Raw genomic sequence first — 56,689 nt, 5'->3', positions numbered from 1 at the left:
AAAAAGGCGGAGGGCCCGTCCCGCGCGATGCGTGACGAGCCCTCGGGGTCCTTCGGGCGACCGGCGACGGCCCCGACGGGCCCTGCACCGCTCAGCTCAGGTGCTTGTTCACCAGCGCGGTCATCTCGAACATGGTGACGTTCTTCTTGCCGCCGAAGATGGGCTTCAGCTTGTCGTCGGCGTTGATCTGGCGCTTGTTCTTCGCGTCCTGGAGGTTGTTCTTCTTGATGTAGTCCCAGATCTTGCTGACCACCGCGGTGCGGGGCAGCGGCTTGTTACCGACGATCGCCGCCAGCTCGGTGGAAGGCGTCATCTCCTTCATGAACGCGGCGTTCGGCTTACGGCCCGCGGCCTTCTTGGCAGCAGGGGCCTTCTTGGCGGCGGGAGCAGCGGTCTTCTTCGCAGCGGCTTTCTTGGCGGCCATTCGTCTTGTGTCTCCTCCCCTCCGAAGGGGACGTTGCACGGCGTGCTTGCATCTTCAAGCTAGAGCCGATGGCGCGTAGTAGCACGGCCCCGCTCGAAAAACAGCGCCCATCGCGTGCTTTTTCCCTCGGAGAAGCCTCGGAGCGATGGATTCGAAGGCTAGAACTCGGCCCCGCAGCGCATTCTTCCCTCGGGAGCGGAAGCCTCACGGCGCCTCCGGAGCCCCAGAAACAGGCTCCGGAGGCCGTTTTCCCTCGGGGAATGCGCCCCGGAACGCGTCCGGAGGCGGAAAGTCGGCGCCACGGACCCGCGCCCCCTCTAGGACGGGGGGCCCCATTTCGGCGGTGGACGGGATGTGGCTTTTCGGATGAAACAGCATCCATGAATGCCCTCATCACCGGCGCCGGTGGCTTCCTGGGGACCTGGCTCGCGCGGGCCCTGGCCGCTCGCGGCGACCGCGTCTGTTGCCTGCTGCGCCCCACCACGGACACCCGCGAGTTGGAGAAGGCGCTCGAAGGGCACCCCTGGACGCGCCTCGTCGGCGACGTGACGGACCGGGCCTCGCTGGACGCCGCGGTGAAGGGCGTGGACGTCGTCTTCCACCTGGCCGGCATCCGACGCGCCGCGCTGCGGGACGAGTTCATGCGCGTCAACGCGGGCGGCACCCAGCACCTCTGCGAGGCCCTGGCCGCCCTGGAGGCCCCGCCCGGCGGCACCCGGCCCCGGCTGGTGATGTGCGGGTCGCTGGCCTCGCACGGGCCCTCCACCCCGGACAGGCCCCATGTGGAGGAGGACGCGTTCCACCCCCACGAGTGGTACGGCGAGAGCAAGGCGGAGGCGGAGCGCATCGCGTTCTCCTTCCAGGACCGGCTGCCCGTCACGGTGATCCGCCCGCCCCGCATCCTCGGGCCCGGAGACCGGGAAAACCTGACGTTCTTCAAGCTGGGCAAGCAGGGCATCCGGCTGGAGCTGGCCGGCGGTCCCCGGCCGCTGTCCCTGGTGGACGTGGAGGACGTGGTGGACCTGCTGCTCGTCCTGGCGGAGCGGCCGGAGGCCCTGGGCGAGGCGTTCTTCTGCGCGGGCCCGGAGCGGCTGACCCTGGAAGAGATGCAGGACCTGGGGGCGAAGGCGCTGGGCTACCATCCGCGCACGTGGCGCCTGAACCCCCCGGTGCTGACGGCCCTGGCGACGGTGGCGGATGGCGTCACGCGGCTGACGGGCCGCAAGCTCCCCCTCAACCGGAAGCTGGCGCGGCAGCTGCTGGCCCCGGCCTGGACGTGCTCGGGGGCCAAGGCCGAACGGCTGCTGGGCTTCCGTCCACGAAGAAACCTGGCGGAGTCGATCACACGCAGCGGTGAATGGTATCGCGCTCAGGGCTGGTTATAGCCCCATGCGCTCCCAGGGCGGTTCCCCCCACCCCGCCCCCTTCCGGCATCGTTGACCGGACCCCCTCCAGGATGGGAGGAAGCCCGACCGACCATGCCCCCCAAAGTGCCCGCCAAAGCCGCCTTCTTCGACGTCGACGGGACGTTGGTGCGGACGAACATCGTCCACGTCTACGCCTACTACGCGACCAACCGGGGTTCCCTCCGGGGGATCGCGGGCCGCACCCTGGGCACCGCCCTGGGCCTGCCGGTGTTCGGCATCCTGGACGCCGTCAACCGCAAGGCCTTCAACGAGTTCTTCTACCGCTACTACGCGGGCCTCAGCGAGGACCGGCTGGTCACCATCGCGGAGGACATGTTCGAGGACGTCCTCAAGCCCGCCCTGTACGAGCAGACGCAGGACCTCATCGACGAGGCGCGCCGCGCCGGCTGCCGCATCGTGCTCGTGACCGGTGCGCTGGACTTCACCATGCGCCCGCTGGCCCGGCACCTGGGCTGCGACGACGTCATCGCCAACAAGATGCAGTTCGTGGGCGGCAAGGCCACCGGCAAGGTGATTCCGCCCATCATCGAAGGCGCCAACAAGGCCAACGCCATCCGCGCCTACTGTGAGCGCGAGGGCCTGGCCCTCAACCAGTGCCATGGCTACTCGGACAGCGCCTCCGACTACGCCATGCTCGCCGTGGTGGGACGGCCCACCGCGGTGAACCCGGACCTGCGGCTGCGCTCGCTCGCGCGCGCGTACAACTGGCCCATCCTGGACCTGAAGTAACCCCCACTCCTTCCCCCGCCCCTGCCATGCGCCCGCTCAAGACGCTCCAGAAGCTGTACGACGAGGAAAGCCAGGTGGTCATCACGGAGAAGGGCAGCCCCCCTCGGGCGCTCTTCTACGGTGAAGGCTTCCTCCAGGAAGACCTGCCCGTGGGTACCCGGGTCATCTTCCCCCGCCCCCCGCTGGAGGGCGTGCCCAACGTGAAGGCCGCCATCCGCTGGGCCATCAACCACCCGGAGGGCATGGACCCGCTGCACGCGCTCCTGCGCCCCGGCATGCGGCTGACGTGCGTCATCGACGACATCAGCGTGCCCCTGCCGCCCATGGTCACGCCGGACGTGCGCCAGTCCATCCTGGAGGTCGTGCTGGAGCTGTGCGCCGACTCCGGCGTGGATGACGTGCACCTGGTCATCGCCAACGCGCTGCACCGCCGGATGACCGAAGGCGAGATGAAGCGCATGGTGGGCGAGAAGATCTTCGACGCCTACTACCCGGACCGCTACTACAACCACGACGCGGAAGATCCGGACGGGATGACGGAGCTGGAGCGCACCAGCCACAACGAGGTCGTGGCGGTGAACCGCCGCGTCGCGGAGAGCGACCTCATCGTCTACGTGAACATCAACTTCGTGCCCATGAACGGCGGGCACAAGTCCATGGGCACGGGCGTGACGAACTACGCGTCGCTGCGGCACCACCACAACCCGAAGACCATCCGCGAGTCGGACAGCTACATGGAGCCGAAGGCGAGCGCGCTCTACACGAAGAACTCGCGCATCGGGACGGTCATCGACAACACGCTCAAGGTCTTCCACATCGAGACCACGCTGAACAACCGCATGTTCGGCGCGCCCACGGACTTCCTGGCGAAGAAGGAAGAGGACTACACGGAGGCGGACCGGCTGAAGTTCCAGGCCCTGCGCTTCACGCTGTCCAAGCTGCCCCGCGCCGCGGCGCGCAAGGTGCTCAACGCCATCCCCGCGCCCTATGACGTGACGGGCGTGTTCGCGGGGGCCACGGAGCCCACGCACGCGAAGACGCTGGAGCAGAGCTGGAAGCAGTACGTGGTGCCGGTGGAGGGGCAGAGCGACATCGTCATCTTCCCCATCCCGTTCGTCAGCCCCTACAGCGTCAACTCCGTCCTCAACCCGCTGCTCGTGCAGGTGATGGGGCTGGGCTACTTCTACAACCTCAACCGGGGCGTGCCGCTGGTGAAGAAGGGGGGCGTGCTCATCCTCCTGCACCCGGCCTACGACGAGTTCGACCCCGTGCAGCACCCCAGCTACATCGAGTTCTTCCACCGGCTGCTGCCGGAGACGCGGGACTCCATGAAGCTGGAGCACAAGTACGAGAAGGAGTTCGCGGAGAACCCCAGCTACGTGCACCTGTACCGCAAGGGCAACGCCTACCACGGCGTCCACCCCTTCTACATGTGGTACTGGGGCGAGAACGGCCGCCAGCACGTGGGCAAGGTCATCGTCGCGGGCGCGGAGAACAACCACGTCCCGGCCCTGCTCGGCTGGGACCGCACCGACACCCTCTCCGAGGCGATTGAAGAGGCGCGCGGCTTCATGGGGCGCTCGGCGTCCATCAGCCTGCTGCGCATCGCGCCCACGGTGATGGTGGACGTGAAGTGAAAGGGTCGCACACGGACATGGCCACGCCCTCCGAGCTGAACGTCACCGAGGTCTTCACCGGCAAGCGCATCGTCTTCGTCGGCACCACCGGCTTCGTGGGCAAGGTGACGCTGTCGATGCTGCTCTCCCGCTACGGCGACGTGCTGGACCGGGTCTACGTCGTCGTGCGCAAGGGCAGCGCCGCGTCCGCGGAGCGCCGCTTCTTCGACAAGGTCGCCCCCAGCGAGCCCTTCCAGCCCCTGCGCGACCGCCTGGGCGACGACGGGGCCATGGAGTACCTGAAGGCGAAGTGCACCGTCCTGGACGGCGACATCACCGACCCCTGGGTGGGCCTGGAGGAGGCGCAGGTCGCGGCGCTCACCGGGCAGGTGCACGCCATCGTCAACTGCGCGGGCCTGGTGTCCTTCAACCCGTCGCTGGAGGTGGGCCTCAACGTCAACACCCATGGCGTGAAGAACGCGGTGGAGCTGGCGCTCAAGTGGGCCGTGCCGCTCATCCACATGTCCACCGCGTTCGTCGCGGGCAACCGCAGCGGGCTCGTCTTCGAGGACGAGCCGGTGCTGGGCTACTTCCCCAAGCGGGAGGAGATGGACGGGCGCGACTTCAGCCTGGAGCAGGAGCTGGCGGACGCGGAGAAGACCGTGGCCCGCCTGCGCGAGCAGGCGGACGACAAGGCCCTCACGTCCATCTTCCGCCAGAAGGCGCTGGACCGGCTGGAGGAGGAGGGCCGCGACGCCACCGACGAGAAGACGCTGCGGCTGGCCGTGGGCCGCGAGCGCAAGCTGTGGCTGTCCGGCGAGCTGGTGCGCGCGGGCATGGAGCGCGCGCAGCACTGGGGCTGGCCCAACACGTACACGTACACCAAGCACCTGGGTGAGCAGGTGATGGCCGGGACGCCGGGCCTGCGCTACTCCATCGTGCGCCCCTCCATCGTGGAGAGCGCGGCGCACTTCCCCTTCCCCGGCTGGAACGAGGGCTTCACCACGTCCGCGCCGCTGGCGTACGCGGGCATCAAGGGTCAGCGCGGCATCCCCGCGGGCGACCACGCCATCCTGGACATCATCCCGGTGGACCAGGTGGCGGGCGCCACGCTGGGCATCACCGCGCACGCCATCCAGGTGGAGGAGCGCCGCGTCTACCACCTGGCCTCCGGCGACGTGAACCCGTTCCTCGCGAGCCGGTCCGTGGAGCTGGTGGGCCTGTACCGCCGCCGCTTCTACCGCAACCGCGAGACGGGCAACGCGTTGCTCAACTCGCTGCGCTCGCGCATCGAGCCGCAGCCCGTGAGCAAGCAGGAGTTCCAGCTGCTCAGCGCGCCCATGCTGCTCAAGGGCGCGAAGCTGCTGCGCAAGACGCTGGACGAGGTGCGGCCCGCCTGGGGCGCCCCGCGCATCCAGGCGATGGTGGACAAGGCCAAGACGGCGCTGGACGAGGTGGAGTCGCAGGCGGGCAGCCTCACCGGGCTCATCGACCTGTTCCTCCCCTTCCTCTGGGAGAACCGGTACGTCTTCCGCTGTGACAACACGCGCTCCGTCTACGAGCGCATGGTGCCGCAGGACCGCGCGAGGATTGACTGGGCGCCGGACCGCATCGACTGGCGCGAGTACTTCCTGGGCACGCACCTGCCCGGCCTGGAGAAGTGGGTGTTCCCCGGCCTGGACGAGGAGCGCGAGAAGCGCACCGCCATCCCCGCGGCGCGCGACCTGCTGGAGCTGTTCGAGGCCACGGTGCACGCGTACCGCCACCGGGTGGCCTTCCGCATGGCGGCGGGAGAGAAGGAGGAGCGCTTCACCTTCGGAGAGGTGCACCGCTACGCCGCGCGCGTGGGCAGCTTCCTCCTGGCCGCGGGCCTCCAGCGCGGCGAGCGCGTGCTGCTGGTGTCGGAGAACCGGCCGGAGTGGGCCATCAGCTACTTCGGCATCCTGCGCGCGGGCGGCACCGTGGTCCCGGTGGATCCCGCGCTCACGGAGGCGGAGGTCATCAACATCGCGAAGCGCGCGGCGGCGAAGCAGTGCCTGGTGTCCGAGCAGGCCGCGCAGGACTTCCCCGGCCTCTTCACCGCGCTGGGTGACGGCGTGGGCGTGACGAGCCTCGCGGAGGCGATGACGGGCGACCCCCGGTTCCCGGACCGCATCGGGCCGGTGCGCAAGTCCGCCGCCGCCGACGACGTGGCGAGCGTCATCTTCACCTCCGGCACCACGGGCACGCCCAAGGGCGTGATGCTCACGCACCGCAACTTCGCGGCGCTGGTGGCGAAGCTGGCGGGCGCGTTCGACGTGGGCGTGGGCGACGGCGTGCTGTCCGTGCTGCCCCTGCACCACACCTTCGAGTTCTCCGCCGGCTTCCTCACGCCGTTCTCGCGCGGCGCGGAGATCACCTACATCGACGAGCTCACGTCGGACCGGCTGGGCGACGTGTTCGAGACGGGCCGCGTCACCGCGATGATTGGCGTGCCCGCGCTCTGGCAGCTCTTGCACCGGAAGATCACCCAGGAGATGGCCGCGCGCCCGCCGCTGGTGGAGCAGGCGCTCAAGGCGCTGATGGCGGCCAACGGCGAGCTGCGCAACCGCAGCTCGCTCAACCTGGGCAAGCTGCTGTTCTGGCCGGTGCACCGCAAGTTCGGCGGGCGGGTGAAGGTGCTGGTGTCGGGCGGCTCCGCGCTGTCCGAAGAGGTGCACCAGGCCTTCCACGAGCTGGGCTTCACCATGCGCGAGGGCTACGGCCTGACGGAGGCCGCGCCGGTGCTGGCGGTGTCCGAGGCCACCAACAAGCGCGTGAAGGGCACCGTGGGCAAGGCGCTGCCCGGCATCGAGTTCAAGATTCAAACGCCGGACACCGAAGGCATTGGCGAGGTGCTGGCCAAGGGCCCCAACGTGATGGCGGGCTACTTCGGGGACCGCGAGGCCACCGAGGCCGTGGTGAAGGACGGCTGGCTGCACACCGGCGACCTGGGCCGCATGGATGACGAGGGCCGACTGTACCTGATGGGCCGCGCCAAGGACGTCATCGTCGACGCCAACGGCAAGAACGTCTACCCGGACGAGCTGGAGGAGCTGTACCAGGAGCACCCGCACGTGAAGGAGCTGTCCATCGTCGGCCTGCCGGACGAGGCGGGCGGCGAGAAGGTGGCGTGCCTGTGCGTGCCGGACTTCAAGGACCGGCCCCGCGAAGAGGTGCGCCACGAGTTGGAGGAGCACTTCCGCAAGGTGAGCGGGGGCATGCCCTTCTACCGGCGCGTGAAGGTGCTGCGCTTCTGGGACGGCGAGCTGCCCCGCACGTCCACGCGCAAGGTGAAGCGCAAGCGCGTGGTGGAGGAGCTGCAGCGCTTGGACCGCGTGTCCGCCACCGCGGGCCGCGTGAAGGAGAAGGCGCAGGCGGCGTCCACCACGGGCGGCGTGTCGGACTGGCTCTTCCCGCTGGTGGCGGAGGTGTGCCACCGCCCGGTGTCGGACGTGCGCGCGGACGCGCAGCTGATTGGCGATTTGGGCTTCGACTCGCTGATGCTCACGGAGATGTCCGTGGCGCTGGAGGGCGCGGGCGTGCCGCTGCCCGCGATTGAAGACCTGACGCAGGTGCAGACGGTGGAGGACCTGCGCAAGCTGGTGCTGGCCTCCGGGCGCCGGCCATCGCAGGAGACGCGGGCGCGCGACATCGCCAAGGAGAACGCGCGCGCGGAGGAGGCGGAGATTCCCGTCCCGGAGTCCGTGTCCGCGCTGGGCCGGCAGCTGCTGTCGTTCGGGCAGAAGGTGCTCTACGGCGGCGTCTTCGACGTGAAGGTGACGGGCAAGGCGTTCATCCCGCAGAACCGCAACTTCCTGGTCATCGCCAACCACGCCAGCCACCTGGACGCGGGGCTGGTGCGGGTGGTGCTGGGCGACCAGGGCGAGCGGATGGTGTCGCTGGCCGCGCGCGACTACTTCTTCGACACGCCGCTCAAGCGCGCGTGGTTCGAGAACTTCACGCACCTCATCCCCATTGACCGGCAGGGGTCGCTGCGCGAGTCGCTGCGCGTGGCGGGTGAAGCGCTCCGCCAGGGCTTCAACGTGCTCATCTTCCCGGAGGGCACGCGCTCCAAGACGGGCGAGCTGATGGAGTTCAAGCCGACGCTGGGCTACCTGTCGCTCACGTACGGGGTGGACGTGCTGCCGCTCTACATCCACGGCGCGTATGAAGCGCTGCCCAAGGGCTCCATGTTCCCCAAGACGAAGGAGCTGGAGGTGCACGTGGGCCCGGCGCTGGAGTACGCGTCGCTCAAGGCCCGGGCGCAGGGCATGGCGCGCTCGGAGGGCTACCGCTACGTAACGCACATCGCGGAGGAGGCGGTGCGCTCGCTGAGGGCAGGCAAGGTGTTGGACCTGGAGCAGGTGGGCGCGGACCGGGACTTCACCCCGCCCGCCCGGGCCCTGCCGGAAGGGAAGGACGCGTGAAGCTGCTCGTCACCGGAGGCACGGGGTTCCTGGGCACGCACCTGGTGCCCCAGCTGGTGGCCGCGGGCCACGACGTGCGCCTCATCGCGCGCTCGAAGCCCGTGGGCCCCGCGTTCGCGAAGACGGAGGTCCAGCAGGGCGACCTGAAGGACCGCGAGGCGGTGCGCCGCGCGCTGGACGGCGTGGACGCCGTCTACCACCTGGCGGGGCTCGTCTCCTTCCAGAACAAGGACGCGCGGCGGATGTACGAGCTGCACGTGGACTGCACGCGCGAGTTCCTGCGCGACGTGCGCGAAGCGGGCGTCAAGCGCGTCATCCTGGGCTCCACCTCCGGCACCATCGCCGTGTCGAAGGTGGACCGCGTGGGCACGGAGGACGACGACTACCCCATCACCACCGTCGCGAACTGGCCCTACTACCTGTCGAAGATCTACGAGGAGAAGCTGGCGCTGGAGTACTGCCGCAAGCACGCCATCCCGCTCGTGGTGCTCAACCCCAGCCTGCTGATGGGGCCCGGGGATGACCGGCTGTCGTCCACCTGGACGGTGGTGAAGTTCCTCAACCGGGAGATTCCCGCCATGCCCGGCGGCGGCATCTCCTTCGTGGACGCGCGCGACGCGGCGGACGCCTTCGTGCAGGCGCTCACCCGGGGCGAGGTGTACGGCCGCCACCTGATGGGCGTGAACATGTCCATGGCGGACTTCTTCGACCGGCTCCAGCGCCTCACCGGCGTGCCCGCCCCGCGCATGAAGCTGCCGCGCGAGCTCACCCTCTGGGGCGGCAAGCTGCTGGAGCAGTGGGCGAAGGCGCGCGGCACCACGCCGAAGCTCGACCCGCAGGAGGTCGAGATTGGCGAGCACTTCTTCTACCTGGAGCCCGCCAAGGCCGAGCGCGAGCTGGGCTTCAAGGCCCGCGACGTCCACGAGACGCTGCTCGACACCGTGCAGTACCTCTACGGGAAGATGCCGCCCGGGAACCTGCCCGGCACGCGCGGCCGGCTGGCCGAGACCCGCGAAGGCACCTGAGCCCCGCGGGGAGCCGCGGCGCGGTGGGACGCCCTACGGGTCCGCCGCGCCGTGCACCCGGCCGCCGCTCACGCGCTCCACCAGCCGGGCGACGGCGGGGTCCGTGTCCTTCTGGTGCCACGCCCAGGCGGCGCCCAGGAAGCCCAGGCCCAGGAGGACGAGGATGAGCCGGGCCAGGAACGAAGGACCGCCGCCTTCCGCCGCCATGGACTTCAGCCCACCACGCGGTTGCGGCCGGACTTCTTGGCCTTGTAGAGGTTCGCGTCCGCCACCTTGATGAACTGGGACGGCTCCGACATCTCCGACGCCACTTCCGCGACGCCCAGGGAGATGGTGACCGGGATGTCCTTGTCCTCGAAGAGGAAGCGCTTGTCCTCCACCAGCTTGCGGATCTTCTCCGCGAACAGGCGCGCCTTGTCCGGCCCATCCTCCGGCATGACGATGGCGAACTCCTCGCCGCCGTAGCGCGCGAAGCACTGCTCGCGCCGCACCAGCCGCTTGATGGACTGGGCCAGCTCCCGCAGCACGTAGTCGCCGGCCAGGTGGCCGTGCACGTCGTTGATCTGCTTGAAGTGGTCGATGTCGAACATCATCAACGACAGCGTGCGCTGGTACCGGTGCGAGCGGCCCATCTCCCGCTCCAGGTACTCCAGGAAGTAGCGCTTGTTGTTGATGCCGGTGAGACCGTCCGCGATGGTCAGCGTGTAGATGGTCTCGTGGTACTGCGTCTCGATGTTGTCGCCATCGAGGAACTTGAAGATGGAGCCGCCCACCTTCACCAGGTCCCCGCTGCGCAAGGGCTGCGCCTGGAGCACTTCCCGGTCGTTGAGGTAGGTGCCGTTGGTGGACTGGAGGTCCTCCACGAACATCTTCCCCTGGCGGCCCCAGATGCGAGCGTGGCGGCGGGACACGTTGTCCAGGTCCACCACGATGTGGTTGTGCTGGTCGCGACCGATGGTGAACTCGGTCTCTTCCAGCACGTACTTCTTGCCCAGCTCCGGTCCGTGGATCTGCACGAGACAGCACTCGGTGCCGCGCTCGGGTCCCGGGGTGAGACTGGAGATCTTGGTGACTCGCGTTTGGTCGCCAGACATCGCCCCTCCACGCTAGCACGCCAGGTCCGGGGAAGCCACGCAAGCCGGGAGGACGTAGCGGGTTGCGCCCCTCCTCCTACATGCTGGGAAACGAAGAGGTCGTTTCACTCCCATCCCCCATGCGGTTCGGCACTCAACGGAAAGCGTCGCAGGGCCCGTACGGGCATTGTGGGAAGGCGGCCTGGGGCTAACGTGGGAGGGACCTATGTCAAAGCTGCTGGCCATGATCCTGGCGGGAGGCGCGGGGACGCGCCTGGAACCCCTCACCCGCGAGCGCGCGAAGCCCGCGGTGCCGTTCGGGGGCCGCTATCGCATCATCGACTTCGTCCTCTCCAACTTCGCCAACTCCGGCGTGTACCGGATGAAGGTGCTGACGCAGTACAAGAGCGACTCGCTCAACAACCACCTGTCGCGCGCGTGGCGGATGACGGCGTTCCTGGGCCACTACGTGGAGGCCGTGCCCGCGCAGATGCGCACCGGCCTGGACTGGTACAAGGGCAGCGCGGACGCCATCTACCAGAACCTCAACATCATCACGGACGAGGAGCCGGACCACATCTTCGTCTTCGGCGCGGACCACGTGTACCGGATGGACGTCCGCAAGATGCTGGACTTCCACATCGCGCAGAAGGCGGCGTGCACGGTGGCGGCCATCCCCGTGCCCATCGAACAGGGGCACGAGTTCGGCATCATCGACGTGGGCCCGGACGGGCGGATGCTCCAGTTCCTGGAGAAGCCTCGCAACCCGCCGCCCATGCCGGGCAACCCGAGGATGTGCCTGGCGTCCATGGGCAACTACCTCTTCAGCACGGACACGCTGGTGAAGGAGGTGGTGCGCGACGCCGCGGACGAGACGAGCGCGCACGACTTCGGCAAGTCCATCATCAGCGAGCTGTACAAGCACGAGCCCGTGTACGTGTACGACTTCGCCCAGAACACGGTGGCCGGCCAGGAGGACAAGGAGCGCGGCTACTGGCGGGACGTGGGCAACATCGACGTGTACTACCAGTCCAACATGGACCTGGTGGAGGTGGACCCGACGTTCAACCTCTACAACGACCGCTGGCCCATCCACACGCAGCCCAACAACTACCCGCCGGCGAAGTTCGTCTTCGCGGACCGGGACAACAAGCGCGTGGGCATGGCCACGGACTCGCTGGTGGCGGAGGGCTGCATCATCTCCGGCGGCCGCGTGCACCGCTCCGTGCTGTCGCCGAAGGTGCGGGTGAACTCGTATTCGGAGGTGGAGGACTCCATCCTCTTCGAGAACGTCACCATCGGCCGGCGGTGCCGCATCAAGCGGGCCATCATCGACAAGAACGTGGAGATCCCCCCCGGGATGACCATTGGCTACGACACGGCGGAGGACAAGCGCCGCTTTCACGTCACCTCCGGCGGCGTCGTGGTCATCCCCAAGGGGATGAAGGTCACCTGAGCGGAGGGCCGCACGCGGCGGGCGCTCCCGGCGGACATCGGGCCGGGGCGCCCCACGCGCGACGGGGTCCTCAGGTGAAGGCGGCCTTCACGTCCGGGCGGTTGAGGAGGATGAGCGACCAGATGCCCGGGATGAGCCCCAGGCAGCAGCAGGGGCCGCAGCACGGGATGCAGCACAGGATGGCGGCGGTCATGGCCAGCCCGTAGCTCTGGAGGTTCTTCATCTTCCAGGCACCGAAGACCACCAGCCCGTTGAGCACGAGGATGGGGACCTGGGTCAGGACCCGGAAGCCCGGCGCGCTGGAGTAGGCGACGAAGCCGCGCAGCTTCTCCTGGAGGTCGGGCGGGTACTGAGACAGCACCTTGTCGAGGGCCGCCATCTGCGAGGCGGTGTCCGCCTGCGCCAGCATGCCGAAGAGCGAATACAGCACCCAGATGCCGCCCATCACCATCATCAGGATGGCGGGGACGGAGAGGTCCCGAGCCGCCTTGGCGCGAAAGAGTTCGGACTCCGGCGTCGGGGGAAGGCCTGGGGTTTCGTCCATGGCGCGCATTCCACCCAGCCCCAGGCCGCGCGCGCCAGCCAAAAGCCAGACACCGCGCCCCTTTTGTCGCCCGGCGGATTCCCAGGCGACAGAAAGGGGCGTGGCGGAGCGTCAGGCCGGCTGACGCATGGCCGCGACGGGGCGCTTCTCGAACGCGGCGAGCGTGGTGGCGATCTCCTGGTTCACCTGCCGCAGCATGTCCTGCTTCTCCCGGAACGGCATGAAGGCGCTCTTGAAGCCGGAGACGATGACGGTGGTGAGGTCCTCCAGCGACAGGCCCAGCTGGCGGTGCGCCAGCCACAGCTCCTTCGTCACCGTGGTGTCGGTGATGAGGCGGTTGTCGGTGTTGATGGTCACGCGCAGGCCGTAGTCGAAGTAGAACTTGAGCGGGTGCGAATCCAGGGAGGACACCGCGCCCGTCTGGACGTTGGAGGACGGGCAGACCTCCATGGGGATGCGGTGGTCGTTGACGTAGTTGAGCAGGTCCCCGTCCTCGCGCAGCCGGGTCCCGTGGCCGATGCGGTGCGCGCCCAGGGAGTGGATGGCCTGGGAGATGGACTCCGGACCGAACGCCTCACCGGCGTGCGCGGTGCAGTTGACGTTGTTCTTGAGGATGAGGCGGAAGGCGTCCAGGTGGTCCTTGGCCGGGAAGCTGGCCTCCGCGCCCGCCAGGTCGAAGCCGACGACGCCGCGGTTCTTGTACGCGACGGAGAGCTCCGCCAGCCGCATGGACGTCTGCGGGTTGATGTGGCGGATGCCGCAGACGATGACGGCGCACTTGATGCCCGTCTCGCGCTTGGCGGCGCGCAGGCCCTCCAGCACGGAGTCGATGACGGTGGTCATCTTCAGGCCCTTCTGCAGGTGCAGCGCGGGCGAGTAGCGCACCTCCAGCCAGCGCACGTTCTCCGCGGCGGCGTCCACGGCCAGCTCATAGGCGGCGCGGTAGAGGGACTCCGCGGTCTGGAGGACGGAGAGCGTCACGTCGAACGCGACCAGGTACTCCTCCAGGCTCTTGCACACCTGGCCCATGTGGATGGCCCGGGCGAGGCCGTCCTCGGTGTCGGCCATGAGCTTGATCTTCTGCTCCTCGGCCAGCTCCAGGATGGTCTTCAGCCGCATGGACCCGTCCAGGTGGCAGTGCAGGTCCGTCTTGGGGAGCGCGTGGAGCAGCTCCTCGGTCACCGCCAGCGTGGGGGGCGGGATGATGTCCGAGCGCCGGGCGGATGAAGGGATGCCGGTGGCGTTGGGGGTTTCGTCTTCACGAATCGTGGGCATGGTCGAAGTTCCTCGCTTGCGTCATCCTCTCCCAAACCATGCCGTCTCGCGCCTGTCCACGCCCGCTCCTGGTACCCTGCCTGACGTTGACGCTCGCCGTCATGGCGTGCCAGCGGTCCCCGGCGGACCCGGCGTTCCAGTTCTCCAGCGACGCCTCGTCGCGGACCGGGCTCACGGCGCTGGCGGACGGGGTGCTGCTGGGCAACGAGGCCGGCGCGGTGTTGCGCCTGGACCGGGAGGGCCAACCGGTCTGGACCGCCCGGCTGGGCCGGGAGGTGGCGGTGGCCCCCGCCGTCGCGGGCGACGGGGTCATCGCGGGCAACGTGGTGGGCGACGTCGTCTGCCTCGCGCTGGAGGATGGCAAGGAGCGCTGGCGCCTGGGAGGCGAGCCCCCCGTGCTGACGCCGCCGGTGGTGGATGGCGCCGGAACCACCGTCTTCCTGGTGGCTCCAGACAGCTCGGTGCGCGCCCTGGCGGTGGACTCCGGCCAGGTGCGCTGGAAGCGGCCGGCGGTGAAGCCCCAGCAGGCCGCGGCCCCCAGGGCAACGGAAGGGGATGCCGGGGCCCCGGCGGTCGCCCTGCCCGTGCCCGGGGTGGCGCCCTCGCCTCCGCCCGCGCCCGTGCTGGTGGAGGGGGTGCTGGTGGTGGCGCTCGGCGACGCCGGGGTGTGGGCGCTGGACGCGGAGAGCGGCGCGGCGCGGTGGTCCCTGCCGGTGAAGGACGTGGTGGGGATGGACTCGGAGCGCGACACCGTCTTCGTGGCCACGCGCCCGGGGCGGGTGCTGGCGCTGGCGGTGAAGGACGGCGGCACGCGCTGGGAACACTCCTTCGCGGACGGCGTGACGGGACCTCCGGCCCGAGCGCTGGGCGCGCTGTGGCTGGGGGCCGCGCCCTCGTCGGTGGTGGGCCTGTCCACCTCCGAGGGCCGGGAGGTCGCGCGGGTGGAGCTGCCCTCCCCGCTGGTGGGGCGGGTGCAGGTGGGGCTGGAGGACCTGCTGCTGGTGCCCACGTCCGGGCACGAGGGCCGCCTGGTCGCGCTCAAGGCCCCGGGCTGGACGCAGGCGTTCACGGTGCGCGCGGATACGCCGCTGCGCACGCGGCCGGTGGTGCGCGGGCCGCGGGTGTTCGTGCTGGGCCTGGACGGCCGGGTGCTCGCGTGGCGCCTGCGGGCGCCGCCTCCTCGCTGACGGCTAGCCCGCGGAGCCGGGCCGCGAGTCCGCGCCCGCCGCGGCGGCGTCCGACGACTCCACGAAGTCCAGGTCGCGGTGGAAGGTCTCCGCCAGCCGAGACAGCGCCACGAGCGCCAGGACGAAGCACACCGAGCCCACGGCGAGCGCCGCGTGCGCCACGGTGAGGTGGCCCTTGAGGTAGCCGAAGGCGCTGGCCGCGAGCACCGCGGAGCCGCGCACGAAGTTGGGCACCGTCGTCGCCACCGTGGCGCGGATGTTGGTGCCGAACTGCTCGGCCGCCATCGTCACCAGCATGGCCCAGTAGCCCACGGTCAGGCCGATGAAGAAGCTCAAGACGTAGATAAGCGTGGGCGTGAGGCCCGGCATCAGCCCGTACACGAGCACCAGCGCGAACCACGCGCACAGGCTGAAGCCCACCGCGCGCTTGCGACTCTGGAGCCACTGGCTCAGCACGCCCGACAGCAGGTCGCCCAGCGTCAGGCCGATGCTGCCGAAGAGGATGGCGTTGCCCGCCGTCACCGTGCCCTGCACGTGGAGCCCCGCCGTCAGCTCCGGCGCGAAGACGAAGAGGATGCCCGTGGTGAAGTAGATGGGCACGCCCACGAGGATGCAGCCCAGGTAGCGCAGGAAGCGGCCCTCCTGGAAGAGCAGCAGCGCGTTGCCCTTCGCGGGGCCCGCCTTCTGGGCGAAGAGGGCGGACTCGGACACCTTGAAGCGGGCGAAGAGGAGCAGGAGCCCCAGCACGCCGCCCGTGACGTAGGCCGCCTTCCAGTGCAGGTGCTGGGCGACCAGCGCCGCGACGACGATGCCCAGCATGCCCAGCGTGGCGACGACGGTGGTGCCCAGGCCGCGCTTCTCCTTCGGCAGGGACTCCGCCACCAGGGTGATGGCCGCGCCCAGCTCGCCCGCGAGCCCCAGGCCGCCCAGGAAGCGGCACACGGCATAGCTGGGCACGTCCCAGACGAAGGGGTTCAGCAGGTTCGCCACCGAGTACAGGAGGATGGAGCCGAACATCACCGACAGCCGCCCCCGCCGGTCCCCGAGCACGCCCCAGAAGAGGCCACCCACCATCATCCCCGCCATCTGCGCGTTGTAGATGACGAGCCCGCTCTGGAGGATGTCCGCGGGGTCGGTGAGGCCCAGGTCCTTCAGCGACGCGACCCGCACCACGCCGAACAACGTGATGTCGAAGAGATCGACGAAGTACCCCAGACCCGCCACGAGGACGGTGAGGTTCAGGACCGCGCGCAAATCCCGGAGGCGTGCCATGGCGTGCGATTAGGAGCGTTCGCCGCGCCCGTGGCAAGCCTGGATTCCTCCGGGAGGCCTTTCCCGAGGGCGCCTGCCCGCCAGGGATGTCTCGCGGGGGCTCGGACTTCGCTGGAAGTGAAACACAGACACCCGGACGCTGGAGGCCGCGCGGTGATGCCGGGCGCGGCGTGAAACACAGACATCCGCTGCCTGGGGGCAGACTTCCCCACCCCGGGAGCAGCGAGGAGCCGCGCCAGGCCCGGGAGGACAGCGCAGGGTGGGCTCCGCCCTCCTGGCGTCCCCGCCAGGGGGTGCCAGCCGATCCACACGGAGGGGTGCTTCCAGAAGAATTCCCTGGAAGGTAGGTTTTACCGCATGTCCGTGTTGGAGGTCGTGGCGTGGCAGCGCGTGGTGGGGCTGGGCGTGTTGCTGGCCATGGGCAGCCCCGCGTGGGCGGCCGGGCCGTGGCGGGCCGTCGTGCGCGTGGGGGCGGCCGAGGACCGCGCACTGCTGGAGCGGGTGCGAGGACAGAGCAGCGACCTGCCGGTGGTGTTCGAGGTGGAGGTGGGGCCCGCCCTGGAGATGAGCCCCGGTGGGGCGTGGCGCGAGGCGGAGCGGATGGCGGCGCGCCAGGACGCTCGCGCGGTGCTGTGGTTCAGGCGGGACGGGCTGGAGCTCAGCGTGTCGGTGGCGGCCCCGCGGACGGGGCACCTGTTCGTGCGGACCGCGCGGGTGGAGGGAGCGCCGAAGACGCTGACGTGGTCCGTGGGCGCGGAGGCGCTGGCGCTGACGGTGCGCTCGGCGCTGCGCGCGGTGGACGCGGGTGAGCCCCTGGGCGAGCTCGTCGCGCCCCCACCCCCACCTCCCGTGGAGCCGCCCCCGCCAACGCCTCCGCCTGCTCCAGCCCCCGTGGCGGCGGCTCCGGTGGTGGCGGCTCCGATGCCCTCCTCCGAGGGAGCGTTCCTCCAGGTGGGGCTGCACGCCGCGCTGGACGGGTATCACTCCGGGGGGCAGCAGGGCCTGTCCCTGGGCGCGGGGTGGGCGGGCCGGGTGCTGCGGCTTCGCGCGCAGGTGCTGGCGGCGCGGCCCGTGCACCTTCGCGACGCGTACACGGACCTCCAGCTGGGGCAGGGCGCGGCGCTGGTGTGGGCGGACGTGCCCTTCGCGACCGCAGGGAGCTGGGAGGGGACGGTGGGACTGGGGGCGGGTGTGGCGGGCTTCTGGCGGCGCACGGAGGCCCGGTCCCAGGACGTGGAGCCGGCGCCCTCGCGCTTGCTGGCGGCGTTCGTCGTGGGGCCGGCGGTGCGGGTGGCGTGGCGGTTGGGACCGGCGCTCGCGCTGGAGGCGGCGCTGTCCGGGGAGGTGCTCCTGGGGCGGCCGCGGCTGGGCTACTCCGTGGAGGGCGGCTTCGTGCTTCGAGAGGACGGCTGGTCCGTGCGGCCCCGGCTGGGAGTGGGGATGGTGATGTTTCCATGAGCACCGATGACCCGTTTTCGCGCCGGCCCCCCTCCCTGGGGGACATGAGGAGTTCGGGCTCACAGGCGACCGTCGCCTCCCGGGAGGCGGAGGACGCCCGGTTGGCGGCGGCCGTGCGGGGTCAGCGCGCCGCGACGGAAGCCCTGCTCCTGGAGCTGCTGCCCCGGGTCCGCAACCTGGTGCGCTACCTGGTGCGGGGAGACTCGGACGTGGAGGACATCGCCCAGGAGTCACTGATCGCGCTGGTGCGAGGCCTGCCCACCTATCGCGGGGAGGGGCGCTTCCACGGCTGGGTGGACCGGGTGGTGGTGCGCACCACGTTCGCGTGGCTCAAGCGTTCTCGCGGGCGCGAGGCCCGCTACAGTGAGTACCCGGTGGAGTTGCTGACGGTGCCGTCCGACGAAGCGCCGGCGGACGAGTACCTGCATCGCCGGCACCTGGTGACGTTGTTGGACAGGCTTTCGACGGAGCAGCGGCACGCGCTGGTGCTGCACCACGTCCTGGAATTGAGCGTGCAGGAGATTTCGACGGAGCTGGGCGTCCCCTTCGAGACCGTGCGCAGCCGGCTGCGCCTGGGACGCACCGCGCTGCGCGCGCTGGCCTCGGACGCGGAAGGACCAGAGGGGGAAACGGCATGAGTCCCCTGCCCCCCGACGACGGTGACGCGGAGCCCGTGGACGACCTCCTGCGCCCGCTGGACGACGGCAGTGGACCGGCGCGGCGGCTCTCCCGGCAGCGCTCGAGCGCGCTCGTGCAGGCGGCGCTGGACGCGGCGCTCGTGCAGGACGTGCCCGAGCGGCCTCGCGGGCGCAGGCGGCCTCCGGTCTGGTTGATGACGGGCGCGGCGCTCGTCTTCGCCGGGGCCTCGGCCGCCGCCGTGTGGCACTTCTCTCAGCCCGCGCGGCCCGTGCCGGAGGTGCTGACGCCGCACGTCCCCGAGCCGACGCGCATCGCCACGCTGGAGCCGGTGCCGCTGCCCAGACAGGCGCCGCCCGAGCCCTTCGTCATCGAACATCCCCACCCCGCCCATCCGACCCTCACCGTGCGCGAGTCGTCGAAGCCGGAGGACCTGCTGCGGCAGGCGAACGCGCTTCGCTCGGAGGGGAAGTGGAGGGACGCGGAAGGGTTGTACCTGCGCGTCATCCGCGCGGAGCCGTCGTCCCTGGCCGCGTACGTCGCGCGAGTGGCCTCGGGGGCGCTGCGGCTGGAGCACCTGGGAGATGCGCGCGGGGCCTTGCGGCAGTTCCAGGACGCGGTGCGGTTGCAGCCCGGGGGCATCTTGGATCCGGAGGCCCGCCACGGCGTGGCGGAAGCGCACCGGGCCCTGGGCGATACGGAGGCGGAGGCCCGGGCCCTGGGCGAGTTCCTGGCGCTGCATCCCGACTCGCCGCTGAGCGCCGCGTCGCGCGGTCGGCTGCGGGAGTTGTCGCCGCCATGATGCGCGGGATGCGCGCAACCGGCATGCGGCCCGAAGGCTCACGGCGGGCCCCAAGCGCCCTCCCCTGCACGGAGTTCGGCCCGCACGTCTTCGACATGGGACTCGCGGGCTCGAGGCATCGCGCGAGCGCCGCCTCCACGAAGCTCGGCCTGCACATCTTCGGCACGAGGCTCGAGGCCGCGAAGCACGGCACGAACGCCGCGTCCACGAAGCGTGGCCTCGCACGCGCCCTTCCCTGGGCCGCGCTGCTGAGCGCCGCATGCACCGTGAGCGATCCGGTCGCCACGCTGCATTCTCCAGATGCCGGAGGCGACATCCCGGACGCCTGGGCCGAGCACTGCGCGAACAGTGGACCGCCCCTCCTCTTGGGGGATCCCGCCGCGGGCCCCCTGCTGTGCAGCGGCCGTCTCGCGCAGACGCTGTTCCGCCGCGCGGCCTGCTCCTGCGAGGGCCTGTCGCTCAGCGCCCCCTTCGCCACGGATGCGTTCCGGAGCACCGTGGGCCCCTACACTCCCGGGGGCACGGGCGGCGACGTGGGCGTCAATGGTGGCCTCGCCGCGAACGACCGCGTCACGGTGGGCGGCTCACTCCAGGTGGGCAGCCTTCAACTCGGCAATCCCCTGTCCGTGGGAGGCAGCCTGCACAGCAATGGCCCCCTCGCCGGTCCCGGCACCTCGGCCACTGTCGCCGGCGATGCATGGGTGAACGGCGACGTGTCCCTCGCGGCGTTCACCGTGGGCGGCGTGCTCACCCTTCCCCCGGAGTTCACGCCCGGCCCGGCCCAGGCCGCCGAGCTGCGCCGCGAGCCCGTCGCGTCCGTCGTCCCCTGCGCGTGCGACGCCGCGTCCCGCTTCGATCCGGGCGCGCTCATCGCCCACCACACCGTGGACAACGACAACGCCGCCATCGGACTGGACCCGGCGGCCCTCGTGGACGTCACCGGGGAGCGCGTGCTGGAGCTCCCGTGTGGCCGCTTCGTGCTCACGCGCGTCGCCGGCCCCGGCCACGCCACGCTGCGCATCCGAGGCCGCACCGCGCTGTTCATCCCCGGCGGCGTGAACCTGCTCGAAGCGCTCACCGTGGACGTGCAGCCCCCGGGAGAGCTGGACCTGTTCCTCGCGGGGGGATTCCTCGTATCCGGCCAGCTCACGCTGGGCTCCTCCGCCCTGCCCTCGCGCGTGCGCGTCTACGTGGCCGGCACGCAGGCGCTGGACATCTCCGCCGGCAGCACGCTCGCCGGCAACCTCTACGCGCCCCAGGCCGCGCTCAACCTGAGCGGCAACGCGGAGGTCTTCGGGTCCTTCTTCGTTCGCCACCTGGAAGCATCCGGCGCGGTGCGGGTGCACCACGACGCGGACGTGCTCACCGCTGGCGCCGCGTGCCCCAACGGCTAGCGCCTCAGCGGAACACGACGGTCTTGTGCCCGTTGAGCAGGATGCGGTGCTGCACGAACCACGTCACCGCGCGGCCCAGCACCATGCTCTCCACGTCGCGCCCCATGGCCGTCAGCGCTTCGGGCGACAGCGTGTGGTCCACGCGCTCCACGTCCTGTTCGATGATGGGTCCCTCGTCCAGGTCGCCCGTGACGAAGTGGGCCGTCGCGCCAATCAGCTTCACGCCCCGGTCGTACGCCTGCTGGTAGGGCCGAGCCCCCTTGAAGCTGGGCAGGAACGAATGGTGGATGTTGATGAGCCGCCCCCGCAGCGCATCGCACGTCTCCGCCGAGAGGATCTGCATGTACCGGGCGAGCACCACCAGGTCCACCCGCTGCTCGTGCACCAACTCCAACAGCCGCGCCTCCTGCTGGGCCTTGTTCTCCGCCGTCACCGGCAGGTGATGGAACGGGATGTCGTGGGACGCGGCCAGTTGGTAGAAGTCGCGGTGGTTGGACACGATGGCCGGAATCTCCACCGGCAGGATGCCGCTGCGGTAGCGATACAGCAGGTCGTTCAGGCAGTGGCCAATCTTCGAGACCATCAACAGCATGCGGGGCTTCACCGCCGCGTCATGCAGGTGCCAGTCCATGGAGAAGCGCGGCGCGAGCACCGCGAACGCCTCGCGCAGCGCCGCGGGTTCGGTCTTCGCCAGCTCATCCGCGAAGTGCACGCGCATGAAGAACAGCCGCGTCTGCGGGTCGCCGTACTGCGCGCTGTCGAGGATGTTGCAACCGTGCTCGGCGAGCCATCCGGAGACGGCGTGGACGATGCCACGCTGATCCGGACAGGACAGCGTGAGGATGTACTGGGTGGGGCGCTCGGTCATGGGCGGCCGCGACTATAGCCCCGGCCCGCGACCGCCGTGCCCGGCGCACCGGGGAGTGTCCAATGCCCAGGACGCTTCACCGCCCGTCCAGGCCCGCGGCGTTCACTGGATGTCGGAAGGCCTGTCCACCTCGCGATGACATCGCCGCCGCACGGGCCTTGCGCGAAGCCACCCACCCCCGTGGCATTCCGCGTGGGGGAGACTTCCCTCCCGGCGAAGCGAACCTAGATTCTGGGCTGTCATGGCCGAAGCCCGTCCCTCCGACGCGCCCCGCCGCCGCCGTCCGGTGCAGGAGTCGCTGCGCGAGTACGGCCGCGGCATCGCGGGCGGCCTGCTCTTCAGCCTCCCGCTGCTCTACACGATGGAGGTCTGGTGGGCGGGCTTCACGTCCCATCCGGCCAACGTGCTGGGCTATCTGCTGGGCACATACGTGCTGCTGCTCGGGTACAACCGCTACGGCGGTTTCCGCCGGGACGTGTGTTGGTTCGACGTCTTCACCGACTCGCTGGAGGAGCTGGGCGTGGGGCTGCTCGTGTCGGTGGTCGTGCTGGTGCTCATTGGCCGCATCACCCGGGGCACCTCGCTGCCAGAGGCGGTGGGCATGGCGGTGGTGGAGGCGGGAACGGTGGCCATCGGCGTGTCCGTGGGCACCGCGCAGCTGGGCGGACAGCACCGGGAGGAGGCGACGGAGGAGGACCGGAAGCGGCTGGAGTCCGCGGATCACGTCCCCGGCCAGCTCGTCATCGCGTTCTGTGGCGCGGTGTTGTTCGCCGCCAACGTGGCGCCCACGGAGGAGGTCGTGATGATCGCCGTGGAGACATCCCCCTGGCGCCTGCTGGGGCTCGCCGTGCTGTCGTTGTTGCTGGGCGGGCTCATCCTGTTCCAGAGCGACTTCACCCGGGCGAAGCGCTTCACGCGCCGCCGCCTGCGCCGGGACGTGCTGGCGGGGACGGTCATCACCTACGCCATCGCGCTCGTGTCCAGCGCGCTCGTGCTGTGGTTCTTCGGCCGGTTCGACGGCAACGGGCCCAGCGTGTGCGTGGCGCAGGTGGTGGTGCTGGGACTGGCGTCGACGCTGGGCGCGTCGGCGGGAAGGCTGCTCATCCAATCATGAGGATGTCCTGGAACTGGCTGGAGGGCGTCGTGTTCACGGCGAGCTGTGTGCTCGTGGCGCTGGTGCTGGGCTACCTCGCGGTGGAGGCGTGGACGACAGGACACGGTCCGCCGGACCTGACCGTGCAGGTGGGCACGCCCGTACACGGCGGCGGCGAATGGAGGGTGCCCATCACGGTGACGAACCACGGCGACACCGCGGCCGAGGAAGTCCACGTGCGCGTGTCCCCGCGGGGAGGACGCACGCCGAGGGAGGAGACGGAGTTCGTGCTGGCGTACGTGCCGCGCCATTCGAAGCGCGAGGGCTGGGTGTCCTTCCGCGAGGCGCCTTCTCCCGAGGGCGTGGAAGCCCGGGCGATGGGATTCGCGACGCCGTGACGCGCTGCTATCCTGACTCCGTGACGGGGGACAGGGCATGCGTGCGAAGAGGGTGTTGTCTTGGGCAGGGGTGCTCATCATCGGCCTGGGCGTGGCGCTGCTGTCCTTTCCGGCTTCACGCACCGCCGACACCTCCGCGCCCCAGCCCCACCGCGACGCCGACACCCGCGCCTGGGGAGTGTTCCTCCCGCGCCTTCTGACGTCGCATGACGAAGACTCGCGGCGCATCCGCGGAGTCGTGCGCGACGTCCACGGTCCCGTCGCGGGGGCGCGCGTGTCCGCCTCCCGCGTGGAGCCCGAGGTGACGCTGTCGGAGCGCTCCTGCCCTCCTTCGGACAGCGCGCCCGCCGCCCCCGGTGGCGCTCCGCCCCGGCTGATGGAGTGCTGGGAAGAAGCCTTCGACGAGCTCGTGGAACAGGTGGACCTGCGCGAAGGCGAAGCACCCATCGTCGCGGAGACCCTCAGCGCGGAGGACGGCACCTTCGTCCTCGATGGGCTCTTGGGAGGGGAGGTCACGCTCCAGGCCACCAGCGGACAGGGCGTGGCGATGCGAACCCACGTGGCGCCGGGCCGAGAGGGCGTGGTGCTCGCGCTCGAGGAAGGCCTCTTCTTCGAGGGCATCGTCACGAATCCCCCTCCCGAGCGGGAGCCCATCCCGGAGGCTCGGATCACCGTCTTCTCCCGCGAGAGCACGCGCTTCTTCCCTGGGACCAGCGGCACGGACGGACGCTTCCGGATCGGGCCCGTGCCACCCGCGGGCTACGCCATCCTCGTCACCGCGGGAAACCGGAGCCCCCTGCTGCGCATCCGCGCCAATGCGCTCGGCAGCGATACCTTCATCCTGGATCCTTCCGCGCGCTACGCGGGTCAGGTGGTGACGGCGACGGGAGCCCCCGCGCACGGGCTCCCCGTCAAGCTGTACGTGCCCAGCGTCGCGCCCGCGTGGCGCACCACCGTCACGGATGCGCAGGGGCGCTTCGCCTTCCGTTCGGTGGACACGCCGCCCGGGCACCTCTTCGTGGAGACCACGGAGCACGGCGCCTTCGCGCACATCCACACCGAGCCCCGCGAGGACCTGCGCCTCACGCTCGGCCCCGGCCTGTTCGTGGAAGGAACCGTGCGGGACGAGAGCGGGAGTCCGGTCCCCGGTGCGCGGGTCCAGGCACAGCGACTCGATGAGGACTCGCCGTCGCCACGCGGACAGACCGTGACGGACGCGAAGGGCCATTACCGGCTGGGGCCCCTCTATCGCCTGCCCCACTTCGTGGGCGCCAGTGCCCCGCGCCATGTCCCCACCGAGCCGAAGTACCAGGAGTTCGAAGAGGACGCCGCGTCGCTCGACTTCACCCTCCAGCGCGCCGTCACCGTGGAGGGGGTCCTCGTGGATGAAGAGGGACAGCCGCTCGCGGACCGGGAGCTCCTGCTTCACCTGGACGAGGCCTCGAGCCCCGCCGAGGCCATCGTCGTGGACAGCACCCGCTCGGACGCGGCCGGACGCTTCGTCCTGGGCGCGGCGGAGGAGGGGCCCGCGTGGATCGAAGTCCAGGACGCGGCCTTCATCCCCCAGCGATTCCCGGTGGAGCGCCCCTCACGGGAGGCGCGACTGGTGGCACGAAAGGGCGCGAGCGTGTCCGTCACCGTCCTGGGCACGGCGGGAGCCCCGGTGGGCGACGCGCGCGTCACGCTCTGGAAGCGCGACGCGAGAGGGGAAGCCGCCCAGGTCGGCGAAACGGACGTGGAGGGGCAGGTGTTGCTCCAGGGCATCCCCGTGGGGGCGTACGTGGCGGAGGCGACGGTCCCGGGACGGGCCCTGGACCCGAGCGTCACGCAACCGCTGGACGTCACGGACAAGGGGCTGTCGGCCATCACCCTGCGGCTGAGGGAGGGCCGCACGCTGCGGGGCGTGGTCGTGAATGCCCAGGGCCTGCCCCTTCGCGGCGTGGGCATCCGCGCGGACATCCCGGACGGGGACCAGCCCCACTACATCGCCGCGACGCCCAGGATGGGCCTGCCTCCCGAGGGCGTCCTCACGGACGCAGAAGGCCGCTTCACCCTGCGCCAGCTCAGCGCGCCCCGCTACATGCTCACCGTGAAGCTGCAAGGCCACGTCCTGGATGCCTCCGGCTCGCAGGGCATCCACCCCGGGGACGAGGACACCGTGGAGGTGAACAGCGACGCGGGTGAGGTCCGGCTGTTGCTCCGGCGCATCCCCCATGTGCGGGGCTCCGTCGTCGCGGAGGGAGGAGAGGCGCTGGACGGCTTCGCGGTGAACGGCCGCTCGTCACACGAGTCGGGCGGCCGTTTCGATCACCCCCTCTTCCAGCCGATGGGGCCCCAGCGGTTGGTGGTGGAGGCAAGGGGCTTCGCGACCGTGAATCGCATCATCACGCCCGTGGGAGGCGAAGACGTGGACGTGGGCACGATCACGCTGACACCAGGAAGGACCCTGCGAGTCTTCCTGCGCGATGCCGCGACGGGCGAGCCGTTCAACGGGCGCGTCCGCGACAACTCGGGGGAGTGGGCCACGGTGTCCATCGGCTATTGGATCCACGGGGAAAGCACCGTGGATGGGCCTCCCTACCTGCGCCCCTCCGGGATGAAGCCATGGCAGGACGGCGGGCTGCTGCTGGAGCACGTGCCGACCACGCCGTTCACGCTCGAAGTGCGCACCCAGATGCACCTGCCGCTGCGCGTGGCGGTCGGCGCGGCGGAGAAGAGCATCACCGTCTCGCTCGACCCTGGCGCCCGGGTGACAGGCCATGTCCGGGACGCAAAGGGCCAGCCGCTCGCGGCCTGGCTCACCTTCACCCGCTCCGATGGCACGACACTCCAACGCAACCTCGAGCCTGGGGACTTCGCCTTCCATGGCATTCCCCCCGCCCTCTACACCGTGAATGCCCACCCCTCTGACACGGAAAACAAAGCCGTCTTCCCAGCACGCACGGTCCGGATTCCTCCGAGCGGCGATGTCCTGCTCGCCTTCGACGCCCTGGGCACCGGCGCCACCGTCGAGCTGCGGCTCCCGGAAGACGCGGACACCGCGCTCCTGATGCCTGGGCAGGTCCCCGCGCCGGGCGACGTCAGGGCCCTCGAACACCTGCGCCTCCAGCAGCACCCAATGGAGGAGTGGCGCGGCACAGCGGCCGTCTTCAGCCGAGTCCCCGCGGGCCACTACACCCTCATCGTCGGCACCCGAGGCAAGGACCGCTTCCACCGCGAGGAGCTGGACGTGCCCGCCGAAGGCACGCGGATCCTCGAAGTGAAGCCGGTCTGGACGCCCCTCGCGCGCTGAGACGCGCTGGAGACCGGGCCGCGAGCCGCCTCTCCCAAGACAAGGCGGCTCGCGTGGTTCCTGGCAGGGTGCGTCCGCCTACGGGACGCGCTCCCAGGCATCCGCCCAGGCGATGCCCGTGCCCGGCGCGTAGTACAGCGCCACGCCCTGGCACCAGCCGGAGTACGGGAAGGGCTTGCACTGGTAGATGAGCCCGTCCGTGCCCTCCACCCGCGTGCCCGCCGTGTAGTTGGAGATGCCGGCCGGGTACTTGTACTGCGCGGATCCACCACCGGTGCCGCCATCACCGCCGCCGCCCGTGGACGGCTTCTCGATGTCGACCTGGAACGTGTAGCCCGTCTCCTTCCCATACACGCGGTTGCCCAGCGCATCCTCCGAGGGCTTCACCGTGCCGGTGGTCTGGAGCACGCCCACCTGCACGCGGCTGGAGACCGCGTTCACCTGCTGCGCCAGCCGGTAGATCCACGTGGCCGCCGGGGTGGCCGCGTCGAGCGTCAGCGGATGGGACTCCGCGTCGCGGCCCGCGCTGTCGAAGAGACGGAACGTCACCTTGCTGCCCTTGGGCAGGTCCTCGCGGGCCTGCACCTGACCCAATTCCTTCCACGACGTCGGCGGGGGCGGCGTGTTGGTGAACTTCACGTCCGTGCAGGCGTAGAAGGCCTCCGGGCTGTCGGCGCGCTGCCAGATGGCGTAGATGACGTGGGCGCCCGTCTTGTTCGCCGGGAAGGGACAGTTGAGACGGTAGCGGTTGTTCACCGCGGACACGTTGGTGACGTTGCAGAAGGGCGACGCCTCCAGGTCGGACCACTTCAGGGGCAGCGCCGGGTTGTAGCCCTCCTTCGTCACGAAGAGCTGGAAGTAGCCCGTGGCGTGCACCGCGGTGGCGTGGAAGACGAACTCGAACCGGCCACTGCTGTCCGGGGTGATGAGCGTGGACGGCCAGTCCGTGCGCGCCAGGTCCAGGCCCTTGTGGCTCTCATTGGCGGCGCTGCACAGCTTGCCATCCGGGATGATTTCGCGGTGTCGCCCGTCGGCGGCGCCCTGCCGGACGCCGTTCCAGTCATACAGCGCCTGGGTTCCTCCCGCCTGCACCGCGGCCTTGCAGGCGGCGGACTGGGGATTCTCCGGCCCCTCCTTGAAACAGCCGTAGACGCGGCTGATGGGCACTTCCATGGAGCCGTGCGCCGCCGCCTGGCTGGCGGACAGCAGGGACACGACGGCGAGCGATGCTGAGAGGGCCCTGCGAATCGATGGGAACATCCCTTCCTCCTGTTCGCGAGGAAGGGAGGAAGGGCGTCATCCATTCGGGTCAAAGGCAGGCGCGAAAAAGTCCTCCGCGCCCTGCCCGACCGCCGTCGCTCAGGCCAGCATCTCCGTCAGCAGGCCCTTGGGAAGCGTGGGGTCGCCGAAGTCATCCAGCGCGCCCCCGGCCGCGTTGCGCAGGCCCACCGCGGCGCCCAGCGTGTTGAGCATCTTGTTGAGGTTGGGGTTGGTGTTGCCCGCGGACGCCGTCACCGCCACGCCCTGCTTGAGGTAGCCGTTGCAGCTGCCCGCCAGGATGAAGGGGATGTTGCGCGCCGAGTGCGCCGGCCCGTTGCCCAGGTCGTTGAACCAGACGGACACGCCCTGGTCCACCAGCTTCTTGCCATCCGGCAGGACGTACGCCGCCAACCGGTCCAGCAGGTAGTTGAAGGTCCGGGCGAACTGCGCGTCCACCCGCGAGTGCAGCACGTCCGACCCGGCGATGATGCCGCCCGAAGAGTCGTGCGACGTCCGGCGGTGGGAGATGTAGTGGAAGTTCTCCATCAACTGCCCCGTCGTGGGGTCCCGGTAGCGCGTGGCGCTGTCGTTGCCATTGCCCACCTGGATGGCCACGGAGCGCGTGGTGCCGCACGCCACCGCCAGCACCGCGATGTCCATGTGCAGCCGCACCGTGGCCAGCACCTCGTCGCCGTCCGTGCTGTTGTAGCCGGGCGCCTGCTGCTGGAGCCGCAGCTCCTCGTCCGCGCGGGCGCGGCAGCTCAACGCCACCTCCAGGTCGCGCACGTTGGACAGGTGCAGATCCAACCGCTGCCGGTCCGTGGAGCTCAGCTCCGGCCGCGACTGGAGCGCCTTCAGCTGGCCCGACACCAGGTCGTTGAGGCTCTTCTGGCGCACGAGCAGCTGCTCGCGCGCCTCCGGCGTGAGGCCCCCGGGGCCGCCCACCATCGTCTGGTAGGCCACCCACGGGTCGTGCAGCGCGGCCCGGCGCGACGCGCTGCCACGGTGGGAGATGCAGGGCCCGCCCAGCCAGCCGCCGGCCTGCCCCGCGTAGAGGAAGAGCGAGTCGCGCTTCTGGGGGTTCAGCTCCCGGCCGATGCGGTGGTCCAGCGACTCGCCGGACGCCTCGGAGTCGCCGCCCACGCCCTCCACGGCGGGGCCGCGACCGGTGAGGGCCTGCAGGGCGCCCCGGGCGTGGCCGTCCCCGTAGTTATAGTCCTTCATGTTGACGTTGCGCACCACCAGCAGGCGCGCGCGGTGGTCCGCCAGCTCCACCAGCGACTTGCCCGCGAGCGTCGTGGTGGAGAGGTTGCCCAACGGCTCCGGCCAGAAGCGCTCCGGCTCGTTGCCCAGCTCCGTGGTGCTCTGCGCGGCGGCCACGCCATCCGCCTGGCGCAGGAAGATGGCGAAGGGCAGCGCGCCCGCCTCCGCCGCATGGGCCTTCCGGGGCAGCAGCCCCTCCAGCACCGGCAGCCCCAACACGGCCCCACCCAGGCCCTGCAACACGAGTCGACGGCTCAGTTTCACGGCAGCTCCTCCGGGTGGCGGTTCACGAAGCCCACGCCCGTGACCACTTCGACGACCAGCTCCACGATGGGCAGCTGCCCCGCCTGCGACAGCTTCCCCAGCCGCGTCACCAGCGCCTCGTCCTCCGTGGCCGCGGGGCGTCCGCTCAGGAACTCCACCCAGTGGCGCGCGTAGCACTCGTGCACCGCCTGCGCGTTCGCGAGCGCGTCCGCCAGGTCCAGCGCGTCCTTCACCGACACCTTCTGTCCGCCGATGGCCGGCGCCGACGTGGCGTTCACCGGCTGCCCGTTGTCCGTCGTGCGATAGCCGCCCACGGCGTCGAAGTTCTCGAAGGGGAAGCCCAGCGGGTTGATGAGCGTCGCGTGGCAGCTGGCGCACACCGTGCCGGGCGCCTCCGTGTGCGACGTCACCACCTCCCGGTTGGTGCGGCCGTTGGGCGCGGGCAGCGCGGGGATGTTGGCCGGCGGCGCGCCAATCTTCTGACACAGCAGGTGCTCCGACAGGAACACGCCGCGGTGGATGGGGTCCGGGTCCAACGACGTCGCGTGCGACGCGAGGAAGCCCACCTGGGTGAGCACGCCCCGGCGCTGCGCACCGTCCAGCGTCGCCGGGACGAAGTCCGCGGTGAACGTCCCGGTGAGGCCATAGATGCGCGCCAGCTCGTCGTTGACGAACGTGTCGCGCGACGTGAGCAGGTCCGCGAAGCGCCCCTTGCGCCCGAAGACGACGTCCTGGACGAAGAGCGTGTTCTCCTTCGCCGCGGACTCCGCCAGCTTCGCGGTGACGTTGGGGAAGCGCGTGGTGTTCGGACGGATGATGGAATAGCGGGGCACGTCGAAGACGGCCTGGTGGTACGCGTTCACCACGTCGCGCGCCCGGGGGTCCGCCATCATCCGGCGCGCCTCGGCCGCCACGCCCTCGCGCTTCGCCAGCTGCCCATCCCGGGCGGCGGCGAACAGCGCGTCATCCGGCATGGAGTTCCAGAGCGCGTAGCTCAGGCGTGACGCCACCTCGAACGCGTCCAGCGGCACCTTCCCGTCCGCCGCCTGCGTGCTGCGCTCCACGCGGTAGAGGAACAGGGGCGACTGGAGGAAGCCCTCCAGCACCATCCGCAGGCCGCCCTGGAAGGCCGCCATCGTCGGGTAGGCCTCCGGTCCCTTGCGGTACAGCACCAGATACGCCGCCACCTCGTCCGCGGTCAGCGGCCGACGCGCGGCGCGCAGGCCGAAGGACTCCACGAACGCCTTCGCGCGCGCTTCGTCCGTGGTGGTGCCCGCGGGCAACAGCCTGCCCAGCTTCGTCGCGTCCGTGGCCACCTGTCCGGCCAGGTCCGCCGCCGCGCGCTGGTACGCGCCCCACAGCGCCTCGTCCACCGACAGCGCGCGAGCGTCGTTGTCGAAGAGGAAGCCGCTCTGGGACGGGTCCGCGCGGAACGTCTGCGCCAGCGCCGTGGGCGGCGCGTCCAGCTTCAGCAGCGCCTGCACGCTGCTCACCCACTGCGCATGCGTCAGCCGGGCGACACGCACCGAACGGGCCGGCTGCTCCACCGCCGCCGGGGGATTGTTCGTGCCGTCTGGACCGCCGCCCGGGCCCGGACCGCCGGGCTTCGCCGCGTCCAGGATCTGCCCTTCACAGCCACCCAGCAAACCCACGGAGGCCGCGAGCAGCGCGGAACTCCACCATCGTCGACGTCGCGCCATCGGGGGAGCGCCTCCGTTCGTTGGAGGCCATCCCAATGGGGATGCGTTTGGATGTCAATCCGCACACCGGCCGGGCAATCCCCCTGTCACATCGCCACTGAAAACAAATGTCGACACGAGATCCAGGGGGTGTGGAACCCACCCTTCAGCCGGGGATGAGGAACCGCGCGATGACACGCTTGAGGCCCACGTTTCCGCCGAACTCCACCGTGACCTTGGCGTTGGGACCGCTGCCCTCCGCAGAGATGATGCGCCCGGAACCAAACTGTTCGTGGCGCACGCGCATGCCGCGCACGTCCCCGCCCACGCCCTCCATGTCGGACGCCTGCGAATAGCTGCGGTCGACGCGCGGGCCCGTCTCGTCCTCGTCCCACGCGCGGCGGCGCTGGGGCATGGCGGCGGAGGCGCGGGGCGGCGGCGGCAGGTCGTTCTCCTTGAAACCGAAGAGCGCCTGCGGCACGTCCGCGAGGAATCGGCTGGGCGGGTTGTATTTGAGCTCGCCGAAGAGGGAGCGGCACTGCGCCAGGCTCACGAAGAGCCGCTTGCGCGCGCGGGTGAAGCCCACGTAGCAGAGGCGGCGCTCCTCGGCCATCTCCTCGCCGCCATCGGGCTCCTCGCTCTTCAGCGCGCGCGAGTGCGGGAAGACGCCCTCCTCCAGGCCCGTCATGAACACGGCGTCGAACTCCAGACCCTTGGCGGCGTGCAACGTCATCAGCGCCACGCGGCCCTCGCTCACCTCCGCGTCCGCTTCGCCCACCAGGCTGATCTGCTCCAGGAAGGCCTGGAGCGACGGCACGTCCGCGGTGAGCGGCGCGGAGTCCACGCCCTCCGGCGCCTCCTCCTCCCGCGCCTCGGCGGCCGCCGCGGAGGCCACCGCGTCCGAGGCGCGCTTCAGGTCGAACTCCTGCGCCGCGCCCACGAGCTCCTTCAGGTTCTCCGCGCGGGTGAGCGCTTCGTCGCTGCCCTCGGCGACGAGCGTCTCCACCAGCTTCGTCTCCTTGAGCATCTGGTCCACCGCGCCCGCCGCGTCCTTCGCCGTCTGGGCGAAGGCGTGCAGCGACTGGAGCAGCTGGTGGAAGCCGCCCAGCCGCTTCTGCGCGGTGGCGTTGAGGGCGGGGATGCGGTGGCGCTCGCCCAGGGCCTCGTAGAGGCTCAGTCCCTCCTGGTTGGCGAAGTCCGTCAGCCGCTCCTCGGTGGTGTCACCGATGCCGCGCGCCGGCACGTTGAGCACGCGCAAGAGGTCCGCGTCCGAGCGCGGGGACACCATCAGCCGCAGGTACGCGGACGCGTCACGCACCTCCGCGCGGTCGTAGAAGCTGCGCCCGCTCACCAGCGTGTACGGCACGCGCGCCAGCCGCAGCGCCTCCTCCAGCACGCGGCTCTGCGCGTTGGTCCGGTAGAACACCGCCATGCTGGAGAACTTGATGAAGCCCTCGCGCTGGACGGCGAGGATGCGCCGGGCCACCTCCTGCGCCTCCGCCCGTTCGTCGCGGTGGAGCAGCAGCTCCAGGTGCTCTCCCTGGGGCCGCTCGCTCCAGAGCTTCTTCTGCATGCGGCGCGGGTTCTTGGAGATGACCTCGTGCGCGGCGGTGAGGATGTTCTGGTCGGAGCGGTAGTTCTGCTCCAGCTTCACCACCTTCGCGCCCGGATACTGCTGGGGGAAGTTCAGGATGTTGTCCACGTTCGCGCCGCGCCAGCGGTAGATGGACTGGTCGTCGTCTCCCACCACCACCAGGTTCGCGGACGGCGGCGGGGCCAGCTGCCGCAGGAACGCGTACTGCACGGGGTTGGTGTCCTGGAACTCATCCACCAGCACGTGGGTGAAGCGCGTGCGGTAGCGCTCCAGCACGTCCGGCCGGTCGCGGAAGAGCTTCACGAGCAGCAGCAGCAGGTCCCCGAAGTCCACGGCGTTCGCCGCGCGGAGCAGCTTCTGGTAGCCCGCGTACACGCGCTTGACCAGCTGCCCCCGGACGTCGTCCTGCTCCACGTGCATGTCGTCCGGCAGGCGCGCGGCGTTCTTCTCCTGGTCGATGCAGTGCAGGATTTCGCGCGGCTGCATCACCGGCTCCACGCCCGCGTCGCGCATGGCGCGCTTGACGAGGCTCAGCTGGTCGCCATCGTCGTAGATGACGAACGACCGCGTCAGGCCCGCGGCCTCCGCCTCGCGGCGCAGGATCATGGCGGCGGCGGAGTGGAACGTGCTCACCACCAGGTCGTTGGCCTGGGCGCCCATCAGGTGCGTGAGGCGCTCGCGCATCTCGCGCGCGGCCTTGTTCGTGAAGGTGACGGCCAGGATGCGCCAGGGGAAGACGCGGCGCACCTTCACCAGGTGGGCGACCCGGCGGGTGATGACGCGCGTCTTGCCGCTGCCGGCGCCCGACAGCACGAGCAGCGGGCCGTCGCCGTGGAGCACGGCTTCCGCCTGGGGCGGGTTGAGGTCTTCGAGGAGGACGGATTCGTGGGCGTTCACGGGGTTTCCACCAGGGGAAGAACCCCGCCTTCTAACGTCTTTCGCCCGCCCATGTGGGGTCTTCCGCCGCCCCCTGGCGCCCGCTGGGCCGTCCGCCCCCGGGACGGGCGGGAGCGTGGGGTATAAAAGAAGGACATCCGCCATGTCCGACACCCCTCCGCCCCCTCCCGCGCCTCCGTCCCAGGCCCAACTCGACCGCTTCGCGGAGCAGTTCAACCAGAGCCTCACCCTGCGCCACTTCGGCGCCCACATGTCCTTTCCAGAGGGACGCATGGTGCGAGTGACGCTGGCCCCGGTGCAGGCCCAGCACCGGGGCGGCCTGGGCAGCTCCGCCGTCAACGGCGGCATCATCTCCGCCCTCTTCGACTTCGCCATCGGCTGCACGCCGGCGCTCCGGGACCCCACCCGCCGCTGCGCCACCATCCAGCTGTCCACCAGCTTCGAGCGCCCCGCCACCGGCGACCACCTCCGGGTGGAGGCCGTCATCGACCATGGCGGCCCGTCCACCCTCTTCGCCTCCGCCAGGCTGCTGGACGCCGAGGGCCGGGTGTGCGCCCGCTGCCAGGGCGTCGTGCGCGTCTCTTCCCAACCCTGGGCCAACGGCGAGAGCCCCGCCACCAACTGACCTTCCCCCACCCTTGCCCCTTTTCGTCGATATGCCCGTCCTGGCGCCGCGTTTCCCCAGAAGCCCGGGGCACGCGACGTCCCCGGAGGACACCCGCGGCGGGCCACAGGACGAGGGCATGGATGCAGCCGTACAGGGCTTGGGGATGACGACCCTCCAGTCACGGCAGGACGCAGGCAGGGCTCCCTCGCCCGCGACGCCGGACGAAGAGGCGCTGTCGAAGCGGGCCCTGGCCGGGGACCGTGCCGCGTGGGACGCGCTCATCGCGCGTCACCAGCGCCGGGTGGTGGTGTCGCTGCTCGCCCGGGGCCTCCGGGTGGACCGGGCCCAGGAGCTGGCCCAGGAGACGTGGGCGCGCCTCATCCAGCAGCAGCAGCGGGGCCTGCTCGCGGAGCTTCGCCTGCCCCACCTGGCGCTCACGCAGGCCTCGTTCCTCGCGTCGGACGAGGCCCGGCGCGCGCGGCGCGAGTCGGTGGACGGCACCGTGGAGGACCTGCCGGAGCGGCAGCAGCCGGTGGACCCCACGCAGTCCGCGGAGAAGCGCCTCCTGTCGGAGGAGCAGCTCGCGCGGGCCCGCGACGCGCTGGAGCAGGTATCGCCGAGCGCGCGGAACGTCTTTCTCCTGGCCTGTGACGGCCAGGGACTTCCGCATGCGGAGGTCGCCTCCCGCGTCGGGCTGTCCGTCCAGCGCGTGCGACAGATTTTGTGCGAGGTCCGCAAGAAGCTGCGCACCGCGCTCGAAGAGGAAAACCATGTCTAGCCCCACCCCCCACCTCACCCGCGACCGCACGGAGCAGTACCTGCTGGGCGCGCTGCCGCCCGACGCCGAGGCGGAGCTGGAGGTGCACACCCTCACGTGCGAGCCCTGTGCGCGACTGCTCCAGGAAGAGGCGCTGCTGGAGGAGCAGCTGTACCAGGTCGCCGCCGCCACGCCCCGCGACGCGGTCGTCGTGCGGCCCGCGCGCTGGCACCGGCCCATGGCCGCCGCCGCGGCCCTGGTGGCGCTGGCCGCCTCCGTGTTCCTGCTGCTGCGCACCGAAGGGCGGACGTCGCCCGAAGCCGTGACGCCCGTGGAGGCCCCGGTCGCGGCGGTGCTGGAGGCGGAGAACGAACGAGCGCCCGGGGACATCGTGGTGGCGTGCCCGGACCTGGCCACGCAGGAGCACTGCCTGCGGGCCGCGGGCGCGCGCGGGTTGCTCGTGTACCATCCGGGTGGACGGGGCGAGGTCCCCCGCTACGACGCGTCCAGCGGGCTGTCCCAGGTCGAGCTGAACTCGCGGCCGGCCGCGCTGTGAGGACTCCCGCGATGACGCCGCGAACCCGCATCCCCGTTCTGCTGCTGGCCCTGTGGATGCCCCTGGCCGGGGCCCAGACGGTGCCCGCCGCCACATCTCCGAAGGCCTCCGCGACGACTGACGCCGCGCCCGCGAAGAGCGGCGCGACGGCGCCCCCCACCGCCCCGGAGGGCATGCCCGCCAGCGCCACGCGGACGAAGCTGCCGCAGGGCTGGTACGTCACGGAGAGCGCTCCGCAGCACTACGAAGCCAGCGTGGATGAGGACTCCCCATGCGAAGGCACGCGCAGCGCGTTCCTGCGCTCGCGCACGCAAGCCACGGACAGCTTCGGCACCTTCATGCAGGCCTTCAACGCGAAGGACTTCCAGGGCAAGCGCCTGCGCTTCTCCGCCGCCGTGCGCCACCAGGACGTGAAGGGCTGGGCGGGCCTCTGGATGCGCGTGGAGGGCGCGGACCCCCGGCAGCCGCTCGCCTTCGACAACATGCAGTCGCGCGCGCTGGTGGGAACCCAGGGCTGCAAGCGCTACGACGTGGTGCTGGACGTGCCCCGGGAGGCCACCACCATCATGGCGGGCCTCATCATGAGCGGCCCCGGGAAGGCCTGGCTGGGCGGCGTGCGCTTCGAGACGGTGGACGCGTCGGTGAAGACGACGGACCTGCTCGCCACGCCACAGCCCCTGCCCTCCGGCCCCCAGGGCCTGGAAGAGGCGCCCCCATCCCAGGGCGGGCTGGGCCTGCCGCTGGGACGCGTGGGGAGCGCGTGGTTCGACACCGAGCGCGTCGAAGCGAAGACACCGCTGGCGCGTGGAAAGGACGCCACGTGGAAGGGCGAGCGCGGCGACGAACTCTTCGAACACGGCATCGAGGTGAACGGCAGCTACGGTCTGCGGGACCTCGCGGTGAAGGTGCGCGCCGGCGGCGTCGCCACCCTCATCGAAGGCACCTGGGGCGGTGAGCCCCTGTCCGTGCGGCTCGCGCCGGACTCACTCACCATGCAGTGGGGCGCCGACAAGCAGGTGCTGAAGCGCGAGCTCACGGCCGCCACGCAGCCGGACTGCAACGCGTACGTGGCGACGGAGGGACGCTTCCAGGGACAGCGGCTGGAGGTGTGCGGCGTGGCGCTCGCCACCCGTCCACCGCTCACGCAGCTGGTGGCGGCCTTCCTGGCCGGCGGCGTGCGGGCCCCGCCCTCGCGAGGCCCCGTCCCTCTGCCCCGGCGTCCCGTGCGCTCACCGCAGCCGTACGACGCGTCCGGCAGGGACGAGCCGGCATCCCAGCTCCAGTGAGCAGGCAGGGCGAGGGCGGAAGGATTTCACCTCCCGCCCGCCCGATGCACCACGCGTCCGCCTTCAGAAGGCGAAGTCGCGCTCCAGCGTCTCCTGCCCGGCCTGCACCGTGAGGTGGGCCGCGTGCGCACCGGAGGCCAGCGCCGTGGACAGGTCGAAGGACAGCCCTTCGGGCCCCTGCATCGGCTTGAGCGACGGACGCCCGGGCGACAGGAAGACGGCGGCCGTCACGGTCCGGGAGCCCAGGGGCTGCACCAGCAGCCGCACCCGCTGACGTTCGCGCACCAGCACCACGCGGAAGTCGCGCCGCTCCTCCAGCACCTCCCGGTGCTCCGGCAGGCGGGCCGCGCCCGGACGCCGGGACACGTCCGCGCGGGAGTCGCGCGCCGCGCGCGGGGCGCCCGCCCCCTCTTCCAGCTCCATCACCTCGTCGATGGCGGCGTCGCCCTCTTCCAGCGCCAGCACGGCCTGCGCGCACTCGCCACACCCGGCGGTGTGCGCGTCCACGCGCTCGCGCTCCTCGCGGCCCATCTCCCCCGAATCCAACCGCCACAGCTCGTCGTCGGTGAGGTGCCGGCGCGGCGGCGAGTCCACCACGGCGGTGTCCGCCCGGTCCGCACGGCAGCTGGCACAGTCCTTCAGGTGCTCCGGATCCTTCATGGGGCGGCCCGTCCAGGACGCCACCAGGTCATCGCAGCCGGCCCGAGCGGAAAACCACCAGGCGCCGGGGCGCTCCACGGGGTCCAGCAGGTCGCGCTCGGTGCGGCGCTCGGCGTTCAGGGGGATGAACCAGCGCGCGCGGGGGCGCAGCGCGGTGTCCATCTGGCCCAGCGTCCCCAGGAAGCGCTCGCGAGCGGCGGCGGCATCCCCGTCCAGCGGACCCTTCAGCATCTCCCAGGTGACGAGCGCGCGGGCGGAGGAGGCGGCCCGGTCCCGGGCGGCGAGTCCTTCCAGCGCGGAGGCGCGCCACAGCTCGGCTTCGTCTCCCTCCTCGCCCAGCGCCACCTCCATCGACTCCTCGGCGGCCCTCAGCAGGAGCGGCTGGAGCGCCTGCGGCTTCTGCTGGCGCACCCAGGCTTCCACTTCGGAGCGGCCCAGGCCCTTCAAGGCCTCTTCCACCCCGTCGGTGCCGAGCCGATCCGAGCGGCGCAGCACATCCCCCACCACCTCCAACAGCTCGCCCACCGAGAGGGGGCCCGCGCCCAGGCGCGCGTACCGGGCCTGGTAGCGGGACAGCGCGTCGCCCTTCATCGCGACATCCCGGGCGAAGCGGAGGACTGGAGCCCTCCGCGGGGTTTCACGTCGGCTCCTCCGGCTGCCCATCCCGCTGGAGTTCGAGCAGGTATAAACGCAGGTAGGCCTGAGCCCGACTGACTCGCTTGTACGAGTTCACCACGCTGATGTCCAAACGGCGTGCGCATTCCTCGTGATCCTCCACGTCCTCGTGGTGATACAGCTCCCATGCGGAAGCCTCCTTGGGGTGCTCCTGCTGGAGCCTGGCGAAAGCGGCCCAGTACAGCTCCTGCGCCTCGGCGCGCTCCTCGCGACGCCGTGCGCCCTCCACCGCCCGGGCCACCTCGGACGGAGTCTCTTCCATGACGTCGTCGGGCGACGTCGGCGCGGGCGCGAGCTCCTCCCGGTGCCGCCGGTAGAAGTCGATGGCGACGTGCTTGACGATGCGCAGGAAGAACGTCTTGGGAGACGCGCTCCTGCCCGGCATCTGTTCGGACACGCCCCGGAACTGGTCCAGGCCGCGGTCGAGGAACTTCCCCACCGCGTCCTGGAAGAGTTCGTCGGCGTCCGCTGGGGAGCCACGCCCGTAGCTGCCCTGGATCCTGTTGATGACGTAGCGGGCCGGGCGCGCCCACCGCGCGCACAAGGCCCCCAACGGGGTCCCCACGGCCTCGCCCGTGGCGCGGCGGCGGGACACCTCCGCGAACAATTCCTCATCCGTGAGCTGCTCGTACACCGGAAGGCCCTGGAGGCTGCCCCGGGACGGCCGTCATCCCGGGAAGTTGGGTTACGGGGATGTGGCGCGGCAAGGTACCACGTTGGCATCCGCGGACAGCCTCCGATGGTTACGGGAACCCTCGACGCGGCCCCCTCGTATTTCCTGACGCGCCTTTTTCCCTCCCCGTGGATGACGCACCGGGTCTTCTCCAAAGAGGCGGGACACGAGGCGCCAAACGTCCGGAAAGAGGCCCGGAAATGCGCCGTCAGGAATCCCGACAAGGGGGCGTCAGGGGGCGCATCGCTTTCGAGCGCCCGGCCGAAGAGGCCCTACACGCCGTGGTTCGACTCCACCCCTCCGCTCGCAAGGCGGGGGGACCGCCGGCGGTCCGGCACTGAACTGTGGATTCAGCCTTCCGGCTTCCTCACTCGGGCGCTCACTTTTCCCTCCCACCTCCAGGCCTGCCCCTCCCGGGCATGCCTCCGTCCCGAAAGGGGGACGACGGCCATGACGACGCGCACCCAGACGACCCTTCCGGAGACGCAGCGGGGCCCGGCCGAGCGGCTGCTCGACCTGGTGCTCGGCGGCTCCGCCCACCTGTGGCACCACCGCCCCGGCCTGGACGTCAACGGCAACTGGGTGGCCGCGGCGAACGCGGACGCGAAGGCCCAGTCGCGCGGCCGCAAGGTGTCGCCGGGCCTGTTCGTGCCCGCGGCGGTGAAGCTGTACGGCCAGTTGCTGGAGCTGTACCGCCTCAACCCCACCCTGATGGCGCACTTCGCGTCGTACGCGCTGACGCAGACGGACTGGCGCGACCTGAAGGTGGCCACCTGCGCGCTGATGCTGGTGCAGGAGCACGCGGGCCAGCCCGTGCGCGACGGCCAGGGCCAGGTGGCCTTCCACGACGACGACTTCCGCGCCATTGGCGAGGCCATGGTCCTGCACTACGTGCGCCGCTCCACGCGGATGCTCACGCCCAAGGCGGTGCTGCGCGTGGCGGAGTTGCTGGAGACGCCTGAAATCGCGCGCCTCAACCGCGCCGCGGGCTTCGGTGACCCCGCGTCGCGCAAGCCGCCCCTGGGCCGCTGGAAGCGCGTGGCGCAGAAGTGGCTCGCCGCGCGCGAGGCGAATCTCCCCATGCTCCAGGGCCTGGTGAAGGCCGGCTACAAGGAGACCCTGAAGAAGCTGGCGCGCAAGGCCGGCTACAAGCCCCAGTCGCAGGGCTTCTTCGAGGTGCTCGGCTGGAAGCAGAAGCAGGCCGACGGCGGCCACCGTCAGGTGGGGCTCCAGGGGCTCACGCTGGTGAAGCGCGAGCGCTTCGACGGCCTGAGCGAGGCGGAGATCTGCGAGTGGATTGAACTGGAGCGGCTCTCCTACAAGGAGGTCGTGGGCCGGCTGCCGAAGGACGTGGGCCTCACGCCCGCCATCCTGGCGACGCTGCTCCCGTCGTTGTCGGACCGGGACCTGCGGCTGATGACGCCCACGCTGGAGGAGCTGGGCCTGTTGCAGGAGCCCGGCGTGAAGGCGCGCTGGGAGCGGGCGGTGGCGAACGCCACGGATCAGCGCTCGCTGAACATCGCGAAGAACGTCCGCAGCGAGGACGTGCGCCGCAAGCTGGAGGAGGCGAGCGACAACGCGGCGAAGAAGGCGGTGGCGGAGGCGACGGCGGAGTCGGACGTGCGGGTGATGTTCCTCATCGACAAGTCGGGGTCCATGGAGGGCGCCATCGAACAGTCCAAGGAGGCGCTGTCGCGCATCCTCGCGGGCTTCCCGCTGGACAAGCTGCACGTGGCGGCGTTCGACACCATGGGCACGGTGCTCAAGCCCAAGGCGGCCAACCGCACGGCGGTGCAGCACATGCTGTCCGGGCTGAAGGCGTCCGGCGGCACGGTGCACGGGGCGGCGGTGAACGCGCTGCACCGCTCCGGCGTGCGCATCCCGGCGGAGGCGAAGCTGGTGGTGATGGTGGTGGGTGACGAGGCGGGCGAGGCGGGCGACCAGTTCGCCAAGGCCTTCCACGGGTGCGGCTACACCGTGGCGGCCATGGCGCTGCTGGTGAGCGTCGCGGGGGCGCGCGGCAGCACGGTGCGCTCGGGGGCGACGCAGTTGGGCGTCCCCTTCAGCGAGGTGAGCGTGGGGCAGTTCGCGGACCCCTACCAGGTTCCGCGCGTGCTCCAGGCGCTGATGGATGCCCCGCGCACGGTGGGGGCCAGCCAGTCCGGCTGGGTGGACCGGGTGATGAGCACGCCGCTCCTGAAAGCGGCGTGAAACAGGAGGCAGGGGCGTGGACTACCGGAAGCTGCTCGGAAAGGTGGAGTCGGCGGTGCTGCCGTATTTCGGCGGTGGGACCGTGGACGCGCCTTCACGCCGCCTGCGCATCACCCAGCCCGTCACCCCGGGCTGGTGGCGCTTCGAGGTGAAGGGCCGGCAGGCCACCGCGCGCGAGCCGGCCCTGGCCGAAGGCCTGGAGTCGCTGCCGCGCGTGCGGGGGCACCTCTGGGGCACCCGGCTGGTGCGCGAGGGCGCGGTAGCGGAGTCCCTGGCGCTGATGCCGGAGGAAGAGCCGCCGCGCCTGTCGCCGGTGACGGCGCGCCGCTGGCATGACGGCACGCTGCTCTTCGAGGGCGTGGAGTTCGAGGGCGAGGCGGAGGAGGTCGCGCGCCGCGCGCTGGAGGAGGACCGTCCCCTGGGAGACGCGCGTGGCGTGGGAGCATCCCTGCGCGCGGCGTTCGGCTTCGCGGTGCTAGAGGCGGCGTCGCGCGGCACCGGCATCCCCTTCGCGCCCAGGGAAGCCCGTGCGCGGGTGCTCGACGTGGCGCGGGAGGGGCGCGCGGCGGCGGAACTGTGCCTGCGTGGACTCGCGGATGAGCGCGCGCGTTTCCTGAGGATGCAGGCGGAGCAGGAGGCCCGGCGGGACGCGGAGGCGCGCGACGCGGCGCGTGCGCTGGCGGTCCGGGAACAGGAGACGCGGCGGGATGCGTCCGCGCGCGAGATGGCCCGGGCGCTGACGGGCCGGGAACGGGAGACGTGGGAGACGCGGCGGGATGCATCCGCGCGCGAGACGGCCCGGGCGCTGGAGACCTGGGGCGGGCAGGGCCTCACGCCCGGGGAGCGGTGGCGCGCGGAGGCAGAGCTCGGCGCATGGGTGGAGCGCGCGCTGGACAAGGCGGGCGCGCGGCTGCTCAGCCACCGGCGGCTGGGCTCCGGCCTGTTGGAGGTCATCTACACCTTCATGGGCGAGCGCTTCGTCACGGTGGTGGAGGCGGCGACGCTGCGGGTGCGCGACGCGGGTGTGTGCCTGGCGGGCGCGGACGCGGCGGTGACTTTGGAGAGCCTGCCGTCGGTGCTGAAGGAAGCCATCGACACGGACGCGCTGGTCATCACGCGGCATGTCTGAAACCGCGCGCCCCCCGCGTCAGCCCGGGCGCCGCGAAAGGGAGAGGAACATGTCGACGCGTGAGGTGTGTCTGCTCATCGGGCCGGAAGACGTGGTGCTGTGGGGCGACTCGTTCGACGACCCCGTGGCGCTGCCTGACTCCCGCGCCCGGTGGGAGGCCATCTGGAGTCTGCGAGACTCGCTGGTGGAGGTGGCCCACAGCCATCCGGAGGGGCCCCTCGGGTTCTCCGAGGAGGACGAGACGACCATGGCCGCGCTGCGCACGGCGCTGGGCCGGTCCCTGCGCTTCTCCGTGGTGGCACCGGACGGGATGGTGGCGCGCGTTGGCGGCGAGGACGTGCGGGTGCGGGACGAGCCGCCATGGGCCGCGCCGCTGCGCATCGCCTCGGGACTGCTGTACGGCCGCCCCCGGCCCGGTCCGGGAATCCCGCTCGAGGCGGAGCCTCCGTCGGACGGAGCTCCTCGCAAGCCGTGACGCCTGTCTCGCTCAGCCCGGCAGCAGGATGATGCGGGCGATTTCAGGGGGCGCGGCGACGCGCATGGGCGGCCCCACGAAGCCGCAGCCGCGGCTGACGTAGATGTGGCTGTTGCCCATCCGGCTCAGGCCCGCGTTCTGTTCGCCCCAGACGAGGTCTCCCAGCAGGTTGCCGGGGAACATCTGACCGCCGTGCGTGTGCCCGGAGATCTGGAGCCCCACGTCGCGGCGGGCGACCTCGTCGAAGTTGGACGGCTGGTGCGCCAGCAGCACCGATGCGCGATCCGGCCGCAGTCCGCGCATCGCCGCGTCCAGGTCGTAGCCGGGCTCGCCCAGCTTCCACGCGCTCCAGTCGTCCACGCCGAGCAGGTCGAAGGACGCGCCCGCATCGCCAATGGAGACGGCGCGGTTGCGCAGCACGGTGATGCCCAGCCCCTGGACGAACGCCACCCATGCGTCCACACCCGAGTAGTAGTCGTGGTTGCCGGTGATGAAGTACGCGCCGTGCCGGGCCTTGAGCGCGCCGAAGCCGGCCACGTAGCGCCCCAGCTCCGGCACGGAGCCGTCCACCAGGTCCCCCGTCACGGCGATGAGGTCCGGCTTGAGCGCGTTGACGCGCGCCACCATCTCGTCCACGAAGCGGCGCTGCAACACCCCGCCAATGTGGATGTCGGAGAGCTGCACCAGCGTGAAGCCCTCCAGGGCCTTGGGCAGCCGGGGCAGCCGCACCGGGATGTCGAGCACCTCCGGGGGATGGAACGCACGCCAGGTGCCGTAGGTGCTCACCGCCGCGCCCGCCACCGTGGCGCCGGCCGCCACGCCGCGCGCGAGGAAGGCCCGGCGCGCGGGTGACGGCGGCTCCGGGGCCTTGCGCACGCGGGTGACGACGCGCCGGCCTACGTCCAGCACCAGGGTGAACAGGAGCAGGTAGAGCACCAGCCCCATCCAGATGAGCAGCAGGAGGCCCGTCGCCCGCGCCGCCTCCGTGTCCAGCCTCGCGCCCAGGAGCCGCGCCCCCAGGGAGCCGATGAAGCCCCCGGCGAAGAGCACGAACCCCGCGCGGCGCACCGCCACGCTCGTGCTCACATCCCGCACGAGGCGGCGGTACAGGTAGACGTTGGCCACCAGCAACAGCGTGGTGACCGGTACGAGGAACAACGCCATGCTGAGCCAGCGGGGCATGGGGACTAGCCGCGCAGGAGCCGGGCCACGAGCGCCACGTACTGCTGCTTCGCGGCGTCCTTCGCCAGCCCTTTGCGGCCGGCCCACGCGTCGTACTTCGCGCGGCCCTTGACATCGAGCATGCCGGGGCGCTTGCCCTGCACGTCCCCTTCGGTGCCCTGCTTGAAGAGGGAATACAGCTCCAGCAGCGTGTCGTTCGAGGGTGCCTTGGACAGCGTCTTCACCCGGGTCTGGGCGGCGCTGAAGTCATCATCGAGGGCCATGGGGTCTCCGGCAGGGTGCGCCGGAGACCTTAACAGCCGGCCTCACATCGTCGGCAGCCAAAGATGGCGGATGTCCTGCGGCAGATGGGCGCTCACGTCCTCGGCTTCGCCTTCGCTGATTTGGTGACGGACGGCGTCCAGCACCGCCCGCACCACCGGCTCCACCGCGTCCGGGTGCAGGGCGAGGTCTTCCCCCACCTGGCTGAGCAGCTCGTCTCGGCCGAACGTCTCCGGGCGCGGCTCGGCGTCGTGGCGCTCACAGCGATGCAACAGCTCCGTCAGCTTGCGCGGCAGCTGCGCCTCCAAATCGTGGGACTCCTCCGCGTGCAGCCGCTGCTCCAGCCCGCAGAGGACGGAGACAGCCGCCTGCTGGGCGACACTGGGAGACATGCCTCCCCGTTCGCAGAGGTGGTCGATGAAGCGGGCATACGTCTGACTTGCTCGCATCGCACTGCGCCGCGCACGCCGCTCCTCGATGGACAGCTCGCGCCGCTCCTCCGCACGCTCCTCGTCCTGGGGCGCGCCCGAGCGGCGCTGCGGATCACGGTCTTCAGCCATGGGGTCCTCCCTATCGGTCCCGGTGGGAAACAGGGTGACCATGCCCGCCCCGGAGGGCACGCGAGCGCGGCCTGCTGCACTGTCCGCCGGCCGCCCGGCTGCTAGGCGGCCACGCGCCGGACGTAGGTGTCCCAGAGGGCGCCGAAGAAGAAGCCGCCGAAGCGGCCCAGCGCCTCCAACCGCTGCCCGCCGTCCCGGGCATTGAGCACGCGCAGGGTGGTGAGCTGCCGGGCGAACTCCTCCGCCGTCAGCCGCAGGAAGCCCCGGCCGATGCACGGCGCGTCGGGCCCGTCCCCTCGGTGCAGGGAGACGAGCAGCGTGGTGGTGTCCTTCCACAGGTCCGGGCCCGGGTCGTCGTAGAGGTCCTTGTAGCCCTCCAGGTAGTACGGCTCACCGGACTCGCTGAGCAGGTGCAGCAGGTACTCCATCCGCTGGCCGCCGGGCCGCGCGTGCTCGCGTGTCATCAGACGCAGCTCGCCGCGCGTCACCACCAGCGGATGTGAAGACAGCACGGGCGCCGTCACCGTCCCCATCAGCTTCAGCGGGTGGCGAGCATCGCGCAGCGTCGCGTCCAGGTCCTCCGCCGTCACGGTGAGGATGAAGCGCAGGGGCGTGGCGTCGTCGCGCTCGGGGTCTCCGGCCTCGAGGTGCGGGGCGTCCACGTCGCCAGAGACGAAGCCGTGCATCGTCTCCGTGAAGCGAACCCCCACGGGCCCGGGGGCCGGACGGGCGTCCGCCTCCGGCAGCGGCGCGTAGTCGATGGTCCAGCCATGGCGCCGCGCCATCAGGGCGCACGCCCGCTCGGCGACGGCGGAGATGGTGAGCAGCGGGTTGATGCCCAGCGAGCGCGGCACCACCGAGCCGTCGGACACGTACAGCCCCTCATGCACCGCGCGGCCGGAGGCACCGGAGAAGACGCGCCCTTCATGGTCCACCACGCCGTCCTCCGCCCGCTCCGCCATGACACAGCCGCCCAGCGGGTGCGTGCACAGCAGCTCCTTGCCAAAGGCTTCCGACCAGAGCGGGTAGCGCACGAAGGTGCCGCCCAGCGCGGCGGTGGCCCGGCGCAGGCGCTCCTCGATGCGGGTGAGCTGGGGGTCGCGTCCGGCATCCGGCCAGTGCAGGCGCACGCGGTCGCCCTCCAGCCGCAGCTCGCCCTTCCCTTCGTCGTGGGACATCACCATCAGCGTCTGCGTGTGCTCCACCGCGCCGTGGTCCGGGCCGCGCACCAGGCTGTCCGCCTGGCGCAGCCGCTCCTGGACCCAGTCCAGGATGCCCTCGTCGGTGTCCTCGCCCACCATCGCCGCGGCCCCCGCGAGCGCCGCGGGCATCAGCGAGGCGAGCGCGCCGGGGATGACGCCCTCCTCGATGATCATCCCCTCGTTCAGCCGCGCGGTGTCGCGCGCGTCGATGACGCCCGCGATGCAGGGGCCCACCGGGTCCCGCTTCGCGTGGTCGTGCTCACCGTGGCCCACGCCGTGGACGGGCATGTCCAGGTTGTAGCCAAAGGCCAACACGTCGCCGTTGCTGCTGAAGCGGTGGCCCAGCTTCGCCGACACCGGCAGGCCCCGCTCGCGCGAGCGCAGGAGGATTTCGGTGGTGCCCATGGTGCCCGCCGCCAGGATGACCCGGTCGGCGGTGAGCCACGCGTCGGGCGCGTCGAAGCGCTCGCGGCCGGTGTTGAGGGGGCGGTAGTAGATGCGCCACTTCGCGCCGTCCGGCACCACCGCGCGCACCGCCACCTCGGTGAAGATGCGGGCCCCGTGCGCGTGGGCGTCCGGCAGGTAGTTCATCAGGACGGTGTTCTTCGCGCCCGTGTTGCAGCCCGTGGCGCAGTCGCCGCACAGCGAACAGGCCGGCTGCCGTACGCCCGCGGCGTTGACGCCCGCCTCGAACGTCACCGCCACCGGCGGCCGCGTCAGCCGTCCGCCCAGCTTCTCCGCGGAGATGCCGAACGTCTTGAGCTTCTGGAGGGGCGGGTGGTCCTCCGGGTACGGCAGGGGCCGCAGCATCGTCTCCGCGTGCGCGAAGCCATCTTCCAGGAGTCCGTGCAGGTCGGCGCGCAGGGCCTCGGGCCAGCGCGGGTCCTCGAACACGCGCGGATCCGGCCGCATCGTCACGCCCGCGTTGATGAGCGACGTGCCGCCCAGACCGCAGCCGTCGATGACGGACACGTCGCCGTTGCGGTGCACCTCGATGAGGCCGGTGGGGCTGCCCACGTCCAGGTCCCCCTGGCCCGGGGCACAGTGGAGCTGGAACTCGGCCATGGCCTGCGTGGGCGTGCGCGGCATCTCACCGGGATGCAATTCCCGGCCGCGCTCCAACACGCAGACCTGCTGTCCCGCGCGCGCCAGGCGGCTGGCGGAGATCCCCCCGCCATAGCCCGAACCCACGACGACCACCGGGTAGTGAGAGGCCAGCTCGCTCCATGGGGACGACAACCTGCGCATGCTCGCTCCTGGCGGACTGCCCCCCGCCGTCTTCCGGATGTTGCCTGGATTCCCAGCCGGTACCGCCAGGGTGGGGGCCGCATGCTGCGCGGTTCACCGGCGCGGATCCACTCCCCGCCCGGTCGGTGTCTTCCCCCTGTCCCTCCGGACAGGCCCCTTCCTGTCCGCCTGGACAGCCCACGGCCTACCCGACGGGACAGGTTCTGCCGGACAGACGCCGAGCCCCCGCGTCCTTGAGAGAAAATCCGCCTAGAAGAGCCGGCGCAGCACCCAGGCACCCAGGCTGAGCAGCACGGAGAGGACCAGCATGGACACGAGCGGAGCGTAGAAGCGCGTGTTGCCGCTCTCGACGCGGATGTCTCCGGGCAGCCGGCCGAACCAGGTGAAGGCCCCGGCCCACACCAGGAGGCCCACGACCACGAGCCCCAGGCCCGCCACCACGAGCATCAGCCCCATGGGCTTCATCCGGCGTGCCCCCCTTCCAGCTCCGCCGCCTCGCCGCCCGCGCGGCGGAAGGCATTCACCAGCCGGTGCGCGTGGCGCGTCGTCTCTGGTTCGCGGTAGCGCGGGCTCGCCTTCAGCACCCACTCCACCGCGGTGTCCAGGTCCATGCGGTGACCGGGAGAGACATACACAGGGCTGACGCCCGTGCGCGTGCGGACCGCCATGCCCACCACCTCTCCCTTGTGGAGGATGGGCGAGGTGGCCCCCCGGCGCTCCGCGAGCTTCCCGGGCGTGCCCACGAGCAGCGACTTGGCGCAGCCAATGGACGGAGTGTCGAAGAGCAGCCCACCGTGGCAGGCGATGCCCAACCGGCGCGGGTGCGCGGTGCCATGGCCGTCGAAGACGAGCACGTCAGGCCGGAGCGCGAGCCGCTCCCAGACCGCCGCGAGCACTGGCAGCTCGCGGAACGACAGCAGGCCCGGGACGTAGGGGAACGTCAGCGGCACCGCGGCCACCGCCCGGGCCACCGGCTCCAGGGTCGCCGCGTCGAGCACCACCATGCCGCCATAGCCCGTGTCGTTGCCCTTCTCCGTGGAGATGTCCGCGCCCGCCAGCCGCGTGACCTTCAGGCCTGGAGGCGGCTGGAGGATGAGCTGCTCGCGCAGGCGCTTCTGCAGCGCCACCGCCTCCGTGGGCGTCACGTTCCAGGCGTGGGGTGCTCGCGGCGGCTCCATGCAGCCCTCCCATGCTCCCCACACTGTGCACGAACCCGCCGGAGTCCAACCGCCGCGCCGCGCGCCCCCTGCCCGCCCACCACCGGCCCCCGGGCCTGCCTCCAGCGTTCACGGACGGACACGGGCCCGGCGAGCCCCCACCTGAAACGACGAGGGCGTCCCTGCGAACGGGACGCCCTCGTGCGAAGGAGCGTGGATCCGCTCCCGCGCTACTCGATGGAGGCGACCTTGTCGTCCTTGCCGAACTTCACGTGCACCTTGGACAGCTTGGTCTTCCAGTAGGTCCAGGTGCTGGAGTCGAACGAAGGCGTCTCATGCGGCGGCGGCGGCCCCCACGCCATGCGCACGGCCGCGCGGGACATGCCGGGCTCCACCTCCGACGCCGAGACCTTCTTGCGGTCCTCCGCCGTCAGCGCCTCCAGCTTGCTGGCCTGGTTCTCCGGGGCGAACGCCGCCTGGAACAGCTTCCAGGTGTCCGCGCCCGAGCGCGAGTCGTTCTCGAACACGAACTCCTGCCCCGAATCCACGACCTTGAACTTCACCTTGGACGACCCCTTGTCCAGCACCTCCACCCGCGTGTTGAACGGCAGGATGGGGCCCTTGAGGTAGTTCACCCAGGACACGGTGCCCTCCTCGAAATGGAAGTTCGCGGTCGCGTGGAAGAACTTCTCCGCCGGCGCCGGAGTGGGCGCGGGCGCGGGCGCGGCCACGGGCTCGTTGCTGAACGACGCGACCTTGCCGTCCTCACCGAAGACGACCTCGAACGTGGAGAGCTTCGAGCTCCAGTACGTCCAACGGTTGCTCTGGTACGACGGCGTCCGGTGCGGCGGCGGCGGCCCGAGGGCGAGCAGCACGGCCTCCCGCGACATGCCACGGGCCAGCTCACCCGCCCGGACCTGCTTCTGATCCTCCGGTGACAGGGCGGCGATGCGCGCGGCCGGGTCATCCTTGGCGAAGAAGCCGGCGAACAGCACCGCGATGGGCTTGCCCAGGCTGCGGTGGGTCACGAACCGGAACTCGGCGCCGGAGTCCACCACCTTGCAGCGCACTTCGTCGTCGTCGCGCTTCAGGACCTCGACCTTCGCGCCCACGGGGATGTTCGTCCCCTTGCCGCGGTAGTTCACCGCGGAGAGCTGGTTCTTGTTGAGCAGGAAGTTCGCCTGGGCGAACACCACCTCGGCCTGGGCACTCATCGTGGTCAGCAACCCCAGCGCGAGCACGGCGCTGAGGACATTCTTTCGATACACGGAAAAACCCCCTCGGTTGATCACCGTGTGTTTGTAGTGGCGTCATACGCCGGGCCGCAAGGGGCTGGCCTCACCGCGGGGTCGGAGCAGCGCGCTCACGCCGCCACGCCGCGCGCCCCGTCCCAGTCCTCCACCTCGTAGAGGAACTTCGTACCGCCCCGTAGCTTCCGGTTCGCGGACGTGCTCTGCACGAAGACGACGTACTTCTCCAGGCTCGCGGGCCGGATGCGCACCGTCTCGCCCGGAGGCAGACCCAGCATCTCCCGCGCCCGCTCACCGCTGTAGAGGTCGCCCGTCTTGCGGTCCATCAGCACCACCTCCTTGCGGCCCTGAATGGTTTCCGTCTTCGTGAATTCGTAGAAACCGCGACCCGTCCTGAAGCCCAGGCCGTTCTCCGTCACGAACTCCTTGATGGCGCTGTCCTCGTCCACCTCCAGCACCTGGAAGCGCCCTGGCGGCACCGCCCGCAGGTCCGTCTCACCGAAGAGCGTGGACGTGGCGCGCTTGAGCATCGTGTTGAACATGGCGTTCAGGCCACGGCTCATGCGGCCCTCGTTCGACACCTCTGCTTCATACGCCTGGAGCTGCGCGTCCGAGGACTGCTTGTAGCAGACGGCCAGCAGCATGTCGGTGACGTGCGCGAACTGATCCAGGCTCAGGTGGAAGCCGCCGGACTTCTCCGCCAGCTCCTTGTAGAAGGCCGTCGCATGGCGGCGGTTCAACGCCTGCACGCCATACACCGGCACGCCCATGCCCCCGAGCGCGGCCACCTCCTTGCGCCAGTCCAGCTTCTTCGGGTTGTGCTGGGGCGGGTGCGGCACGTCGTCCCCGATGAGCACCAACGCCTTCGTGTAGCCCTCCGTCCAGGACAGGCTTCGCGCCTCGTGCAACACCAGCTCGTAGCACTCGGGCGCGTCTCCGCCCCCGGTCTGCCCCACCTTCTCCACGAAGCGGGTGAGCGCCTTCACGTCGTCCGTGAGGTCCAGCGCCTTCGTCACGTAGGTGGACTTCGCGTCGCAGTAGTCCCCGTGCGCGATGATGCCAATGCGGATGCCGGGGATCTCCTTCGCGAGCCGGGCCACCGCGCTCCCCAGCTTCTTCCTCACCTGCGCGAGGCAGGGGTACATGCTGCCCGTGGTGTCAAAGCTGAAGACGACCTCGACGCGATTATCAATCACAGACATCCCCATGGCGTTGCTCCCCCTCGTCCGTTTCTTGCGGCGACAGGTAGAACAATACGTGTGGGGTCTGACATGGACGGAGCCTCGCCGGGGCACTCCGGGCCTGGATTCCGCCCCAGGCCGGCGCGGAGGCCAGGAAAGGCCTGTCATACCCACTCCATCAGTCCTTCACTCCGCGTCCGCGTCGTTGAATCCTGTTCGTCCCGAGCGCCCCTCCGGGGTGCGCTCCAACGGAGGGGACCATGACGCTCCAGTTCGGGTTCATCGATCATCGGGATGGCGCGAACCTCCGGACGCTCCCGGCGGAGATGCAAGGCTCGGAGTGCCTGACGCGCGCCCCCCTGCCCTCGGGAACGCGGGTGACGCTCATCCACGACCATGCCCAGGCGCCCGGGTGGACCTACGTGGCGACCCTGGCGGGCGAGTACCTGATGCGGGGCTATATGCAGCGCCTGCGCATCACCACCGACCTGCCCGAACCCACGGCGACGCTCCATCCGGTCCTTCCGGGCGACCGGCTGGAACCCATCGCCGCGCGCATCTACCGGCAGGGCATCGAGCCAGGGAGGGACCTGCGCTTCTACGAGAATGTCATCCTCCACGTGAACACGGAGCGCGACCGCAAGGGCGTGCGGCGCGTCCGCGGAGACGTTCAGCTGGTCGCGGGGGAGCGCATCTGGCTGGTCAGCATCGCGTACGCCAACCAGCTCCAAGGCATCGTGGCGAGCGGCTCCCTCACCGGTGGCGCGCTGGCCAAGGCGCGCCAGATCACCCAACCGCTGGTGGACATCGTCACCTCCGTCACGCAGTCGGGTCAGTACTTTGGAGAGGTCGCCAAGGAGTATGCCGATGTCATCCGGGAGCACTGGCTGGAGATCACCGGAATCATCGTGGCCTTCCTCACCGCGGAGGCGCTGTCCGCCTTGCTGGCGGCCACACCCACGGGGGTCGGCCAGCTCGCGGCCGCGCTCATCCAGTTGGGGCTGGCGGCCTTCGGCGCGAAGGGGATCCTCGACGCGGGAGTGGAGGCCGTGAAGCACGCGGAGCGGTGGCTCACCCAGGCCTGGCAGGCCCATGGCTCGCGGGAAAAGCTCGAGGAAGCCAGCAAGTCCTTCCTCCGGATGCTGACGAGCATCGCCATGGCCGCGCTGGCGCTGCTGGGCGTGAAGTCCAACATGGGCAAGGGGCTCAAGCTGGCCAGCGCCGTGAAGATCACCCCTCCCCGCTACGCCATGATGAGCATGGGCGGTCAGTCCGTGGCGGTTCCCGTGTTCCAGCCCGGTTCAATCACAGCCGGCCCGCCCCTTGCCCTGCCGTGGAATCTCTGGGAGTTCGGAACGCCCCTGGTACCGAAGGCCGTCAAGAACAACGCCGCTTTCGAGTCGCCCCTGACGGAGCGCCCGCTCGGGGACTCGGAGTTGGAGAAGCTGCTGGAGGAGCTCCCGAACTGGGACAAGCTCCAGAAGTTCGTCGGGCGCCGCATCCCGAAGGAAGGCACGCCGGAGTTCAACGCCTTCAAGAAGGAGCTCCAGGACGCGGGCTACCGGCTGGAGAAGTTGAGCGAGGGCCCCCAGCCCTACCGGATCCGCCGACCGAACGGGCAGGCCCTGGGCAACGAGTACGGAGCCCTCACCGTGACCGAGAACGGGATGGTCGTGCTCAAGGCTGGCAAGACGAATCGCATCAGCGTCTACAGCCGCTACCGGAAGAACTACCTGGATTGGGTGGAGAAGACCCAGGGCACGGCGGCACGGAGCGCGGCGGCGGCGCGCATCTCCTCCGGCAACGTCATGCACCACCTCATCCCCGACGCCATCGCCCAGCAACACCCGCTGCTCCGAGAGGCCCTGGAGCGGGTCAAGGGGTATACGATTGACCGGGGAACGAACATCCTCGACATGCCCCTCGCGAAGAACGTGGAGGGGAAGCTCAGTCACTCGGGCCAGCATCCGCTCTACAGCAAGTACGTCAGCGCCCGGTTGGATACCGCCCAGCGGGCCCTGCTGAAGCAGGGTCCTCAAGCCAGCTGGACGCCCAAGGCCATCGAAGACGCGATCCAGAAAGTTGAAAATGAGCTTCGCAAGGCCATCGAGACCGGCACGCTGCCCATCGATGTCCTCAAGGAACTGCGAGAGGATGGCATCGTCGTGGGGCTCAAGCTGGCCATGCTGGAGCTGCCCTCTCCCGCGGAGTCGAACATCGCATGATGTATGCATTGACGGCCGACACCTCTCACATCGAGGACGAGGGGGAGTTCGACGCCGTGCTCATCGAGTTCGAAGGCTCCGACGCCGCGACGTTCCACGAGCCCCGCGTCGACTACCAGCGCGAGCAGGGCGCGCCCCAGGTCATCGAGTTCGTCGGCAACCTGGAGAACGTGGCCCGGCTCGACCACGTGTTCACCGCGCCCTTCGGGATGCTGCTGCTCTCCCGGCGCATGGTGCGCGTGCTCGAAGCGGTGGGCCCGTTCCGGCACCGCCTCATCCCCACGGTCATCTACGCGGAGCGCATCAAACCCCTCGTGCGCGACCGGTTCACGCGGCAGCGGACCTCGTACCCGGTGACGGATGCCTCGCTGAAGAACGAGGAGTTCGTCATCCTGCAGCTGCTGGAGGAGACCGACTGCCTGGACCGCGAGCGCACGCTCGTCCATGGCGTCCCCTTCCACGAGTCTGGCGAGGTCATGCTGGCACATGAGGCGGCCAACCCCCTCGTGCTCCGCCCACCGCCGGGCGGATTCCCTCCCGTGTTCGCCGTCCCCGAGCTGGCCTTCTACTGCTTCACGGAGGAGGCACGGCAGGCGTGCATCCAGGCCGGACTGAAGGGCCTGTGGTGGCGCCGCCAGCGCTGAGGTTCGGAGAGCGCCGCGCCCACGCCAGAAGGTGCTCGCGCTCGGCGTGGGCTCCGCGGCGCCGCGGTGCCTACCGTCCTCCTGCGGCTCCGCCCCCGCTGACCGCGTCGAGCCGGTAGGCCAACGCCGTCCAGCGAGGCTTCCCGAGCAAGCCGGCCACCACATGGGGCTCATTCAGCGACGCCAGCGGAATGCCCAGCCCCCGCACATAGAGCGCCAGCGGCTCAATCACATAGGAAGGCTCATAGCCCAGCGTCCATCCCGGCCAGTGGGGTGCCAGGTTCTGAAGCACCGCGTCTTCTGGCCACTTCAGCTCCGACCCGGCGAAAATCACCTCGGCCTTTCCGGCGAGGATCAACGTCCGCCGATCCAGGTCGAGGACTGCTCCCGCCAGCAGGTCGTCCAGGCGCTTCGTGCGCACGGAGCCATTGTCACGGCAGGCCATGACGGCGGCTTCCGGCCCGTCCTGGAACAGCTCGACGAGCGCGGTCGCCCCCCAACGGTGATGATGGATCTCCACCTTTCCGCCCTTCAGGATGACGATGTCCGCACGGTCGCTCATGGTGGCCACCCTAGCCGAGCGCGCTGACATCGGAGCCGTCCTCTCCAGAAGCCCGGTGGCACGGTGAGCGCGTTCCCGCCCCCGCGCCAATCCATTACATTCGCGCCAACGCATCAACGCAGAGGGGGATGAATGGATGGGTCGAGCTTGCTGATCAGCGGTCTGGTGGGCGGTGTGGCGGGGGCCCTCGCGGGCTTCCTGGCCCGTACGCTCAAGGCAGGAAGGTACGCCACGCTGGCATGCGTCGTGGTCGCGGGGTTGGCGTCAGGTCTGGGTTGGCGGGCGTACGAGCAGCGCCCCATGAGCTACGACCGCGTGGTGGAGTCGCTGACCTCGGGCACGCCCGCCACCGGCATGGAGCGCTATCTGCGGGCGTGGGCCCTGGCCACGAAGGCCCATCCTGAAATCCGCCACTGGTTCGAGTCCACGCCAGGGATGAAGCCAGACGAGCGCGAGTTGGAGATCCGGCTGAAGACGCGCTCGGGGCTGAACCGCCTCTCCGACGAGCAGCTGGTCCAGCGGATGGAGCTCCTCTCCCGCATGGTGGAGAAAGCCGAAGCGATGGACTGCGCCGCGGTCGGCCGGGGCGATCTCCCGCAGGAGTCGCTGGGCCGGTTGGTCAACGGCATGGACGACGCGTCCCTCCAGCGCTTCAGTGACATCGTGGCCAGCTCGCTGGCGGCCGAACTGCGGCAATCCCCCGAGCCCCGGACGTCCGCGGAGGAGGACGTGACCCAGGCCTTCGTCGAACTCAACTCCGGCATCGGCGCGGAGCAAGCACAGCGGCTGGCCGACAACCTCCAGGACCTGGGCGCGCTCACCGACGAAGAGGCCTGCTGGACGACCCGGACCCTGTACCGGCAGGGCTCGGCCCTCCAGGACCGCGACAGGCGCACCCTGGCCCTGGCGCTCACCAACGACTGAGCCATGTCCCGTCGCGTGCCTGGAGACAGGGGCGCCAGCGGCACCGCGAGGCCTCAAGCGTCCGGGGCGACGACGGACATTCTTCGGGAAGCCACTCTTACCTTGCTTGCTCGCTGCACGGGCCCTTCATAGTATTCCGTCTTCACGTCCCCCTCAGCCTGGAGCCCTCGCCATGCGTTACACGCGCAAGGATGTCTCGGAGTTGCTGGAGTTGGTGAATGGAGGCCCGGACGTCCTGGGCTTCGCCACGTCGAACTTCTCCTCCACCACCTACTCGCTCGTCGCGTCGGGGCCGGGGACGGTCTGGCAGGACCTCAACAACCCGGCCCACCGGGTGTGCTCGGAGGATGGAGCCACCTCCCCCTCCGAGGACTGCGCCTAGCCGCTCGCGCCGCTCCGGCGTCTCCCGTCTCGTGGTCCCTCCATGAATACGCGCCTCACCCTGATCCTCAACACCCACATGCCGCAGGTGTTGGGCGAGGGGCCCCTCTTCGATGAGCCGGAGAACTGGCTCTTCGAAGCGCTGACGGAGACGTATCTCCCGCTGTTCCGGATGTTGGAGCGCTGGGACGCCCAGCGCTTCGCGGGCACGCTGGTGATGTCCTTCACCCCGTGCCTCGTGGAACAGCTCCTCGCGTGCGAGGAGCGCTACACCGGCTACCTGCGCCTGCTCCAGCGGATCGCCACGCGCGAGCTGGAGCGCACGTCGCGGCTGGACCTCTACAACCGCTACGAGAAGTTCCCGCAGGCGCACTCGGATGAAGCGCTCGCGCGGCTCCACCGCACCGCGGGCATGTACCTGCGGCGCGTGGAGGACAGCCTGGCGTTCCTCCGCCAGCACGGCCTGCGCGACGTGTTCGCGCGGCTCGGGCGCTCGCGGCTGCCGGGCGTGCAACTGTGGACGTCCTCCCCGCAGCACAACTTCCTGCCCTTCTTCGAGCCCGCCGTCGCGGACCGGCTGGTGGCGCGAGGCGTGGAGTCCTTCCAGGAGGTCTTCGGCCGCGAGCCGGACGGCTTCTGGCTGCCCGAGTGCGCGTTCCAGCCCGGCGTGGAGCGGGTGCTCACGCGCCACGGCATCCGCCGCACCGCGCTCAGCCTGAATGGCATTGGCGCCTCCCAGCCCCAGGACCCGAGCGGCGTGTTCCGCCACGAGGACCTGGAGGTGCTTGTCCACGACTACCGCATCGGCCTGCACCTCTGGAAGTCACCCGAGGCCACCTTCCCGGCCCACCCCGTCTACCGCGAGTTCTTCCGGGACGTGGGCTTCGACGTCCGGCCGGAGTACTTCGACGAGCTTGGCGTGCCCGTTCCCGCGAACAAGCGGGGGCATGTGTGGACGGGGCTCAAGTACCACGCGGTGAGCGGCCAGAAGGTGGGCCTGGGCGAGAAGGCGCTCTACGACGTGGAGGCCGCCCGCGCGCAGGTGCCCCAGCACGTGAAGGCGTTCTGGGACCTCCTGGAGTCGCGCCGCCAGCTCGTGCAGGACGGACAGACGTTCGTGCTGGCCTTCGACACCGAGCTGTTCGGCCACTGGTGGCACGAGGGCATCGAGTGGCTCGACGGCGTGATGCAGCCCGCCCTGCCCCGGGAGGAGCCCACCGCCGCGCCGCCGCCGCCCGAGCCCCCGTCGCTGCCGCGGCTCTACTATTCAACGTGGGGCCGGGACTTCTACAGCGAGCACTGGCTGACGCCGGGCAACGCCTGGATGTACGCGCTCATCAAACTCGTGGAGGCCCAGCTCCCGGAGCCGGTGGACGCGGAGACGCGGGAGACGTGGCGCCGCTTCGAGGTGCTCGGCGGCAGCGACCTGCTCTTCATGATGCCGGACCCCAGCCAGCGGGAGCGTGCGCGCGCGCTGTTCCTGGAGCGCTACGCGGGCGTCGTGTCGCG

At 70.6% G+C, this 56,689-nt stretch carries 48 protein-coding genes (1 of these 48 cut by a window edge); 26 read left to right on the top strand and 22 right to left on the bottom strand.

Features of this window, described 5'->3' with window-relative positions:
• Positions 1-91: 91 nt before the first annotated feature.
• Positions 92-424, bottom strand: a complete 333-nt coding sequence (locus GTY96_RS03435) for an SWIB/MDM2 domain-containing protein (protein WP_120527703.1) — start codon at positions 422-424, stop codon at positions 92-94.
• A 380-nt stretch (positions 425-804) separates the two neighbouring features.
• On the opposite strand from GTY96_RS03435, the gene GTY96_RS03430 reads away from it, so the two are divergent.
• From GTY96_RS03430 to GTY96_RS03410, 5 genes are all read left to right on the top strand, one after another.
• Positions 805-1,809, top strand: coding sequence for an NAD-dependent epimerase/dehydratase family protein (locus GTY96_RS03430; protein ID WP_161663813.1), 1,005 nt, complete (start codon positions 805-807; stop codon positions 1,807-1,809).
• A 105-nt stretch (positions 1,810-1,914) separates the two neighbouring features.
• Positions 1,915-2,580: an HAD family hydrolase gene (locus GTY96_RS03425; RefSeq protein ID WP_143899092.1), complete on the top strand. Its 666-nt coding sequence runs from the start codon at positions 1,915-1,917 to the stop codon at positions 2,578-2,580.
• A 26-nt stretch (positions 2,581-2,606) separates the two neighbouring features.
• Positions 2,607-4,217 carry a lactate racemase domain-containing protein gene (locus GTY96_RS03420; RefSeq protein ID WP_161663812.1) on the top strand — a complete coding sequence of 537 codons (1,611 nt, stop codon included), beginning with the start codon at positions 2,607-2,609 and terminating at the stop codon, positions 4,215-4,217.
• A 17-nt stretch (positions 4,218-4,234) separates the two neighbouring features.
• A complete protein-coding gene (locus tag GTY96_RS03415; protein WP_161663811.1) occupies positions 4,235-8,644 on the top strand; it encodes an AMP-binding protein in 4,410 nt (1,469 codons plus the stop codon).
• Complete coding sequence (locus GTY96_RS03410) at positions 8,641-9,669, top strand: NAD-dependent epimerase/dehydratase family protein (protein WP_143898460.1); 1,029 nt, start codon at positions 8,641-8,643, stop codon at positions 9,667-9,669. Before GTY96_RS03415 ends, GTY96_RS03410 begins: the two co-directional genes overlap by 4 nt.
• A gap of 33 nt (positions 9,670-9,702) precedes the next feature.
• Here the strand turns inward: GTY96_RS03410 and GTY96_RS37110 are convergent, their stop codons facing one another.
• Together GTY96_RS37110 and GTY96_RS03405 are read right to left on the bottom strand one after the other, a co-directional pair.
• On the bottom strand, positions 9,703-9,876 hold the full coding sequence (locus GTY96_RS37110; protein ID WP_186001740.1) for a hypothetical protein: 174 nt from the start codon (positions 9,874-9,876) through the stop codon (positions 9,703-9,705).
• 5 nt (positions 9,877-9,881) lie between these two features.
• Complete coding sequence (locus tag GTY96_RS03405; RefSeq protein WP_143898458.1) at positions 9,882-10,763, bottom strand: diguanylate cyclase; 882 nt, start codon at positions 10,761-10,763, stop codon at positions 9,882-9,884.
• 205 nt (positions 10,764-10,968) lie between these two features.
• Here GTY96_RS03405 and glgC point away from each other — a divergent pair, with 205 nt between their 5' ends.
• A complete protein-coding gene (glgC, locus tag GTY96_RS03400) occupies positions 10,969-12,198 on the top strand; it encodes a glucose-1-phosphate adenylyltransferase (RefSeq protein ID WP_143898456.1) in 1,230 nt (409 codons plus the stop codon).
• Positions 12,199-12,268: 70 nt separating this feature from the next.
• Here the strand turns inward: glgC and GTY96_RS03395 are convergent, their stop codons facing one another.
• Positions 12,269-12,742, bottom strand: coding sequence for a hypothetical protein (locus tag GTY96_RS03395; RefSeq protein WP_201755768.1), 474 nt, complete (start codon positions 12,740-12,742; stop codon positions 12,269-12,271).
• Positions 12,743-12,853: 111 nt separating this feature from the next.
• Entirely contained in the window at positions 12,854-14,017 is a 1,164-nt protein-coding gene (add, locus tag GTY96_RS03390; protein ID WP_143898454.1) for an adenosine deaminase, read from the bottom strand.
• A 101-nt stretch (positions 14,018-14,118) separates the two neighbouring features.
• Here add and GTY96_RS38165 point away from each other — a divergent pair, with 101 nt between their 5' ends.
• Positions 14,119-15,204 carry an outer membrane protein assembly factor BamB family protein gene (locus tag GTY96_RS38165; RefSeq protein WP_268903911.1) on the top strand — a complete coding sequence of 362 codons (1,086 nt, stop codon included), beginning with the start codon at positions 14,119-14,121 and terminating at the stop codon, positions 15,202-15,204.
• Positions 15,205-15,207: 3 nt separating this feature from the next.
• On the opposite strand, the gene GTY96_RS03380 is transcribed toward GTY96_RS38165, so the two are convergent.
• Complete coding sequence (locus tag GTY96_RS03380; protein ID WP_143898450.1) at positions 15,208-16,476, bottom strand: MFS transporter; 1,269 nt, start codon at positions 16,474-16,476, stop codon at positions 15,208-15,210.
• Between the two features lie 357 nt (positions 16,477-16,833).
• Between GTY96_RS03380 and GTY96_RS03375 the strand changes: the two genes are divergently transcribed.
• From GTY96_RS03375 to GTY96_RS03360, 4 genes are read left to right on the top strand one after another with little or no spacing between them, the layout of a single operon-like run.
• Entirely contained in the window at positions 16,834-17,934 is a 1,101-nt protein-coding gene (locus tag GTY96_RS03375; protein ID WP_161663810.1) for a hypothetical protein, read from the top strand.
• Positions 17,931-18,572 carry an RNA polymerase sigma factor gene (locus GTY96_RS03370; RefSeq protein WP_201755767.1) on the top strand — a complete coding sequence of 214 codons (642 nt, stop codon included), beginning with the start codon at positions 17,931-17,933 and terminating at the stop codon, positions 18,570-18,572. Before GTY96_RS03375 ends, GTY96_RS03370 begins: the two co-directional genes overlap by 4 nt.
• Positions 18,569-19,372: a tetratricopeptide repeat protein gene (locus tag GTY96_RS03365; RefSeq protein WP_161663809.1), complete on the top strand. Its 804-nt coding sequence runs from the start codon at positions 18,569-18,571 to the stop codon at positions 19,370-19,372. The genes GTY96_RS03370 and GTY96_RS03365 overlap by 4 nt, the downstream gene beginning before the upstream one ends.
• Before the next feature lie 8 nt (positions 19,373-19,380).
• Positions 19,381-20,766, top strand: coding sequence for a DUF7305 domain-containing protein (locus GTY96_RS03360; protein WP_235685299.1), 1,386 nt, complete (start codon positions 19,381-19,383; stop codon positions 20,764-20,766).
• A gap of 4 nt (positions 20,767-20,770) precedes the next feature.
• Here the strand turns inward: GTY96_RS03360 and purU are convergent, their stop codons facing one another.
• Positions 20,771-21,634 carry a formyltetrahydrofolate deformylase gene (gene purU, locus GTY96_RS03355; RefSeq protein ID WP_161663808.1) on the bottom strand — a complete coding sequence of 288 codons (864 nt, stop codon included), beginning with the start codon at positions 21,632-21,634 and terminating at the stop codon, positions 20,771-20,773.
• 241 nt (positions 21,635-21,875) lie between these two features.
• On the opposite strand from purU, the gene GTY96_RS03350 reads away from it, so the two are divergent.
• Genes GTY96_RS03350 through GTY96_RS03340 form a run of 3 tightly spaced genes read left to right on the top strand, consistent with a single transcriptional unit; the run spans position 21,876 to position 26,417 of the window.
• Positions 21,876-22,748 (top strand): TIGR02587 family membrane protein, encoded by an 873-nt coding sequence (locus tag GTY96_RS03350; protein ID WP_161663807.1) that lies wholly within the window; start codon positions 21,876-21,878, stop codon positions 22,746-22,748.
• Positions 22,745-23,125: a hypothetical protein gene (locus GTY96_RS03345; RefSeq protein ID WP_161663806.1), complete on the top strand. Its 381-nt coding sequence runs from the start codon at positions 22,745-22,747 to the stop codon at positions 23,123-23,125. The genes GTY96_RS03350 and GTY96_RS03345 overlap by 4 nt, the downstream gene beginning before the upstream one ends.
• 37 nt (positions 23,126-23,162) lie before the next feature.
• Complete coding sequence (locus GTY96_RS03340; RefSeq protein ID WP_161663805.1) at positions 23,163-26,417, top strand: carboxypeptidase regulatory-like domain-containing protein; 3,255 nt, start codon at positions 23,163-23,165, stop codon at positions 26,415-26,417.
• Positions 26,418-26,495: 78 nt separating this feature from the next.
• Here GTY96_RS03340 and GTY96_RS03335 read toward each other — a convergent pair whose 3' ends face one another.
• The 4 genes from GTY96_RS03335 to GTY96_RS03320 all read right to left on the bottom strand — a co-directional run bounded on the left by GTY96_RS03335 (position 26,496) and on the right by GTY96_RS03320 (position 33,374).
• Positions 26,496-27,677: a lytic polysaccharide monooxygenase gene (locus GTY96_RS03335; RefSeq protein WP_143898438.1), complete on the bottom strand. Its 1,182-nt coding sequence runs from the start codon at positions 27,675-27,677 to the stop codon at positions 26,496-26,498.
• 99 nt (positions 27,678-27,776) lie between these two features.
• Positions 27,777-29,204 (bottom strand): DUF1552 domain-containing protein, encoded by a 1,428-nt coding sequence (locus GTY96_RS03330; RefSeq protein ID WP_143898436.1) that lies wholly within the window; start codon positions 29,202-29,204, stop codon positions 27,777-27,779.
• Entirely contained in the window at positions 29,201-30,904 is a 1,704-nt protein-coding gene (locus GTY96_RS03325) for a DUF1592 domain-containing protein (protein WP_161663804.1), read from the bottom strand. Before GTY96_RS03325 ends, GTY96_RS03330 begins: the two co-directional genes overlap by 4 nt.
• 145 nt (positions 30,905-31,049) lie before the next feature.
• Entirely contained in the window at positions 31,050-33,374 is a 2,325-nt protein-coding gene (locus GTY96_RS03320; protein WP_161663803.1) for an ATP-dependent helicase, read from the bottom strand.
• A gap of 142 nt (positions 33,375-33,516) precedes the next feature.
• Here GTY96_RS03320 and GTY96_RS38160 point away from each other — a divergent pair, with 142 nt between their 5' ends.
• From GTY96_RS38160 to GTY96_RS03300, 4 genes are all read left to right on the top strand, one after another.
• Positions 33,517-33,999, top strand: coding sequence for a PaaI family thioesterase (locus GTY96_RS38160; RefSeq protein ID WP_143898430.1), 483 nt, complete (start codon positions 33,517-33,519; stop codon positions 33,997-33,999).
• Positions 34,000-34,117: 118 nt separating this feature from the next.
• Positions 34,118-34,759, top strand: a complete 642-nt coding sequence (locus tag GTY96_RS03310; RefSeq protein ID WP_143898428.1) for an RNA polymerase sigma factor — start codon at positions 34,118-34,120, stop codon at positions 34,757-34,759.
• A complete protein-coding gene (locus GTY96_RS03305; RefSeq protein ID WP_143898426.1) occupies positions 34,752-35,294 on the top strand; it encodes a zf-HC2 domain-containing protein in 543 nt (180 codons plus the stop codon). Before GTY96_RS03310 ends, GTY96_RS03305 begins: the two co-directional genes overlap by 8 nt.
• Positions 35,295-35,305: 11 nt before the next feature.
• Positions 35,306-36,580 carry an AraC family transcriptional regulator gene (locus GTY96_RS03300; RefSeq protein WP_186001737.1) on the top strand — a complete coding sequence of 425 codons (1,275 nt, stop codon included), beginning with the start codon at positions 35,306-35,308 and terminating at the stop codon, positions 36,578-36,580.
• 63 nt (positions 36,581-36,643) lie between these two features.
• Here GTY96_RS03300 and GTY96_RS03295 read toward each other — a convergent pair whose 3' ends face one another.
• Complete coding sequence (locus GTY96_RS03295) at positions 36,644-37,831, bottom strand: hypothetical protein (protein WP_161663802.1); 1,188 nt, start codon at positions 37,829-37,831, stop codon at positions 36,644-36,646.
• Positions 37,832-37,877: 46 nt separating this feature from the next.
• A complete protein-coding gene (locus GTY96_RS03290; protein ID WP_143898422.1) occupies positions 37,878-38,549 on the bottom strand; it encodes an RNA polymerase sigma factor in 672 nt (223 codons plus the stop codon).
• A gap of 489 nt (positions 38,550-39,038) precedes the next feature.
• Between GTY96_RS03290 and GTY96_RS03285 the strand changes: the two genes are divergently transcribed.
• From GTY96_RS03285 to GTY96_RS03275, 3 genes are read left to right on the top strand one after another with little or no spacing between them, the layout of a single operon-like run.
• Positions 39,039-40,799: a VWA domain-containing protein gene (locus tag GTY96_RS03285; protein WP_143898420.1), complete on the top strand. Its 1,761-nt coding sequence runs from the start codon at positions 39,039-39,041 to the stop codon at positions 40,797-40,799.
• A gap of 16 nt (positions 40,800-40,815) precedes the next feature.
• Positions 40,816-41,928 (top strand): hypothetical protein, encoded by a 1,113-nt coding sequence (locus GTY96_RS03280; protein ID WP_161663801.1) that lies wholly within the window; start codon positions 40,816-40,818, stop codon positions 41,926-41,928.
• A 49-nt stretch (positions 41,929-41,977) separates the two neighbouring features.
• Entirely contained in the window at positions 41,978-42,403 is a 426-nt protein-coding gene (locus GTY96_RS03275) for a hypothetical protein (RefSeq protein WP_161663800.1), read from the top strand.
• A 12-nt stretch (positions 42,404-42,415) separates the two neighbouring features.
• On the opposite strand, the gene GTY96_RS03270 is transcribed toward GTY96_RS03275, so the two are convergent.
• The 8 genes from GTY96_RS03270 to GTY96_RS03235 all read right to left on the bottom strand — a co-directional run bounded on the left by GTY96_RS03270 (position 42,416) and on the right by GTY96_RS03235 (position 50,471).
• Entirely contained in the window at positions 42,416-43,585 is a 1,170-nt protein-coding gene (locus tag GTY96_RS03270) for a metallophosphoesterase (RefSeq protein ID WP_161663799.1), read from the bottom strand.
• Between the two features lie 5 nt (positions 43,586-43,590).
• On the bottom strand, positions 43,591-43,848 hold the full coding sequence (locus tag GTY96_RS03265; RefSeq protein WP_143898412.1) for an acyl-CoA-binding protein: 258 nt from the start codon (positions 43,846-43,848) through the stop codon (positions 43,591-43,593).
• 42 nt (positions 43,849-43,890) lie between these two features.
• Positions 43,891-44,406, bottom strand: a complete 516-nt coding sequence (locus GTY96_RS03260) for a DUF2267 domain-containing protein (RefSeq protein WP_143898410.1) — start codon at positions 44,404-44,406, stop codon at positions 43,891-43,893.
• Between the two features lie 101 nt (positions 44,407-44,507).
• The gene (locus tag GTY96_RS03255; protein ID WP_161663798.1) at positions 44,508-46,856 is read right to left on the bottom strand and encodes a GMC family oxidoreductase N-terminal domain-containing protein; all 2,349 of its coding nucleotides are present in this window, start codon (positions 46,854-46,856) and stop codon (positions 44,508-44,510) included.
• Between the two features lie 249 nt (positions 46,857-47,105).
• Positions 47,106-47,321 (bottom strand): DUF2905 domain-containing protein, encoded by a 216-nt coding sequence (locus tag GTY96_RS03250; protein WP_143898406.1) that lies wholly within the window; start codon positions 47,319-47,321, stop codon positions 47,106-47,108.
• Positions 47,318-48,034, bottom strand: coding sequence for a deoxyribonuclease V (gene nfi, locus GTY96_RS03245; RefSeq protein WP_143898404.1), 717 nt, complete (start codon positions 48,032-48,034; stop codon positions 47,318-47,320). Before nfi ends, GTY96_RS03250 begins: the two co-directional genes overlap by 4 nt.
• A gap of 209 nt (positions 48,035-48,243) precedes the next feature.
• Complete coding sequence (locus tag GTY96_RS03240) at positions 48,244-49,281, bottom strand: hypothetical protein (protein ID WP_161663797.1); 1,038 nt, start codon at positions 49,279-49,281, stop codon at positions 48,244-48,246.
• 95 nt (positions 49,282-49,376) lie between these two features.
• Positions 49,377-50,471 (bottom strand): vWA domain-containing protein, encoded by a 1,095-nt coding sequence (locus tag GTY96_RS03235; RefSeq protein WP_186001736.1) that lies wholly within the window; start codon positions 50,469-50,471, stop codon positions 49,377-49,379.
• A gap of 233 nt (positions 50,472-50,704) precedes the next feature.
• Between GTY96_RS03235 and GTY96_RS37105 the strand changes: the two genes are divergently transcribed.
• Positions 50,705-52,669, top strand: a complete 1,965-nt coding sequence (locus GTY96_RS37105) for an AHH domain-containing protein (protein WP_201755766.1) — start codon at positions 50,705-50,707, stop codon at positions 52,667-52,669.
• Entirely contained in the window at positions 52,666-53,313 is a 648-nt protein-coding gene (locus GTY96_RS37100) for a hypothetical protein (protein WP_201755765.1), read from the top strand. The genes GTY96_RS37105 and GTY96_RS37100 overlap by 4 nt, the downstream gene beginning before the upstream one ends.
• Before the next feature lie 70 nt (positions 53,314-53,383).
• Here the strand turns inward: GTY96_RS37100 and GTY96_RS03210 are convergent, their stop codons facing one another.
• A complete protein-coding gene (locus tag GTY96_RS03210) occupies positions 53,384-53,875 on the bottom strand; it encodes a hypothetical protein (protein WP_143898401.1) in 492 nt (163 codons plus the stop codon).
• Between the two features lie 147 nt (positions 53,876-54,022).
• On the opposite strand from GTY96_RS03210, the gene GTY96_RS03205 reads away from it, so the two are divergent.
• The 3 genes from GTY96_RS03205 to GTY96_RS03195 all read left to right on the top strand — a co-directional run.
• Positions 54,023-54,799 carry a hypothetical protein gene (locus tag GTY96_RS03205; RefSeq protein WP_143898399.1) on the top strand — a complete coding sequence of 259 codons (777 nt, stop codon included), beginning with the start codon at positions 54,023-54,025 and terminating at the stop codon, positions 54,797-54,799.
• Positions 54,800-54,971: 172 nt separating this feature from the next.
• On the top strand, positions 54,972-55,181 hold the full coding sequence (locus GTY96_RS03200) for a hypothetical protein (protein ID WP_143898397.1): 210 nt from the start codon (positions 54,972-54,974) through the stop codon (positions 55,179-55,181).
• 42 nt (positions 55,182-55,223) lie between these two features.
• Positions 55,224-56,689, top strand: the start of a protein-coding gene (locus GTY96_RS03195) for a DUF1611 domain-containing protein (RefSeq protein WP_161663796.1). Its footprint extends 1,522 nt past the window's final position; the window shows 1,466 of its 2,988 coding nt (coding positions 1-1,466); the start codon lies at positions 55,224-55,226; its stop codon lies off the right edge, out of view.

The sequence above is a fragment of the Corallococcus silvisoli genome, assembly GCF_009909145.1.
Taxonomy (GTDB): Bacteria; Myxococcota; Myxococcia; order Myxococcales; family Myxococcaceae; genus Corallococcus; species Corallococcus silvisoli.
Note: the sequence above shows the minus strand (reverse complement) of the source record. Positions and strands in the feature narration are given on the sequence as shown.

Excerpts from the sequence above, each read along its gene's own strand:
- GTY96_RS03435 (WP_120527703.1), bottom strand. The coding sequence starts at position 424 with ATGGCCGCCAAGAAAGCCGCTGCGAAGAAGACCGCTGCTCCCGCCGCC.
- GTY96_RS03430 (WP_161663813.1), top strand. The coding sequence starts at position 805 with ATGAATGCCCTCATCACCGGCGCCGGTGGCTTCCTGGGGACCTGGCTC.
- GTY96_RS03420 (WP_161663812.1), top strand. The coding sequence starts at position 2,607 with ATGCGCCCGCTCAAGACGCTCCAGAAGCTGTACGACGAGGAAAGCCAG.
- GTY96_RS03415 (WP_161663811.1), top strand. The coding sequence starts at position 4,235 with ATGGCCACGCCCTCCGAGCTGAACGTCACCGAGGTCTTCACCGGCAAG.
- GTY96_RS37110 (WP_186001740.1), bottom strand. The coding sequence starts at position 9,876 with ATGGCGGCGGAAGGCGGCGGTCCTTCGTTCCTGGCCCGGCTCATCCTC.
- GTY96_RS03405 (WP_143898458.1), bottom strand. The coding sequence starts at position 10,763 with ATGTCTGGCGACCAAACGCGAGTCACCAAGATCTCCAGTCTCACCCCG.
- glgC (WP_143898456.1), top strand. The coding sequence starts at position 10,969 with ATGTCAAAGCTGCTGGCCATGATCCTGGCGGGAGGCGCGGGGACGCGC.
- GTY96_RS03395 (WP_201755768.1), bottom strand. The coding sequence starts at position 12,742 with ATGGACGAAACCCCAGGCCTTCCCCCGACGCCGGAGTCCGAACTCTTT.
- add (WP_143898454.1), bottom strand. The coding sequence starts at position 14,017 with ATGCCCACGATTCGTGAAGACGAAACCCCCAACGCCACCGGCATCCCT.
- GTY96_RS38165 (WP_268903911.1), top strand. The coding sequence starts at position 14,119 with ATGGCGTGCCAGCGGTCCCCGGCGGACCCGGCGTTCCAGTTCTCCAGC.
- GTY96_RS03380 (WP_143898450.1), bottom strand. The coding sequence starts at position 16,476 with ATGGCACGCCTCCGGGATTTGCGCGCGGTCCTGAACCTCACCGTCCTC.
- GTY96_RS03375 (WP_161663810.1), top strand. The coding sequence starts at position 16,834 with ATGTCCGTGTTGGAGGTCGTGGCGTGGCAGCGCGTGGTGGGGCTGGGC.
- GTY96_RS03370 (WP_201755767.1), top strand. The coding sequence starts at position 17,931 with ATGAGCACCGATGACCCGTTTTCGCGCCGGCCCCCCTCCCTGGGGGAC.
- GTY96_RS03365 (WP_161663809.1), top strand. The coding sequence starts at position 18,569 with ATGAGTCCCCTGCCCCCCGACGACGGTGACGCGGAGCCCGTGGACGAC.
- GTY96_RS03360 (WP_235685299.1), top strand. The coding sequence starts at position 19,381 with ATGCGCGCAACCGGCATGCGGCCCGAAGGCTCACGGCGGGCCCCAAGC.
- purU (WP_161663808.1), bottom strand. The coding sequence starts at position 21,634 with ATGACCGAGCGCCCCACCCAGTACATCCTCACGCTGTCCTGTCCGGAT.
- GTY96_RS03350 (WP_161663807.1), top strand. The coding sequence starts at position 21,876 with ATGGCCGAAGCCCGTCCCTCCGACGCGCCCCGCCGCCGCCGTCCGGTG.
- GTY96_RS03345 (WP_161663806.1), top strand. The coding sequence starts at position 22,745 with ATGAGGATGTCCTGGAACTGGCTGGAGGGCGTCGTGTTCACGGCGAGC.
- GTY96_RS03340 (WP_161663805.1), top strand. The coding sequence starts at position 23,163 with ATGCGTGCGAAGAGGGTGTTGTCTTGGGCAGGGGTGCTCATCATCGGC.
- GTY96_RS03335 (WP_143898438.1), bottom strand. The coding sequence starts at position 27,677 with ATGTTCCCATCGATTCGCAGGGCCCTCTCAGCATCGCTCGCCGTCGTG.
- GTY96_RS03325 (WP_161663804.1), bottom strand. The coding sequence starts at position 30,904 with ATGGCGCGACGTCGACGATGGTGGAGTTCCGCGCTGCTCGCGGCCTCC.
- GTY96_RS38160 (WP_143898430.1), top strand. The coding sequence starts at position 33,517 with ATGTCCGACACCCCTCCGCCCCCTCCCGCGCCTCCGTCCCAGGCCCAA.
- GTY96_RS03310 (WP_143898428.1), top strand. The coding sequence starts at position 34,118 with ATGGATGCAGCCGTACAGGGCTTGGGGATGACGACCCTCCAGTCACGG.
- GTY96_RS03305 (WP_143898426.1), top strand. The coding sequence starts at position 34,752 with ATGTCTAGCCCCACCCCCCACCTCACCCGCGACCGCACGGAGCAGTAC.
- GTY96_RS03300 (WP_186001737.1), top strand. The coding sequence starts at position 35,306 with ATGACGCCGCGAACCCGCATCCCCGTTCTGCTGCTGGCCCTGTGGATG.
- GTY96_RS03295 (WP_161663802.1), bottom strand. The coding sequence starts at position 37,831 with ATGAAGGGCGACGCGCTGTCCCGCTACCAGGCCCGGTACGCGCGCCTG.
- GTY96_RS03285 (WP_143898420.1), top strand. The coding sequence starts at position 39,039 with ATGACGACGCGCACCCAGACGACCCTTCCGGAGACGCAGCGGGGCCCG.
- GTY96_RS03275 (WP_161663800.1), top strand. The coding sequence starts at position 41,978 with ATGTCGACGCGTGAGGTGTGTCTGCTCATCGGGCCGGAAGACGTGGTG.
- GTY96_RS03270 (WP_161663799.1), bottom strand. The coding sequence starts at position 43,585 with ATGCCCCGCTGGCTCAGCATGGCGTTGTTCCTCGTACCGGTCACCACG.
- GTY96_RS03265 (WP_143898412.1), bottom strand. The coding sequence starts at position 43,848 with ATGGCCCTCGATGATGACTTCAGCGCCGCCCAGACCCGGGTGAAGACG.
- GTY96_RS03260 (WP_143898410.1), bottom strand. The coding sequence starts at position 44,406 with ATGGCTGAAGACCGTGATCCGCAGCGCCGCTCGGGCGCGCCCCAGGAC.
- GTY96_RS03255 (WP_161663798.1), bottom strand. The coding sequence starts at position 46,856 with ATGCGCAGGTTGTCGTCCCCATGGAGCGAGCTGGCCTCTCACTACCCG.
- GTY96_RS03250 (WP_143898406.1), bottom strand. The coding sequence starts at position 47,321 with ATGAAGCCCATGGGGCTGATGCTCGTGGTGGCGGGCCTGGGGCTCGTG.
- nfi (WP_143898404.1), bottom strand. The coding sequence starts at position 48,034 with ATGGAGCCGCCGCGAGCACCCCACGCCTGGAACGTGACGCCCACGGAG.
- GTY96_RS03235 (WP_186001736.1), bottom strand. The coding sequence starts at position 50,471 with ATGGGGATGTCTGTGATTGATAATCGCGTCGAGGTCGTCTTCAGCTTT.
- GTY96_RS37105 (WP_201755766.1), top strand. The coding sequence starts at position 50,705 with ATGACGCTCCAGTTCGGGTTCATCGATCATCGGGATGGCGCGAACCTC.
- GTY96_RS37100 (WP_201755765.1), top strand. The coding sequence starts at position 52,666 with ATGATGTATGCATTGACGGCCGACACCTCTCACATCGAGGACGAGGGG.
- GTY96_RS03210 (WP_143898401.1), bottom strand. The coding sequence starts at position 53,875 with ATGAGCGACCGTGCGGACATCGTCATCCTGAAGGGCGGAAAGGTGGAG.
- GTY96_RS03200 (WP_143898397.1), top strand. The coding sequence starts at position 54,972 with ATGCGTTACACGCGCAAGGATGTCTCGGAGTTGCTGGAGTTGGTGAAT.